This window comes from Pseudomonas sp. MG-9, assembly GCF_018729515.1.
Taxonomy (GTDB): domain Bacteria; phylum Pseudomonadota; class Gammaproteobacteria; order Pseudomonadales; family Pseudomonadaceae; genus Aquipseudomonas; species Aquipseudomonas serboccidentalis.
Map to the genome: position 1 here is coordinate 1 of NZ_JAHHZH010000012.1, position 57,671 is coordinate 57,671.

The window sequence follows — 57,671 nt, forward strand, 5'->3', positions numbered from 1 at the left end:
ATGGTGCGAGAGGCCGTCACGATCTACAACCAGGAGCGGCCGCACCTCTCTTTAAAATACAAAACGCCCGATGCGGTGCATCGGGCGTTAGGGTGAAACAGGTGTAAACCTATTTCAGGACTAGACAAGCGAATCACTCAGACCTGTGGATCGCCAACGTGCAGGATTTTCATGCCGTTGGTGCCACCGGTGGTGTGGTAGCTGTCGCCCTTGGTCAGGATGACCCAGTCGCCTTTTTCCACGACGCCGCGCTTGACCAGCTCGTCGATCGCTTTCTGGCTGACTTCGTTCGGTGCCAGCGACGCCGGGTCGAACGGAACGGTGTACACGCCACGGAACATCGCCGCGCGGGCCTGGGCTTCGCGGTGCGGGGTGAAGGCATAGATCGGCACCGAAGAACGGATACGCGACATGATCAGCGGGGTGTAGCCGCTTTCAGTCAGCGCGATGATCGCTTTCACGCCTGGGAAGTGGTTGGCGGTGTACATGGTCGCCAGGGCGATGCTTTCGTCGCAGCGCTCGAACTCCTTGCCGATACGGTGGCTGGAGGTCTTGCTGGTCGGGTGTTTTTCAGCGCCGACGCAGATGCGCGCCATCGCCTGAACGGCTTCCAGCGGGTACAGACCGGCAGCGGATTCGGCCGAGAGCATCACGGCGTCGGTGTAGTCGAGCACGGCGTTGGCCACGTCGGACACTTCGGCGCGGGTCGGCATCGGGTTCTGGATCATCGACTCCATCATCTGGGTCGCCACGATCACAGCCTTGTTGTGGCGGCGTGCGTGCAGAATGATTTTCTTCTGAATGCCCACCAGCTCGGCGTCGCCGATTTCCACACCGAGGTCACCACGGGCAACCATCACCGCGTCGGACGCCTTGATCAGGCCGTCGAGGGTTTCGTCATCGGCCACGGCTTCGGCGCGTTCGATCTTCGCCACCAGCCAGGCTGTGCCGCCGGCTTCGTCACGCAGTTGACGGGCGTAGTTCATGTCGGCAGCGTCACGCGGGAAGGACACGGCGAGGTAGTCGACTTCCATTTCCGCAGCGAGCTTGATGTCGGCCTTGTCTTTTTCAGTCAGGGCCGGAGCGGTCAGGCCGCCACCGCGACGGTTGATGCCTTTGTGGTCGGACAGCGGGCCGCCGATGGTCACCACGCAGTGCAGTTCGGTAGCGGTGGCGGTTTCGACGCGCATCACCACGCGACCGTCGTCGAGCAGCAGCTCGTCGCCCACGCCGCAGTCCTTGACCAGATCCGGGTAGTCGATGCCGACCACTTGCTGGTTGCCTTCGGTCAGCGGATGGCTGGTGGAGAAGGTGAACTTGTCACCGATCTTCAGCTCAATGCGCTTGTTGGCGAATTTGGCGATACGGATTTTCGGGCCTTGCAGGTCACCCAGCAGGGCGACGAAGCGACCGTGCTTGGCCGCCAGGTCACGCACCAGCTTCGCGCGAGCCTTGTGCTCGTCGGGGGTGCCGTGGGAGAAGTTCAGACGGGCGACGTCCAGACCAGCCAGAATCAGCTGTTCGAGAACTTCCGGCGAGTTACTGGCCGGGCCAAGGGTAGCGACGATTTTGGTACGACGGACGGACATGCAAAGACTCCTGAGTTCAAGCGCTAGCAGAGGCTACTATGCTCTTGGGGTGTAGTCATTGTTCGTTTGCACTACTTATTCTTTTCTTTATTGAAAGCGGCAACTTTGGGACAAACGCGCCTGAAGATTTCCGACGATGGGTCGATACACTGCTCAAGACAGGAGAACCCCCATGCGATTGTTGCCCATTGCCGCCCTTGCCCTCAGCGTCCTTGCCGTCACGGGCTGCACCCGTTGGTCGATGAACCATCATTTGAACAATGCCTACAGCGCCTATGATCGCGGCAATTGCGAGCAGGTGATGCTTGAACTGTCCAAGGTCGAACGCGCCAGCCGGGCCCGGCCGTATGTGTGGCCGGAAGTGTCGATGATGCGCGGCCAGTGCCTGGAACGGCAAAAGATGTACATCGACGCGGCGCAGACCTATCAGTTCATCATCGCCTCGTACCCCAATAGCGAATACGCCTTCCGCGCCCGTGCGCGCCTGGAAACCCTGCAGAGCCTGGGCCATTACCCGACGCGCAGTGCGGCAGCGGTGCCAGGCCCGCAACGCCTCTGATGCCGGGTGTCATACAAACGCTGGCTGACTGTACAAGGTGAGCTATAGTCCAGTGATCCGGTTTGGAGCCTGACTTCAGACCGGGGCAACACCTGCGACTGGTCGTTGTTGAGGTGATGGCGGATTGGCGACCATCCCACCGGAAGCGGGGAGAGCGCGTCTGCGACACAGGCGTGTTCCGAAGCAAAGGTGCGGCTCTGTGATGGAGCCTTGCATGGCGTACTGCGCATGTTTACCGACCGACGAATCGAACGGCACCAGTTGCCGTACTTCCTCAGGGTGTTCAACAGCGTCACCGACAAACCCATCGGTTTTCTGGGCAATGTGTCCGAAGACGGGCTGATGCTGATCAGCCAGTTGCCGATGATGACCGGTGTGGATTTCAGTCTGCGTCTCAAACTCCCCTTTGGCGACGGCTGCCAGCAGGTCATCGACCTGACCGCGTCCTGCCTGTGGTGCCATGAAGACGCAACCCCGCTGCATTACGACGCCGGTTTCAGCCTGCAACGCCCACCCCCGGAATACGGGCAACTGGTCGAGGCGTTGCGTCAGTACTTCAGTTTTCAGCCCCTGCCAGCCTCGGCCTGACCTCTGCGGCGCACTCGCTATTGCTTTCGCGAGCAGTACAGTAAACCCATCACTAATGCCTAGGCAGCAGCAATCGCCCGTTCACTGCTCAGCCTCTTCTCCGCCAGCAACAAGGCTATCTCCCTCATCCGAATTACCGGCGCGCCCGAGGGCGCCCTGCGCACAGCCACCGTCGAGTGCGGGGATAGGGACTACCCGCCCGGACGACTAAACCCGATCGCTGATTGGCAGCGACGCGGATCAGGTTATGGGGCTTTTGCAAAGTGCAAAAGCCGGCGGACTCTGAGGGATCTGTAGGCAAAGGAGCGAGGAGGTGTAACCGCTGACTGAGGTATTCAAAGCATGGGGAAGCGATGAGGGAGGAACGCCGTTCGTCGGGACTGTCAGATTTTACAGGTAGGCAGTGGTTTTGATTAGAGTTTGAATCGTTTTCGTCAACCCATCACAGAGAGCGACCGATCATGGACGAAGACACGTATTCAATCTCGCTGACTGAGTCTTCGGATGCTTCAGATCAACTTGAAGAGGGAGGGGAGTTAAATTTAACAAAAGTGCCCTTCCTTGTTCCCGGTGAAGGATATGTTGTTGGTTATGGTACTCGGTACCTGTCCAAAACATTCGGGGGCGGGCCGAGCGCAGTCGAATTGAAGTTTTACGATGCGAACAATCATTTGTATGAGCACGCGACTTTTTTTGGAAATATCAATCAAATTAATATCCCGCCTCCGAGTACAACGCCCAGGGGCAGAAGTGCTATCCACTATCGTTTTTTGAGCAGTAATGGGTGGAGTGGGTGGATGGATACTGGCTGGTTTCATGTGGCCAATCCACCGACTTTGACGTCCCCATCCGCTCATGACACCGTTTATACAACCGGTAATCCTGTATTTTCGGGGACTGGGGATTCGGCATATTCCGCTCGGGTACAGCTTCGACGAGCCTCTGATGGAGTTGCATTAAGTGGCTGGGTAACTGTTCCAAGCAATGATCGGTGGAATATGACATTGAACTCGCTTGCTACCGGTCGTTACGAAGCTTACTTGGCGGGAACTGGGGATTACTGGCAAGTTGAATATCATGGATCAACGTTTAGGTTTATTGTGTTGCGTGAGCCGCAGATAACGGCTCCGACGCAAAATGCTGTCGTGGTTGAACAAAAAATTACTATAAGCGGAAGTGGGTTTCCAGGTGCACGTGTTCATCTTCACCATCCGGGGGGCGAGGAGTTCAAAATTAATATTCCAGTAAACGACTTCGGCAATTGGACGACCACTGTCGAGAATGTGCAGCAGGACAGGGAACTCTGCTTTGTTTCTCAGCAGGTGTACGGTGGAGCAACGACGTTGCATTCGTCTCCGCCCCATAAACTCCGCCTCCTCGGCCCACCGCCCCTCACCTCCCATTCTGCCGACCAATTGGTGGCGCAGCGGATCACCGTTGGCGGGGTGGTGACCGGCCCATTCAAGAGCGGGACGATCAATGTCTACCGGGACGGCACAACCACGCTGTTGGGGAGCGGGATTGTTCTTGCTACGGGGAAATGGGAGGCTTCTATTACGTTGACTCCGGGGCCCTATACGGTGACGGCCAGTCATGTCTATCAGTCGGTGACGTCATCACGCCGCGCCCCCCTTCGATTGCTGGTGCGGCCACCCAAACCCACGATTACCTCCGCACTTAATGGGGAAACTGTCACCCTGTCGGGTACTGGGTATGACGGTGCCCGAATGGACATCCATTTCGGCGGTGTCAGTTCACCTTATCTTGACGCGGCAGTTTCTTCGGGGCGCTGGAGCAAGGTTCTTCCGCCAGATTTGTTACCGGGCGGGCGGCGATTCGGCGGTCGACAAAGTGTTTCCGACGGCGGTAACGGGCGTATTTATAACGATGGCTGGGCTGTTGAAGTGTCGGTCAACGTCCCGACACCTGTCCCGACCGGGGTCGGCGTTACGGTCAATGGACAACGCGCAACCTTCAAAGGTCGGGGACGTCAGTGGGGCACGAGCACGGTCAGAATCACCATTTACAACAACGGTGTTGCGTTGGTAGGGGTACCACAGGCGAATGTGCAGTCAAATCTCAACTGGGAGACCACGGCAAATGCCAACCTTGCGCCGGGTAACTACACGGCGCTGACGGCTCGGCAATGGGTGAACGATCAGTGGTCCGGCGACAGTGCCGTAATGTCAATGAGCGTCGGTTCGCCTGCTCCGGTTTTCACCGAACCTCCATCGGATACTCCCACTGGACAACGTCCGCAGATTTCCGGCACCGCGTGGCCCGGTTCCGCAATCCTCTTGCAGATCCCGGGCAAACCCGACGTGCCGTTGACGGCAACAAACGGTTCGTTTGTCCTCAACGCCAGCGAAGACTGGGCGCCGGCCACGTACACCCTGAGGGCTACGGCGGCGTTCGGGGGGCAGACCTCTACGGCCGCGAGCCGGACGTTCGTGGTCAAGGCACCGAAGCCTGTGATCACCACCGCGGCCAATGCCGAAGTAGATCTTTCTCCGGTCATCAGAGGCACAGGCTTCAAGAACTGCTGGGTGGTCATTTATTCAAACGTTACTAACCAGCCAATAGGGGCCGGACCGGTAGGGCAGGACAATCAATGGGCGGTGACACTGGTTGAACAGATACCGGGCAATTTGACTCTCTACGCCATCCAGCAGGAATCTCAAACCAGTAGCAATGTATCCGACCGAACCATTGAGCGGACGGTGAAGGTACGTGTCCCCAAACCTGTAATCACGGTGCCTGCACAAAACGGCAAGCCGGCGCGTGAGTCGATGTTCTCCGGCTCGGCGAAGTATCCCGGTACTGTCGAGTTGTCGATCAAGGGGCAAAGCCAGCCCATTCTAAAAGACATTGAAGTGAAACAGGATGGCACCTGGGCGGTGAAGGTGACATTGGCGGTGGGCGGCTTCACCCTGGAGGCGAGGTCGCGGCAAATGACCTACCTCAGTGATCCTGTCGAACGAGTCATCACCGTGGTGCCGGCTATACCCGTGCTCGATACACCGCGAAACGGAGACGCGTTGGGCACCTTGTTGAGCATTTCCGGATTCGGGTATCCGGGGGACACTATCCGTATCTTTAGACGTAATCGTTATCTGCATTTGGGTAACACCACTGTATCGGCCGAAGGTACATGGTCGAAGAGAGTTACTCACGCCATGATGGCCGGTGACGGAATCAGTGTGCATGCTTCAGCCGGTGTAGGCCTGGATTCGAGCCATTCGCCCACCATCAGTTTCCTGTTGCTCAAACTCGCCCCGAAAATCACCGAACCCCAGGCGGGCGATTGGGTCGGGATCCGGCCGCTGTTCAGTGGCCTGGCCACGCCCGGGGCGAGCATCACCGTTGCCTCAGGGGTCAACGCCGACGACGTGCTGGCCCCTGCGACAATAGTCGATGACTATGGTCGTTGGACGGTGACGGGCAACAAGGATTTGCCGGAAGGCGCCATGCGGGTGATGGCGCGTCAAACGGTGGACGGTACGCCTTCGGAGTGGTTTGAGAGCGGGCGCTTCATGGTGGAACGCAAGACCGCCGGATTTGATGCGCCCGTTGTACATTTCCCGCATGTGGGCCAGGAGGTCGGGCGGTGGCCGATGTTTTCCGGTACGGGGGAACCGGGCGCCGAGGTGCTCATAGTCAAAGAAAATTCGATGTCTACCGAGTTGGGCAGGACGCGGGTGGATCGTGATGGACGATGGGCGTTGCGTTCGCAGATCGAGTTACCGGTGGCGAACACTACCTACCGCTATTCGGTACGGCAGTCGCGTGATGGCGCTATCTCGGCGTGGTTGTTGCCCCACCCCGGTTTTATCGTGAAACAGGTGGCTGAGGCATTTGAAAGTCCGACCATCCTCAAGCCCGTGAACGATGCCTCGCAGTCACTCGAACGGTTGCCTTTGTTCGCCGGTCAGGGTGTGCCCGGGGCAGAACTCAAAGTGTACCGACATGGCAGCTCACAGGTTCTGGCCTCGACGAGAGTGGATGCGCAAGGCAATTGGTCGGTGCGCTGTGAGGTTGAACTTTCGGTGCAAACGGCCGCCCATCAGGTCTCGGCCCGGCAGTTCATGGACGGTCGAGAATCGGTCCTGTCGTCTGTCGTCAGTTTCAACGTAGAAGAGAAACTGGACAAACCCGTGTTCACCTACCCGCCGCAGAATTCGGATGTTTCGCCTCATGCGGTGATTCGCGGTACGGCATTGCCGGGAGGTGAAGTCCGGCTGTACAAATCGGGTAATTCCAGCCGAGTGTGGGGCCGCGGCGTTGTTGATGGACAAGGGCACTGGGTGGTTGTGACCGATGCCATGCCGCTGGGAAGTTTTCCAATGGTCGCAAGGGTGTACGTGGGTGCAGCTTACTCACCATGGACGACGGCGTTATCTCTGAAAGTCAGCAGTATCGGCTGACATACAGAGTTGTGTACTGGCATGGCCCTCTTTGTGAGGGCCTTTTTTTTCTGCGTTGAAGGGCAACAGATTCCGACCAACGGTCATTCAACCTGTCAGATATGACAGTAGCCCCATTTCTGTAACAAGCGCTAAATCGACCTGACGCCAGATACCGACCATTGACTTGATGGCCGATGGCACGATTTTTTGCTTGGGAGTGGCTACCGCAATGAATGCGTCCGACAACCGTCCGGTTCATCAATTGGTCAAGGCTGTACTCGGAGAAAGAAGCGGTGAAACTCCCTCGTCTTTCGATGAGTTCATTGCGCAGAATCCCAGCGTGTTTGAGTTGATAAAGCAGGGGCCGATCGGGTTGCAGGCAATGGGTCTTGGTCGCCAGGAGTCCCACGCGCTGATCACCCGTGGCAAAGCCCTGGCGTTGTATATCGCCAGGCAGTTTCGCGAGCAGAGCCTGCGTGCTCTGCCGGCTCCAGGCGATGATCAGGCATTGGTGCCGTTGCCCACGTACAAAGAGCAGTTCCAGCCGGACGTCGACGCTGCTGCTCCTGCGGGCAGCCCTGAACACAGTGCTTCGACCACTGCCTATATGGTGGCACTGCGCGAATGGGTAAGGGACTACATCGTGCCGCAGGGCGAACCGGGACAAACCCTCCCGTTGGATGAACGGCGCCCCGATGTGGATGCATTGCTGATCGACGAAATGGCGATCAACCGCGTGCAGTCACGACTGGAAGTCGTCAACTCGGTACTCGAAGCGCAGATCCGGAGCACGCCCGGTTTCGAGTTGCCGAGCATCAAGGCGTATCTGCGCACGATCCGTTTTCATAATTCCCTGCCCTATGACCACGACTGGGAAAGTATTTCCCATGTCGTCGGTGCAGCCCTCAAAGATGGGGTATTGGGGGATATTATTCGCCGGGTCGACCTGAGCTATCCGTATTTCAAGAACCCCGGCGCTCGTGGAGCAAGCGCCGATGTGGCCATGCAACTGAGTGGCGGTATCGGGCCGCTGAAGTTGTCGTTGTTGCTGGAAGACCCTTACTTTCCCTTGAATGCGACGATGGCCGGGGCGCCGCTGCGCAGGGTCGATCCTCTGACCCGGCGGGTCGATCCGGATCCGCAAGCGTCTGCGGGGGACTTCTACCTCGAGAACTTTGGCGACCTGGCAAGATTCCTCCCCAGTTTGCGCAGGCTCTGGATTTTCAGGGATGCGACGCGTCTTGATCAACGTCAGGTCGATTGCTTGCTCGGGCGGGTGGCCTTTACACCCAAGCTCTCGGCCAATGCACCTGTGTTGGGTGACCCGGATATACCCCTGACGGGGGAAACCGCCGGCGCCTGGTTTATCAATGACGGTGCAGAACCTGCGATCGATCTGGTCCCAGCCCGCATCGGTGGCCTGTTTGAAATGATCCATGTAGGAGAGGGGGACACGGCGCTGGAACACCGCATGGACCGTATCAACCGCAAGTGCCGCCTGGATCGCATGCTGCAACTGCCCGGTCATCAGGTTGATCAACTGCTGAAGGCTGCGATGCATGCCGAGCGTCGCGGCACCGGTGAGGCGTTAATCTGGATCCGCCCCAATACCCTGCGTTGTCTGGGCCTGTTCAAGGAACTCAATAGGATCCATGACTGCAAGGCTGAAGAGTTCGCAGCGCTCATCGACGTTCTGTCGGTGTACGGCCAGGATGGGCAGCTGTCGCACTTTGACCGTGTCTATAACCGGGATGAAGTGTATGAGGTCCCGTTGTTTGTCGATGACGTCGAGTTTGCGATCATGCCGCGCACGCAACTCGAACAGCAGACGGTGCATCAGATTTGCAGCGCGCTGGAAATCAATTTCGAAACCTACCGCTACCTGGCGATGGTGATTGCCGAGGCTTATGGCCTCAAGACCCACTTGAGGCGCAGCCTGAAGATTCTGTCCAGTTTCTGGCGCCTGGTATTTCTGGGCCGGTTGTTTGGAATCACTCCGATTGAATCGACAGCCCTGCTGCAAACTCTGAGCGAAGGGGAGGGCTTGGCGGCACAACTGGCAGGCGAGCCGGCGGTGTCCAGTTATGGTTCTGCGGACGGTGCGGATGCTCTGAGTGCCATACGCGGGTTGATGACCTGTGCCAATTGGTGCCGGGAATACGATTTGTCCCCCCTGTGGCTGGTGCAAAACATCAATCCGGTTTATGTGCCGACGGTCTGGACCGAATCCCAGGAGCAGTTGCTGCGGCAATTGCGCAGCCAGGTGCAGGCGGTGCGGGTGGATGAGGCCTCGCTGCTGGAGGCAGGCGCGCCGCTACGTGATAGTAACCAGCAGCTCATCCAGTGGCTGAGAGTGCTGGAACCACTGGTGGACGCCGATGGGTTGGTGATCGGCAGTGCCGAGGAAGCAGAGGATCAGTATCTGGAGCGCGCCACTGCCGAGATCAAGGACATTGTGAGCACGATCTATCCGGGGCAAGAGGATGCGGACCGGCGCGAAGCGCTGGAAACCCTTGTCCGCACGATTGTGTTGCGTTGCCGGGACGAGCAGCGGGTGGTGGTGGAAGAGGGCATCTCGGTTTATCTGAAGCTGGATTCATTGCTGGCGACGCAGGTGTTGTCCTGGGCCCAGGGCCACCCTTATGACTTTTTGAAAGAGGCCATGTCGCTGCAACCCGCTGCAAGGCCACGGGAGCAGCGGGTGCCGGAGCAACCGGATTCGTTCCTGCAAATGCTGACAGAGCTGGAGCGGCGCGGCCGGATTGCCGACAAACTGGCGTTGAGCCCACAGATGCTCGCCACACTCCTGACGGGCGAGCAGTATCAATGGTTCAGTCTCGAAAGCCCCTACGAGATCTCGATTCGCTCGGTGTACTACCTGGCGCTCTACCGTCGCGTTATTTCCCGGGCCCGGCAGCCTGAGGAAAAGATCCTCGACTACCTGAGTCAGGTCAACCAGTTGCCCGACGACATGAGTGAGGATGGCCTGCGTCTGGTTCGCGATGCCGCCGCCGACAAGTTGGCGACTTATTTCGGCTGTGGCATCCGGCATGTGCTGGAGTGCGCCAAACATATCACTCTCGACGTTGAAGACAGCGACAGCCCGGCCTGGCCCATTTTGCGCAGTCTGGCGCATTTCGATTTGCTGGAGCGCACGCTGGAGCTGGCCCGGCAAGGGATGGACATCACCGCAGCGTTGAGTCTGGGCGCGTTGTCCCCATTGGATTCTGAGCCGCTTTACGCGAGCGCAGCGCAAAACGCTCTGGAAAGTCTGGCCCGGTTCAACGCCACGACCACCCCACAGGATTCGGCGGAAGTCGGCCAGAGCTTCACCACCCGTTGTGTGGTGGACAACGCCACCCTGATTGCGAACCTGCCACAGGAAGTTGCGGAGTTCGAGATCACCCTCCGGGACTTTTACGGTAACCCGCTCAAACAGGTCGATATTGAAACCAGTACAGATCTGGGGGCGATGCTCACCCCTTTCATCCGTACGGATGACGAAGGACGCGCGTGGGCGCGATTGCAGGCTGGCGCAAGGAAGGGAACCGCCCATTTTCACTACTGGTTGCCGCTCCACGAGCCGATTTATGGTCCGTCGGTGCTGATCGATTGTGATGAGGCGACCCTGAAGTTCAATTCCGAGTTGAGCGGATTGCCGCCCAGAGATCCGGTGCTGGCGGGGCGTCTTCGGGAGCAGGAAATGCACGCCGTGCTGATCGACGATCACGGCAACAGGGGCGCTCACCGTCACGTGGCCTGGTCCACGACGCTGGGTGAAATTCGCCCCAGCCAGACGTTCACCGACAAGGATGGCGTAAGCCGTGTGTGGATCTCCAGCCTGAGCCCGGGGAACGCCTATATCACGGTCAGCAACGTGGAAGGCAGTCACAGTCTCACGTTCAGTCGCCCCATCGTGTTTGCCAATAAACCGCGGATTCTCGACATTCCTTCTATCACTGCGGTTGCGATGGTCGGGCATGCCCTGCAAGTGCGCTGTCAGGTCGTCGGACTGGACGATGGCCCGATAGAAGGTGAGAAGGTGGTGTGGTGGACCAGTGCAGATTCGACAGAAGTCGAGCGACTCAGCGACGCAGACGGCTTCTCTGATTTTTCCGTGGCCGATCCGCAGCAGGGCGAATTGACCGTCTTCGCGAAACTGGGCACCGACCCCAGGGTTGAAGTCATGGTGTGGGTAGCCAGTGATGCCGTCATCCAGAACTATTCGGAGGTCATTCGCTTCCCGGTGGTCGGGGCTTCCCGGCCGACATTGTTGTGGGTGGATGTGAAGGAATCGAGCGCCGCGAATGCGAAACCGGTGAGTAATTATCCTGTGATGTGGAGGGTCGATTCGAATCCTCCCGTGGAAATTACCCTGGCGACCGATGCGCAAGGGCGGTCGGTGTACCCGTTCACGTCGGCAACAGCGGGTAACTTCGTCGTGACCGCCGATTTGGCACTCCATCCAGGGCTTCAGACATTCAACCTGACAGTGCTTAAAGCCTTTGAATGGCAAGTCGAACTGATCACCATTGAGTCCGGAGTTGAGCTCCCTCCTGTACCCATCATCCCCGGTCCCCAGACGCTCACGCTGTTCAGAAACAGCCATTACCGTCTGAAAATCTCACCGATCGACGCCACGCAGCTCAAGGGTAGCCAGGGTGCGCTGGGATGGGCTGCCACTTACTCCACCCGGGAGCTGGGAATGGTGTTCACGCCACCGCTGGCCACGCGCTTTGAGTTCACCGATGCCCCCTATGAAGTGGAGATCCAGATCGCAAACATTCGCAACGGTCAGTTTCAGTTAAGTCTGTTCTGTGATCGCCTGAATGAGGCGCTGGTACTCGAAGGCACGCTGACCAAGCGTCCCGTTACTCGCCGCTCGACTCACCATACCGCGACAAGGAGATAAGCAATGGACACGCTCCAGATCAATGAGCTGATAGAGCGTTATACGGCGGCGATGGTGGAGGCCATCCTGGGACAAAATCTGTGGTCAGGTGCGGTCAGCCTGAACACCCCCGAGGACTTGAGTCAGTATCTGATGTTAGACACTCAGGACAGCGCTCAACTGCAAGCCACCTTGACTTCCTCCACGGTGCGTTGCTTGCAGCAGCATATCCAGTCGGTTTACAGCGGTATGGAGCCGGGTTACGAAAGCAGCCATTTTGACGACGAAGACTTGCAGTACTGGTACCAGTTTCTGAGTCACTACAGCACATGGTCGGCCAATGTGCTGCTCAAGGATCAGGCGGAAAACTACATTGTCCCGTCACTTCGCCTGAAAAAAACCACATTGTTCCGGGCCCTGGAAAACAGCTTGAATCAGATGCGCCTGAGTACCGATTCGGTGCAAAGGGGATTGATGGAGTACACGCAGAGCTTCCAGCGTCTCTGTGATCTCGACGTACTCAGCGGCTATATCGATGGGCAGAACGTACAGGATGCAAGTTATTACCTGATCGGACAGGAGCGGACAGCGCCGTTTGCCTATTATTTGCGCAGTGTCAAAGTCGAGTTGGATAACAACAGCAGAAAAATCAATCCGGCTGCCTGGGGGGAATGGCAGAAGATCGATATCGCCACCACTGGCACCGTGGTGGATATCCGCTGTGTGAACTGGCTGGGCCTGCCGGTCATGGTCTGGTGTGAATGGCGTGAACGCCTGATTGATAACAACGGCGTAGTGCAGACCCCCTGGTCACTGGAGATCAAAGTCGCCTTCAGCTCCCTAAACGGCCAGTGGTCGGCTCCGCTGTCCTTGCATCAGCGTGAGAGCGAGTACGACGTTTCCAATGGACGGTTGACCGTTGTGTCACTGGGCGATGGCGATCCACGAGATGACCGGTTGGCGGTCTGTTATACCAACCGTCACGGTCTGGATGGGCAGGCCTCGTTCCATGAGATAGAAATTCATGAAACCCGCGATGCGTTGTTCCGCAAGGTGCCCGATGACACCGCAACCTTGCTGGAGATGACCTTCGGGCGCTTCGCAAATGCTGCCAGTCTGCAGCAAAAGGTGGTACCTGCGGAGTATTCGACGGTCACCATCACCAGCTCCGTGGTGACGCCGGGGTCAATTAACGCGAATTTGTTTCTGGACGCCATCTACACACGCGAACGGGCACCGGATAGCAAATTCTATGAAGTGCTCAGAGTTCGAGGCCGTTGCAATGCAGTGAAAGAAGAAGGGCGGATGCTCGAGCGGTTGTCGATCAGTTGGCGCGCGGTGACCACCGATACGTCCTTTGACATCAGGATTATCGAGGCCGGCGAGCGGCAACTGCGGATCACATTGACCACCCGCCAAAAGCCGGCTCAGATCCATGCCGTGCAGTTGGCGAAAGGGGAAAGCAAGGAAACCATCCATTCTTTCGCCGTCGATGATTTCAAGGAAACATCGACCGGCGACGGTATTTGGGTGGCAGAAGCCGTGTCTTCCCTTGGCAACGATTTGTTAGTGATTCTGCTGGCAAGAACCCGGGACGAGGTTCGGGCCGGCGCCGGTTTCTCCATCACCGGCCTGAGTGATGCGGTATTGAACGAACAGAATCAGGTAGTGCCGAGGATTCTGTATGCACCTGTCGTCTTCAAGCTTGAATACGCTGCGCGGACTGTGGTTGACCCGGCGGACTGGAGCTCGACCGGCGTACTTGATGGCCAGTACGCAACCCCTTGGCTGACCTATCGCCGTCAAACCTCTTCAAATATCGAAAACTTTCCCATTGGAGATCCAATCGAATTTACTTTCGGTGAGGCGGACGAGGGTAAAAAAGGATATGGGCGCAACTCGTTCGAGGTTTTGCTGACGGAACGGCCACGGTTATACCCAACCCCGTCCATCGACAAGAGCAGCGCTGAGGGCGCGCAGTTTCTGAGCTTCAACAGTAATCAGACACTCAAGTTCTCACGGGTGAACTCCACGTTCGGCCCCGTATTGACCAGCCGCGCGGCGGTCTCGGTGGATGCGTTGCTGGCCTGGGACACCCAGCATGTCGACGAGCCACTCATGCCCGACGGACAGATCGAGGAAAACGGGCCATTCGATGGCTGCAATGGTTTGTACTTCTGGGAACTGTTCTTCCATACCCCGGATCTGGTGGGTTCACGCTTGTCGGCGGAGGGCCGTCATCACGAAGCCCAGGCCTGGTATGAGTACGTCTTCAACCCGTTGGCGCGCGAAATCCCCCCCCCCGAAAACCCGCAGTCCGATGATCCGGTGGTCATTGAGGCACCGGCATATTGGCGCTGCCGGCCGCTGCAGAACGAGACTATCGAGTGCTCCTATGAAAGCGCAGCGCCGTCGGATCCGGACGCGATTGGTTACTGCGCGCCGGTTCACTTCAAGATCGCGATTTTTTTGCGTTATGTGGAAAACCTGATCGAGTGGGGCGACGTTCTTTATCGTCATCTGGATTACGACAGCATGGTTAGCGCGGGGCTCAATTACAGCCGGGCCCTGACGCTGATCGGTGAAGAACCGGTCACTCGAACGGCCAGCACCTGGAAGCCCAGTAAGCTGAGCGACGTGTTGAGCAGGATCCGGGGGCGCGATCAGCTCAAGGCTTTTGAAGCCAGTCTTGATCTCAGCCTGGATGAAGTGCCTACCGCGATGCAGGCTACCCCGCGTTTCGATCTGTTGGGTTCCGGTGTGTTCCGGCCCGGGATCAACGAGCGCCCCAAAGCGTTGTGGACGCTGCTCAACACGCGATTGAACAACTTGCGCAACAACCGTTCGATCGATGGTCAGCCACTGTCGATTCAACTGTTCAAGCGAACGATGGATCCGCTGGCGCTGTTGCGTGCGCAAGCCAACGGCAATCTGGGTGCCGCGCGTAATCCGGGTGGTCAGGTGCAGGTGGTTCCCTACAAATGGCAGTCCGTGTACAACCTCGCGCTGCAAGGTGTGGAGTTCCTGATTCAGCAGGAGGATCAGCTACGGTCATGGCTGGAGTTGCGTGACCGGGGCGAACTGGACGAGCTGCAGCAAAGCCACATGATCGAACTGGCCGACTATGCCCGCTCGATCCACGAGATGACGATTGCCCAACTCGAGGCGACGGCGGCGTCGTTGAGACAAAGCGAAAGCATGGTCAAGGCCCGGGTGCAGCACTATGACCTATTGCTCCTGGAAGGAGTTTCAGCGGCTGAATATGGTGTGCTGGAAAAAAACCGGCAGGCCCGATATGTCTCCGCGGGCTCCGGGGCACTGCGGGCAACGGGGGCGGCGCTGGACCTGCTTCCCAATATCTACGGGGTGGCCAATGGCGGCATGCGTCTGGCGGCCATTCCTTACGCTTTTGCCGAGGTGGCTCAACTGACGGCGGAACTCATGATGCGCGAAGCCGAGGAGGCCAGCATCATTGAGCAACAACGGCGGCGCAAACAAGAGTGGGAGCTTGCCCGCGATCAATCCAATGCCGAGGTTAGGGTGTTGCGTGAGCAACTGCTGGCGCAGGAGCATGCGATCAGCGCCGCCAGGGCCAGCTTGCAACAGACCGAAATATCCAACAACCAGGCGAGGGCGGTGTACGCATTCTACAAAAATCGTACGACTGGCCGGGAGCTGAGTAACTGGGTCGTGGGCCAGGTGAAGACGCTGATCTACCAGGTCTACGACGTCGTTGCCGGACTGTGCCTGTGTGCCGAAACCTGCTGGCAGTACGAAATGGCCGACTACAAGCCGCGGTTTGTCCGACCGGATGTGTGGATGGATACCTATCACGGGTTCACAACCGGTCAATCGTTGAAACTGGATCTGTTGAGGATGGCTTCTGCCCGTATCAAGCGCGACGAGCATCGGCTGCAGCTGGTGAAAACGATATCGCTCAAGAACCTGGATGCGAACCGCTGGGAGAGCTTCAAAGAATCGGGAACGCTGCAGATCAAGCTGAGCGAAGAACTCTTCAATGAAGACTACCCGGGGCACTACTGCCGTCAGGTCAAGGGCTTGTCCCTGACGTTTCCCGGCCTGTTGGGACCGTACCAGAATATTTGCGCGACGCTGGTGCAAATCAGCAGTTCAACGCTGCTTGAACCGGATATCGAGGCTGTCAAATACCTGCACACTTCGACCGGCGTTGCGCCGCCAGGTTCGCTGGTGCAGAACCTGCGCCCTTACCAACAGATCGGTCTGTCTCTGGGGCTGGATGACAACGGCCTTGCCCAGTGGATGGATGACGGCCGTTACCTGCCTTTCGAAGGCACGGGCGCCCATGCCGAATATGTACTGACCCTTCCCAGGTCTGGCCAGCCTTCCCAGGAGCGCCTTCTGGATTCATTGACAGACGTCATTCTGACGCTGGTTTATCAAGCGCGGGATGGTGGGCAGTCCTTCGCCAGGGATGTTGAAGACTTGCTCAAATCCAATGCCGAAAACAATTCGCCCGACAAGGCACGCGTACCAGGCGTGCAAGGATGATGCGGTCATGAACGAACACGTTATTTATGCCAGCCATAACTTCATCGTCAACGGTGATTTTGCGAACCAGCTGGATGGCTGGATTATCAGTGACGAGCAAAAGGTCACCCGGCAAGAAGGGGTATGGGAGGGAAAAACGATCGGATTCATGAGCGCCGTGAATACGGGGACTGGCGAACAGACAATCGCCCTGGCACCGCTGCCGCGCCCGACTGCTGGCAGAGCAGTTTACGAGTTGAGATTTTTCTACGAGGCGGTTCAAGGTGCGGAGGGTACGCTGAAGATCAATCCGAGCCTGGGTGGGGAGGTGGAGCTCAGGCTTGTACCCTCGCGTGAGGCCGACGCCGAACAGACATTGAAGCCCGACCAGTTGCTGCTGGATCTCAATCTTGTCGAGTACCCGTACACACTTGCACTCGCTCCTGATGAAACCAGCGTCAAATTTACCATCATCAGTCCGGATAACGGTGGGCCGGGCCGGCCTGGTGCCGTGCGAGCCACTTTCGTGAGTGTGGAATTATGGCTGGAGCCTTTGCGGCTGGACAGCGTGATAATTGATGGCGAGCCACAGTCCCCCGAAGAAAAACTGCACTTATGCTTTGGCGCCAGTCATGCGCTGGCACTGCAACTGGCGAGCGACAGTCTGTGGTCTGGAACGAATGCGGGATTGCTGGTGAATGATGGCGTGGTGGATCCCGAGCGGATTCTCAGTGCCAACCCGTCTTTTGGGCAGGAACATTCCGTGGACGTTCCGTGGGAAATCTTCTGTGCCGATATTTTTGAAGACAAAGAGATTGAGCGCTCTTTGGCCATACGCAGCGAGTACACCGCCCAGACCTACCCGTTGAACGCGGTTTGCGGGCACTTCCAGCTCGACGTTATCCCGTTGCAGGAGGCCGACTGGTATCCAGTGATCGATCTGGATGAAAGTGTAGAGCTACGTGTGCGGGTGGTGTCCCATTACACCCAAACGCCTCTGGCCAACCGCGAGGTCACCTGGACGCTGAAAGGCCCGACTCCTGCGGACGATGTTGTGTTGCTCAGGCAATTCTCGGACGAGAACGGTGAGGCCGGCCTTACCTGGATACCGGATACCGCAGGCGACTGGCTAATCGATGCCTCTGTAGACAGTCACTATAAAAAGGAAGATGCCCGGTATGCGTTCGCGGTGCGTGCGTTGAAGGAGGATCCATGGTTGAGCGCAAAATTTGCCTTGGATGGCTCACCGCGTGAGTGGGCTTGGGGACACGAAACGGGATATCCCTGCCGCGGCGCGACCCATGAGGTGACGCTGGCCTTTGCGGAGGGGCACGCATTGGCCGAAACCGAACTGGCATTGCATTGGGACAGGAATGACACTCCGGGCGATCTGGGTATGACGTTCACGCCGGATCTTGACGACCTCAACCCGGTCGAAGGGCGGGGGCATAAGTGGGAGGTGGTGTGTGGCAACCAGGGAGACAGTCTTTTCGGGCTCAGTGTCAGTTGTTCGAAGCTGTTGCGGCACTCGCCTTTGCAAGAGCTGGTCCTGGCCCATAACTGGTTGGTCATCGGTGAGGTGAAGCCTCCGTCGAGGTTTCCTTCAGTGGGCGGTGCCGATCTGCGGCTGGAAGTTCAGATACTGTCACAGGTTTTCGGCATGGGGGGCGTATCAGGTATTGAGGTTCAGTGGCGTGTTGGCTCAGGCCCTGAAGAAACCTTGCTCACCGGTGATGATGGTTGGTGTGTATACCTGTTTAGTCCGAGCGAGGAGGGGAATTTTACAGTGACGGCCAGAGTGGCCAGCCCTCATGATGAGCAGTATCACGAGCATGTATTCGAGATCACTGTTTTGGCTGAGGATCCCTGGAGCAGGCTGGTCACGGTGACGCTCAATGGTCTGCGCGAAGAAAGGGTCGGACTTCTATGTTTTCGTAATACCGCGCCTGTGGATCTGCTGATCATGCCGGGTGACGATACGCTTCTGGACGAAGATATTTACCTGGCGCTGACGAATGAAGAAAACCTGGATCTGAAATTTCATATCGAGCCTTCTCCGTCGACCCCTCGGAAGTTGACCCGCAGCGGCCTGACCTGGAAGGTCAGTTCAACCTCCGCCATCAGTGCATCTTTTCAGTTGCATGTGTGCCATGACGAGTTGGCGCCCTATGAATTGCAGGGGCGACTTCTCTCGCCAACGCTTGAAGGAGAGGGTGAGCTCGAGTTTGACGAAAAGCCTATCGAAGGCATCATCACGCATCCCTGTCTGGGTGGGACGCACACGTTAAAGTTTAATCCCCGTTTCGGCAGCCTGTTGATCGGACTTGATATCGTTGCGAAATGGGTGGATGAGTCAAATCGTGATCTCAACGTGAAACTTGTGCCGGATCATGCAGTGGCTCTCCCAAGTGGTGGCCTGGAATGGATGCTCGATGCTCGCGACAGCGCTGAGGGCGGAACGTTGGCACTGGCGCTGGAGCTCTCTCAACCCGGTTACACGTTCCCTGCACTGCCTATGGTATTGGCGCACAACCGTATGGAGATCACCGATCTGCGTGGGCTCACGTTCGATCCGATTGTGGGCCAAACCTTTTTTCTGGAGGTCAAGAGTCAGTCGTACTATACCCAGCGCTCAGTACCGGGACTCGAAGTGAGCTTCGCACACGAGGGCACTTCAACACTCATTCCGACATCGGAAAATGGTTGGGCTCGCTGTGCTATTACCGCCACTCGGCCGGGTGATCAGCCAGTGCGTGCCGAGCTAACAAGCCCCTACGATGGCCCTGTTGGTCCCTCATTTACATTTGATGTCAAGGTTCTGGCCGCCGCCGAGGCGTCGGATTCGTCCACGGTGTCGCCGTCCACACCGCTCACGCACGAGGGGGGAGAGGTGTCTGATGAGCAGAAGTCGGTACTCAGTGGACTCGAGATCGAGAAGGTGCGTGAGTCCTCATGTGATCCGGTGGTGGGCGAAAGCGTCCGGCTGGGCCTCAAGGTTGTATCGTCGGGCACACGACGGGCAGCGTCCGGTGTGGAGGTGACGTTCGTTGCCGAGCAGAAAACCATCCAAGTGATGACGGATGCTCAGGGGTGGGCGTATTTCTCCTACCGTCCGGAAAACTCAGGGGAGGTTTCGGTAGTTGCTACGGTTGAGCACGTCGAAAATAGTGCCGAGGCGCCGCCGTCCCATACTTTCCGTATCAAGTCCCTGGCCGCAGATCCCTGGGCCGATGCCCTGATTCAGTTGGGCACCGATGGGGCGAATTCGGTCTGGGGGCAAGCAACGCTGTTTCCGCGGACCCCGCAGGTGCATGTCATCAGGTTATCGGTCGGCAATGCCAGCAGTCATCTGCTCAATCGCGATATAAGCCTCGGGCTGAAGGGCTACTCCTCCGCCCGGGACGTGGGATTGACCGTTGTGCCAGCGTTGGGTGTGCCTCGGCAATTGACCAGTGCCGGCCTGGAATGGCAATGCACCGGTACCATCGGCGGTGCCTATAACGTTGTACTGGAGGCTTCTCGTCTACTCAACCAATCGCCTCTCAATCTGAATTCGCTGGGGCCTGTACCGCCTGCGGGTTTGGCCGAGAGTTAGAGGGCGGCGGCTTTTTTCCAGCTCAGGTATTGCGTCACCAACCCGGCTCCCAACTCCCCGGGTCGAGCTTCCAGCACCGCAACACCATGGGCAATCAAGTGCTCATGGCGTAGCACGCTGGCATTCAGATAGTCCACCACGCTGCAATAGGCCAGCGCTTCGTCCAGTGTTTCTACCGGGCATTGGCGTATTTCATCGAGCACGGTTTCCCGAAGGCTGGCCACCAACACCCGGTGTCGAACACTCAGGCGTTTGACGGCGTTCAACAGGTTTTCATCGTCTTCGTCGCGCAGATGGGTGATCAGTATCACCAGTGCCCTGCGTTTTTGTTTCGCCAGTATCTGATTGGCCGCTGCCTGGTAGTCGGCGGTCCGTTGTGTGCTGTCGAGATCGTAAACGCTGTTGAGCAATACGTTGAGATAACCGGTGCCTTTGACCGGCGCCAGGTATCGCGGCCGATCGCTGGCGAAGGTGCTAAGGCCCACTGCGTCACCCTGGCGCAGCGCCACATGACTGAGCAGCAGGCAGGCATTGAGCGCATGGTCGAAGTGCGACAGTTCATCGTCCTGACTGCGCATGCTCCGGCCACAGTCGAGCATGAAAATAATCTGCTGATCGCGTTCGTCCTCGTACTCGCGGGCAATCGGTGTGCGCTGGCGTGCCGTGGCTTTCCAGTCGATCTGGCGCAGGCTGTCGCCTTCTCTGAATTCTCGCAATTGGTGAAACTCCAGACCCAGACCGCGTCGCTGTCGTTGACGTACCCCGAGTTGGCTGAGTCGATTATCCACCGCCAGCAACTGCCCACCGTAGAGCTTTGCAAAGTCCGGGTAGACGCGAATGTCGCCGGGTACGTCGAGCAGGCGTTTGCCTGACCACAGACCCAGCGGGCTGGGCAGGTTGACTTCGCAATGCGCGAAGGTGAAGTGACCGCGACTGAGCGGGCGCAAGCGGTAGCCGACCTCGCTGAACTGGCCGGGTTGCAACGCGACCGACAGTGGCAGGTTTTCGAAACTCAGCCCCGGTGGCACGTGATCGAACATCTCCAGCGTTAGCGGCTCGCTGAAGTCGTGACTGACCTGCAGCCGTACCTCGCTCCAACGGCCGAGTGCCAGGCTGCCGGGCATCTGCCGTTGCACCCGGGGCGAGGGCATGCGCCGCAGGCGAACGGCGTCGAGCAACGCCAGCACCAGCAGGGCCAGCAGCAACCCCCAGTTGATCGCCGACAGACTGGCGGGTGTCTGGATGTCGAGTGCCTGCACGGTGCCCAGCAGCGTGCCAACGGCCAGCAGAATGGCCAGCCAGATGAGCAGCAGGCGTGATGGTTTCATGGCGCTGCACCGGGCTGTTTACTGAAAAGATCGCAGCCTGCGGCAGCTTCTACATAGAGCGCGATCCCCTGTAGGAGCTGCCGAAGGCTGCGATCTTTTGATTTTTCCTGAATTCTCATAGGCGCGGCGCCGGCACTTGGTCGAGCAGTTGCTGCAGCACCTGATCGACCTGCAGACCTTCGATGTCCAGCTCCGGTGCCACCCGCACCCGATGACGCAACACCGAGAGCGCGCAGCCCTTGATGTCATCGGGAATCACGAACTCGCCGCCACGCAGCAACGCCCGGGCGCGGGCGCAACGCACCAGGGCGATGGAGGCACGCGGCCCGGCGCCGAGGGTCAGTCCCGGCCAGGTGCGGGTGCTGCGCGCCAGGCGCACGGCGTAATCGAGCACCTGATCGTCCAGCGGCAGGTCACTGGCGATGCGTTGCAAGGCCTGTACATCCTTGGCTTGCAGGACCGTGCGCAGCGGCTGCACATCGAGCATGTCGGCGCGGGTCGAGCGGCTGACCTGACGCACCATGTGCAGCTCCTGCTCGGCATCCGGGTAGTCCATGCGCACCTTGAGCATGAAGCGGTCGAGTTCGGCTTCCGGCAGCGGGTAAGTGCCTTCCTGTTCGATCGGGTTTTGCGTGGCGAGCACCATGAATGGCTGGGCGATGGGCAGCGCCCGGCCTTCGAGGGTGACCTGGCGTTCCTGCATCGCTTCGAGCAGCGCCGCCTGGGTCTTCGCCGGTGCGCGGTTGATCTCGTCGGCCAGCAGCAGGTTGGTGAACAGCGGCCCCTTGCGCAGCTTGAACTGCTCGGTGTGCAGGTCGTACACCGCGTGGCCGGTGACGTCGCTGGGCATCAGGTCCGGGGTGAACTGGATGCGCGCGAACTCGCCGCCGAAGCACCGCGCCAGCGCCCGCACCAGCAAGGTCTTGCCCAGTCCGGGGACGCCTTCGAGCAGCACGTGGCCGCCGGCAATCAACGCGGTCAGCACGTCGTCGATCACGCCGTTCTGGCCGATCAGGGCCTTCTGCAATTCGCCGCGCACCGCTTGCGCCAGCTGGCTGGCACGCTGGCGTTGCTGGGCGGCGTGGCTGGCGCTGCCGGGCTCGATCTGTTCACTCATAGCGTGTTCCTCAAGGTTTGCAGGTGGGCCACCTGGCGGCTGAAATCAGCGCTGCTCATGCGCTGTTTCGGCACCGGGCTCAGGGCCTGGCTGATGGCGCGGGTCGGCTGTCGGGTCAGGCGCGACAGCACCAGCCATTGCTCGGCCACGTTCAATTGGTCGAAGCCGGGATGGCGGCGTCGGGCGCGGCGCAGTACGTCCTGTTGCAGGGCTTGCAACAGTGTGTGCTGGCCGTTGTGGCGCAGGATGAAATCGGCACTGGCGCGCAGGTGTTCCTGCAACTGGCGGCGAGCCCGTGGGGCGGGCGCGAGCAGTGGCCCATGGCGCGCACCGACGTGCCACAAGCCCAGGCCGATCAGCGCCAGCAGAGCAACGATGGCTTGTGGGAAATAGCGCCAGAGCAGGGTCGGCAGGCCGTCGTGTGCCGTGTTGAAAAGCAGCGTGACGTCGGTGTCGGCGCTCAGATACCAGAGCAGCCAGGCGTTGTCGTGTTTGCTGATGGCGGGGGTCTTCCACAACTCGGCATCGGTGACCACGGTAATCGAGCCGAGGCCGTAGGCCAGTTGCATCATGTGCGTGGCCTTGGCGCTGTTGGCCCAGGCTTGCGCGAGATTCTTCGGGTCATCCAGATGAAACGCGGTGTCGAAACCGGCGTAGGCGGGAGCGTCCTCGTCCTCCAGGTACAGCTTGGTCAGGTTCGGGTACGGGTCATCGGCCAGTTCTGCCGGCGGCTCCTTGAGATTCTTGCTCAGGGACTGGTGCAGTTGCACCCGGTCCAGCAACAGGTCATCGCTCTGTCCGGCCTGTTTATCCCACAGCGCTTCGGCGACGAACACCAGGCGCCCGCCGGCGCGTGCCCAGTTCAGCACCTGATCGACCTGGCGCGGGGGCATCCGCGAGCGCTCGCTGAACAACAGCAGGGTGTGCCGACGCGGATCGATGTCGGGCAGCACCGCCAGCGTTTCGGCATGGCCGACCTTGAGACCGCGCTCGCGCAGGAACATTTCCGCCGCCAGATAGGGATTGGCCTGGGCCTGGGGCGAAGGGCCGTGATCGATCACTTCCTGATAGGGCCTGGCCTTGAGGTACAGATAGAAGCTCAACGCTGCGAGCAGGGCGACAATCAGCCCGCCGATCAGCCACACGTTGCGCCGGTTCAAACGCGCACTCCCGGGCCGAACAGGGCACGCCAGCCGTTACACAGTTCCTGTTGCAGATGCGCCGCCGGCACACGATGCCCGTAGGCCATGTTCTGCCAGTGCAGCGTCAGGGTGCGGCTGAAACTCAGCAGTTCCGGGCGCTGCAACTGCTCGACCCGCAGCAGCACCTGATGCTCGGTGTCGGCAGGTTTCAAGGTCAGCTCGAAGTCATGCAGCAGGCGGCTGAGCAAGCCGCGATAGAGCAGGCCCAGCGCGGCGCGTGGCTGGCTGTGCCAGAGTTGTTCGGCACTGGCGGCGATGTCATCGGGCAGGGTTTGCGGGTCCAGATCCAGGCCGAATGCTTGCTGCGGCGTGGGGTGCCTGACGCGGGCGGGCAGCTTCGCCCGGCGACTGACGAAGGTGCGCAGGAACTCGCGGTAGCGCCAGATCAGCCAGCCGATAGCGGCGATCAATGCCCCCCACAACAGCACTTCAATCAGGGTGCCCAGCGCATTGAAGCGTTGACTGTCGAGCCAGCCGAGCAGGGTTTTCAGCCACTGCGGCGCCTCACCGGGCCTGGCCTCGGCGGGGGGGGCCGGGTCGTCGCCAAAGCGATAACGGGTCACGCTTTCCTTGTTCTTGAACGGTGGTTGTTCCAGCAACGCCTTGATGCTGTCGTGCGCGGCCTGGCTGGTCAGCGGTTGGTGCAGCAGGCGTGGCGCCTGCGGCGCGCTGGCGGGATCGGCCGCGGCCCATACGGGTGGCACTGCTGGTAACAAAAGGCAGACGGCCAGCAGCAAACCCAAAGTGCTGCTGTTCAGACGCTGGCGCAAACGGCGAAACACCAGCTCGATGTCCCACGCTTCCAGGGTGGTGCGCCGGTTCAGATACAGGCTGAAACCGCAGGCGACATACACCGGCTCCCAGATCACCAGCACCAGCGCATAAAAGGTATTGGTCAGGTGCTCCAGCCAGCGCCAAGGGTGATCGGCGTCGAGGATCAACGATTGCCAGTCCCAGTCGGTTTCGATCGGCTGCGGCAGCAGCATGTAGAACAGTACCATCAGGCCGATCCACAGCGCGGTCTCCAGGTGCATGCCGATGATCGTCAGCCATTGTGCGGCGCCGGCATTGCGTTGCAACAACACCTGCAAACGTTGCTGGCGGGCCGCACCGTCGAGGCCTTCAAGCTGCAACACCGGCAGCAGAAAACTGCGGCTCAGGCTCAGGCGGCGCCAGGTCAGGCTGGCCAGCAGTTGCGGTTTGAGCAACCGAGGAAATTCGCGCAGAGCCTGTTTCAGGGTCGGTGTTTCGCCGAACAGGGCCTTGGACAGGATGTACAGCGGCAGGCGTTCGTAAGCCGGTTTCAGCCACCAGAAAATGAACACCGCCAGCGATGGCGAATCCCACAGCAACAACGTGAGCAAGGCGAACAGCGGCAGGGTGACGATGGCCCAACTGGTCATCAGCAGACGCCGGTGCTGCTGACTCATGAGGACGCCCAGGTCCATGGCTTCCCAGGTGCTGCGCGGGCGGATGGCTACGGTGGCGTCACTCAGGCGCATGGCGTGTCCTTCCGGCGCACAGCAAGTACGCCGCCACCGCCGCCCACAACGCCGCGCCGACCAGGTATTTGGTCAACGGGGTAACGCTGGTTTTTGATGACCAGTACGCCTCGACGAAAGCGGCGATCAACAGCAACAGCATGACCCCGCACACCAGCAGCACGCTCTTGCGCGCGGCTTCCACCAGTGCCTCGCCACGCGTCAGACGCCCCGGTGCGACCACTGCCCAGCCCAGTTTGAGGCCTGCCGCTCCAGCCAGGGCAATGGCAGTCAGTTCAAAAGCGCCGTGGCCGATCACGAACGACCAGAACGTCTGACCAAACCCGATCTCGGTCAGGTGTCCGGCCACCGCTCCGATGACCAAGCCGTTGTAGAACAGGAAAAACGCACTGCCCACCCCCAGCAGCAAGCCACTGGCGAAGGTCTGGAAAGCGATGCCGATGTTGTGCATCACGTAGTATCCGAACATCACCCAGTCTTCACTGGCGGCGCGTTCGGCCGAGCGCCCGAGGTGCCCGGCCACCGGATCGTAGAGGCTCTGCATCTCGCGCACCTGTTCGGCGGGGATCAGGTTGTAGATTAGCTCGGGATAGGCATATACCAGCAGCGCAAAACCGATCAGGCTGCCGAAAAACAGCAGGCCGGCAGCCAGCACGAACGGCCATTCGGCGCGCACCAGTCGGGGGAAGTCGGCGAGGATGAAACCCAGCAAGTTGGCGCCGAAACGACTGCGGTGCTGATACAACTGCTGATGGCCGCGCAACACCTGTTGCTGCAGCGAGTCAATCAGAAAACTGCTGTAGCCGCGCTCCTGCGCCAGCGCCAGATGCTGGCACACGCGCCGGTAAGCCTTGGGGAAACTGGCCACCTGAGAAGTGTCCTTGCCGCGTTCGAGGCGTTCGAGGGCCAGCGTGTAACGCTCCCATTCGGCCTTGTGGCGGGCTTCGAAAAGACTCTGTTTCATGTCGGACCCAACAAGCCGCGGGCGATGCCGTTGAGTTCGCTGACCGCTTTGGGCGCCGGGATGTGCAGCGGCCGGGCCAGCAGGGCCGCCAGCTCATTGACCCGCGCGGGCGACAGTTCAGCCTGGCGCTCGGCGAAGGCAAGCAGCGCGCGTTGTTCGCTGAGATTGAGCGGCACGGGCGCGCTGCGCGGCTGGGCGTCGGGTAATTGCGGGCGGAGCAGGGTGCGTTCGCTGTAGACCACCAGGGTGCCGGCGGCAATGTCGCCCAGGCGCTTGAAGGTCGGGTGTTGCAGGCAACTGATGGCGCCAAGGAAGTAGCCGAACGGCAGCAGATCGACAAAGCGCAACAGGTTGCGCAGCAGCGAGGCCGACCAGCCGATGGGTGTGCCGTTATCGTGGATCACCCGCAGGCCCATCCATTGCTTGCCCGGCGAACGGCCCTGATGCAGCACTTCGAACAGCACCATGTACCACCAGCTGACGCCAAACAGCAGCAGCGACCCCAGGCCCATGCCGAGCTTGCCGAGAAACGCCAGTGCCAGGAACAGCACGCCGAGGAGGGCGCCGCGAATGCCCAGGTCGATGCCGAAGGCCAGGGTGCGCACCATCAGACCGGCCGGGCGCAACGGCAGGTCGATGCCTTCCGGGGTTTCCACTTGATAGCGGGTATCGAGTGGCGGGTTCAGCGGTGCTTTCCGTGGCGCTGCTGTGTTCTCGAGCATGGGCTACCTGATGGGGCCGGATCGGGATGCGAAGTCTGTCCGATGCTAGCAGCCTCTTGGGGGAAAACGACATAACTATGTATTGCACATCGTGTGGCGCACGGTGGTTGAATGACAGAGCGCTGGCCGCGATGGCGGTTCAACGCCTAGACTTCGCCGATCTTCAGTTCAGGAACCGCCCGTGACTTCAATCTTTTGGTACGACTACGAAACCACCGGCATCAATCCCCGCAACGATCGTCCGCTGCAGGTGGCCGGGATTCGCACCGATCACGATCTCAATGAAATCGACGAACCGGTCAACCTCTACTGCCAGCCCAGCGAAGACATTCTGCCGCATCCCGCTGCGTGTGCAATTACCGGCATCACCCCGAGCCGTCTCGCCGAGCAGGGCCTGAGCGAAGCCGACTTCATGACCCGGGTGCACACGCAACTGGCAGCGCCCGGCACCTGCGGCGCGGGTTACAACACCCTGCGGTTCGACGACGAGATGACCCGCTACAGCCTCTACCGCAACTTCTTCGACCCGTACGCCCGCGAGTGGCAGGGCGGCAACAGTCGCTGGGATCTGATCGATGTGGTGCGCGCCGCCTATGCGTTGCGCCCCGACGGTCTGGTCTGGCCGACCGATGACGAAGGCAAGGTCACCCTCAAACTCGAACGCCTGACGGCCGCCAACAACATCGACCATGGGCATGCCCACGAAGCGCTGTCGGATGTGCGCGCAACCATCGCCCTGGCGCGGTTGATCCGCGAGAAACAGCCGAAGTTGTATGACTGGCTGTTTCAACTGCGCAGCAAGCAGAAGGTCATGGATCAGATTCGCCTGCTGCAGCCGATGGTGCATATCTCTGGACGCTTTTCGGCGGCCCGGCATTATGTCGGTGTGGTGCTGCCATTGGCCTGGCATCCGCGTAATCGCAATGCCTTGATCGTCTGTGACCTGCACCTCGACCCGCAAGGCTTGCTGGATCTGGACGCCGATACCCTGCGTCAGCGTCTTTACACCCGCCGCGACGCGTTGGCCGAGGGTGAACTGCCGGTGCCGCTCAAGCTGATTCACATCAATCGCTGCCCGGTGGTGGCGCCGTTGTCGGTATTGCGTGCCGACGATCAGCAGCGCCTTGGGTTGGACATGGCGCTCTATCAGGCGCGTGCGCTGCGGCTAAGTGACGCACAACAAGTTTGGAAAGATAAAGTTACGGCAATGTATGCCAGCGAAGACTTCACCCCGAGTGAAGACCCGGAACAGCAGTTGTACGATGGATTTATCGGTGATCGCGATCGGCGTCTATGCGAGCAAGTGAGGACGGCGGATCCGGCGCAGTTAGCGCAAGAACACTGGCCGTTCGATGATGAACGTCTGCCTGAATTGCTCTTTCGATATCGCGCACGCAACTTTCCCGAGACGTTGAATTCTGCAGAGCAAGAGCGCTGGAGAATATTCTGCCAGCAGCGTTTGTCCGAGCCGCAAATGGGCGCACCTAATACCCTGAGATCATTTGCCGAAGCCGCGCAGCAATGGGCGCTTAGTGCTACGCCGCTACAGAATCAAGTGCTCAATGAGTGGCAGAATTATGTCGAGGCATTGCGCAAACGTTTGAATCTTTGAAATCGAACATAGTGTGTCCATGAAAGGCCGCGCATAAAAAAACGCCAGCGTATGCTGGCGTTTTTCATGGGTCGCAGAAGCAATCGGCGACCGGCGTTGCGGCTTAGCCCAGCAGGGTAGCCCAGCCTTCAACCACGTCACCGCCCCACTTGGCTTTCCACTCTTTCAGAGTCTTGTGGTTGCCACCTTTGGTTTCGATGACTTCGCCGTTGTGCGGGTTTTTGTATTGTTTAACTTTGCGTGCGCGCTTGGTGCCGGTAGTTTTTACTGCGGCGCCACGGGTGCCTTTGGTTTTCGATTCTGGATCCAGCAGGGCGATGATGTCGCGCAGGGACTTGGAATATTCGCCCATCAGGGTGCGCAGTTTGCCTTCGAATTCCAGCTCGGCTTGCAATTTGTCGTCTTGCGACAGGTTCTTCAAACGGGCTTGCAGCTCTTTGATTGCTTCTTCAGTGGCACGATATTCGTTGATCAAGGACATGATAACTACCTTATGAGGTGTTGAATGGCAGGGACAGTGCCGCAATAATAGTCAGGCTGTTTCATCAAGTAAACATTTAAGCGGTTTTTTTATTTGAATTAGTTGCGTGAAATAACCGGTAAATTGAATGCGCTGTTAAATAATGTGATGCAGTCATCACGAATATTCACAATTACCCACCTGAACAATGCTGCAGGCGCGTCATTCCCTTCGTGCGCGCAGCGCCGAGAAAGCCTGAACCGCTCGTTTTCCGCGGACAGGGTCATCAATACTGCAGTTTCCGCGCGCAGTCGCTAGAATGCCCGCCTTTGCGAAGTTCTGGAGTTTCCCCCCATGCGCACCTTTCGGTTGGTGATTTCCTGCCCTGACCGCGTTGGCATCGTTGCCAAAGTCAGTAACTTTCTGGCATCCCACAACGGCTGGATCACCGAAGCGAGCCACCATTCGGACAATCAGAACGGCTGGTTCTTCATGCGTCACGAAATTCGTGCCGATTCGCTGCCGTTCGGTATTGAAGTGTTGCGCGAGAAGTTTGCGCCGATCGCCGAAGAGTTCTCGATGGACTGGCGCATCACCGACACCGAGCAGAAGAAGCGCGTAGTGCTGATGGCCAGCCGCGAATCTCACTGCCTGGCCGACTTGCTGCACCGCTGGCACAGCGATGAGCTCGATTGCGAAATCTCCTGCGTGATTTCCAACCACAATGACCTGCGCAGCATGGTCGAGTGGCACGGCATTCCTTATTACCATGTCCCGGTCAATCCGCAGGACAAGGAACCGGCATTCGCCGAAGTGTCGCGTCTGGTCAAACAGCACGATGCCGAAGTGGTGGTGCTGGCGCGCTACATGCAGATCCTGCCACCGTCGCTGTGCCGTGAGTACGCGCACAAGGTGATCAACATTCACCACAGCTTCCTGCCGTCGTTCGTCGGCGCCAAGCCGTACCATCAGGCGTCGTTGCGCGGCGTGAAACTGATCGGCGCGACCTGCCACTACGTCACCGAAGAGCTGGACGCCGGTCCGATCATCGAGCAGGACGTGGTGCGTGTCAGCCACAGCGACAGCATCGAAGACATGGTGCGTTTCGGCCGTGACGTCGAGAAGATGGTGCTGGCCCGGGGCCTGCGTTATCACCTCGAAGACCGCGTGCTGGTGCACGGTAACAAGACCGTGGTGTTCTGATCGAACCCACGCATGCTTGAATAATGAAGGGCCTGGGCGTTCAATCGTTCCAGGCCCTTTTTTCGTTTCAGCCCTTGAGGAACTGCCCGTGAGTGATCCACTGGACAAAGCCACTTCGAAAGCGCCTGCGACTCTGGGGGAGGGCTGTCTGTGCCGCTACGACCCGGATGACCTGAGCCCGGAAGACGGCACCGAGTTTCCCGGGGCGGCGGAGTTGTGGGAGCAGGTGAAGCCCGAACCGGATGAGGACAGTGAGTCGGCCTGAAAAGATCGCAGCCTGCGGCAGCGCCTACATTGAATGGCGATCCCCTGTAGGCGCTGCCGCAGGCTGCGATCTTCAGGCTTGTCGAATCTTCAGCAGTTTCTTGAGCAATGGCCGTCCCAGCATCAATAGAAACACCGGGCCGCCCACCAGCAGATAGAAGTAGAACGTCACCACCCGCCAGATCAGAATCGCCGCCGCCGCGGTGGATTTGCCGACCATCGGCGCCAGCAGCGCCGCCGAAGTCAGTTCCGCCGCGCCTGCGCCACCGGGCAACAGGCTCATTTGGCCGGCGCCCAATGACAGCATCTGCACCAGAAAACTCCAGGCCCATTGCAGGTCCGCGCCCAACCCGCGCAAGGCCAGGTACAACACGCTGTAGCGCAGCAGCCAGTGCATGCAGGTCAGGGCGAAGACTTTGACCAGGGTCTGCCACGGCAACTTGAGCGTGTCGATAAACGCGTCGAGAAAATGCAGCAGCTTGCGCGCCCAGCGCCGGCGAGTGGCGGGTTGCACGTTCAGGCGGGCGAGCAGGCGCCCGCTCAGGCGGATCAGGCGGCGGTGGTAGCGCGCCAGCAGCACGCAACTCAATAGCCCGCCGAACAGCGACACCGCACTGACCATCAGCAACCACTCCAGGCGGTCGCTGAGGTGCTGAAACAACGCGTAAATCAGAATGCCGCTCAGGGCGCAGAGAAAGAACAGCAGATCACTCAACTGATCCATGGCAAACACTGCGCTGCCCCGGGCCGGGCGCACGCCGCAGCGGGCGAGTAACGCCATGATTGTCAGCGGCCCGCCACTGCCGCCGGGGGTGGCGCAGTAGGCAAACTCTGCGGCCATGACCACGCCCAGGCTTTTCAGCGGCGTGACCCGCTCCCGCTGATCGCCCAGCAGCAGTCGCAGGCGCAGGGTATTGATGCCCCAGCAAAGCAGGATCATGCCGAACATGATCAGCAGCCATTGCAGCGGAAAGCTCTGCAGCCGCGCGCCGATTTCACCGCCGCCGAGCAGCACCGGAATCAGGACGGCGGCGAGCAGGCCGATCAACAGCACAATGCCGCGACTCATGCCGCGCGTCCCGTTCGCTCGCGTTGATGAATCAGCCAGTCGATTTTGCTCATGGGCTTGCGTCCTTCCGCCAGCAGTCGTTCAAGGGTGTGTAGCCAGTAATCACGCGCGAACGCGTGGCGCATGTCTACCGGGTGCAAGCCTAGACGAATCACCGGGGCGTCGCGCCAGTGCTGTTCGCGTTGGTCACTGACGATTTTTGACAGGCCTCGGCGCCAGGCACTGCGAGCGCTCCAGACCAGGCCCGGGGTGTCGATGGGGGTGAAATCCGGTAATTGATAAAGATGCTGCGGGTCGCTGGTGTAGCACAATGGCAGCTCGCGAAGGGCCTGGCGCGTGCCCTCGCTCATCAGCCAGGCCGGGGCGACGAAACCGTGCAACGGCCAGTCATTGCGCTGGAACAGCTCGATGCCGGCGCGCAGGCGAGCCAGGGCGGCGGCGTGGGGCAAACGATAAAACTCGCCTTCGTGGGTGTAGATCCGGCGCATGAACCAGTCCCGGGGCGTGGTTGGGGCTGGCTCGCGGTCCTCATGGTAATAGCCGTGCAAGGCTAGCTCATCGCCACGGGCAAGCCGCTCGCCGAGCATTCGGCAAAACGCCGGGTGGTTGGCAAGTGCGTCGTGCCCATGGAAGTCCGGAACCACCAGCCAGGTCATCGGGACGCCGCCGATCGCATCGACCGCTTCGACAAACGGTCGATAATCCGCCCACGTCGACGGCGCTACGTCATGCAGCACCAGCAGTACGGCGCGACAGTTCAGCCGATCAGCCATTGGCCACCCTTGGCAGCGAGTGGCCGAGGACCGCGTGATAATGACTGAGCAGACTGTCGACCACCGTGTCCCAGGCGTAATGCTGTTCGACATGTTGCCGCGCCTGGCGGCCGAGTTTCACGCAACCACGGCTGAACAGTTCGCGCACCGCATTGGCCATGGCCTGCGGGTTGTTCGGCAGACACAGCAAGCCGCAATCTTCGTTGATGATTTCCTCGAACGCCCCGGCCGCCACCGCGACGACCGGAATCCCGCAGGCCATGGCTTCAAGAATCACCAGGCCGAAGGTTTCCTGATCACCGGCATGCAGCAGGGCATCAGCGCTGGCCATCAACCGGGCCACGGTGGGCGCCGGGCAGAATGAGTCGATGACGCTGACATTGTCCGGGACCACGGCAGGCATCGACGAGCCGACCAGCAGCAGGTGATAGCGCGGGCCGAGGCGTTGCATGCACTTGAGCAGGATTGGCAGGTTCTTTTCCTTGGAGCCGCGCCCGGCAAAAATCAGCAGGCGAGTGTCCTCGGTAATTCCCAGTTCCGCGCGCAGGCCGTTATCGCGGGCGTCAGGGTGAAAGGTTTGCAGGTCCACGCCCAGTGGTTGCACGTAGACGTTGCGCACCCCCAGGCCCGTGAGTTTGTCGGCCATGACCTGGCTGGGCGCCAGCACCCGGTCGAAGTTGCCGTAGAGTTTGGTGACGTACGCCTCGATATTCGGCGTGACCCAATGGCCCATGCGATTGCCGACCAGCAGCGGCAGGTCCGAGTGGTAAAAGCCGATCACCGGCACGTCCAGTTGGCGCCGCGCATCGAGCGCCGCCCAGGCGGTGAGGTACGGATCGCCGACTTCGATCAGATCCGGCTGCAAATCCTGCAGGACATTGCGCCATGGCGCGAGGCGCAGCGGGAAGCGATAGCCTTTGCCGAAGGGCAGGGCAGGGGCGGGCACCGTGTAGACGCCGTCATGTTCGCCCAGATGCGCGCCGGGGATCAGCAGGCTGTGGCGAATTCCCGGTTTGACGCCCAAGCGGCGGTGCTTGGCGTCCAGGTACGTGCGTACGCCACCGCTGGCCGGGGCGTAAAACATGGTGATGTCGGCGATATGCACAGTAATCAACCCTCCGCTGCGTTGCACTCCCTTGGTTGACCTTTATCCAGAATAGATGTTCGGTCGGGAGTTGGCGGTGGGTCTCAAGGGCATAAAGATCGCAGCCTGCGGCAGCTCCTACACGGGATTTTTGTTCACCCTGTAGGAGCTGCCGCAGGCTGCGATCTTTTGATCTTAGATGCGGAAACTGCCTACCAGCTGCTTCAGACGTGAAGCCTGTTGCTCCAGATCCGAACAGGCGCGCAAGGTCGCTTGCAGGTTCTCGACGCCTTCCTGGTTCAGCGTGTTGATCTCGGTGATGTCGACGTTGATCGACTCGACCACTGCCGTCTGTTCCTCGGTGGCGGTCGCCACCGACTGGTTCATCCCGTCGATCTCGCCGATGCGCTGGGTCACGCTGTTCAGGCGTTCGCCGGCGAGGTTGGCGATTTCCACGCTGTCCTGGCTGTGGCGCTGGCTGTCACTCATGGTGCTTACCGATTCACGGGCGCCGACTTGCAGCTCCTCGATCATGGTCTGCACTTGCTGCGCCGATTCCTGGGTGCGGTGCGCCAGGTTGCGCACTTCATCGGCCACCACCGCGAAACCACGGCCAGCCTCACCGGCACGCGCCGCTTCAATGGCGGCGTTGAGCGCCAGCAGATTGGTTTGCTGGGAGATGCTGGTGATCACTTCCAGAATCTGCCCGATGTTCACGGTTTTGCTGTTCAGCGACTCGATGTTGCTGCTGGAAGCGCTGAGCATGCTCGACAGTTGATTCATCGCCTTGATGCTGCGATCCACCACTTGCTGGCCGTCTTCGGCGAGGCCGCGGGCATCACTGGCCTGGTTCGAGGCTTGCGCGGCGTTGCGGGCGATTTCCTGAGCGGCGGCGCCCAGTTGATTGATCGCGGCGGCGACGCTGCTGGTGCGCGAGGCTTGCTGATCGGAGTTGTACATCGACGAGTTGGACGCTGCGACCACGCGCAGGGCGACTTCGTTGACTTGCCCGGTGGCCGACGACACTTCGCGGATCGAACCGTGAATACGCTCGACGAAACGGTTGAATGCGGTACCCAGCACACCAAATTCATCGTGATTGACGATGGTCAGGCGCTTGGTCAGGTCGCCTTCGCCGTCGGCGATGTCTTCCATGGCGCGGGTCATGACGTGCAGTGGCTGGATCAGCAGGCGAATCAGCATGCCCAGCAGCGCGATGATGATCACCACCGCGATCACCGTAGCGATGACCGCCGAGGTACGGAACTGGCTGAGCATCGTGAAAGCTTTGTCCTTGTCGACCGACAGCCCGATGTACCAGTTGACCGACGGCAGGCCTTTGATCGGCGCGAAGGTGACGATGCGGGTTTTGCCATCGACGGTGATTTCACTGAAGTCGGTGCTGATGCGCGGGGTGTCCTGCGGATAGGCTTCTTTCAGCGACTTCATCACCAGCGCCTTGTCCGGGTGCACGAGGATCTTGCCGTCGGCGCTGACCAGGAACACATAACCCATGCCGTCGAAATCCCGGGCGGCGAGGGTGTCGACCAGCGATTGCAGGCTCAGGTCGCCGCCGACCACGCCCACGCTCTGACCGGCTTTTTTCGAGGCGGTGGCGATGGAAATGATCAACTGGCCGGTGGCGGCGTCGATGTACGGTTCGGTCAAGGTCGAAGTGCTGCTGCTCTCGGCGCCTTTGTACCAAGGACGAACCCGTGGATCGAAACCGTCCGGCATCTTCACGTCCGGGCGGATGGTGAAGTGACCGGTGGCATCGCCCAGGTAGGTGGCCATGAACGTCGAAGTCAGGGATTTCTGTTCCAGCAGGCTGGCGACGTTGGCAGGTTCCGGATTGATGGCGATATTCTGGGAGGCGTTCTCGATCAGTAGAATGCGCCCGTTGAGCCAGGTCTGGATGTTGTCTGAAGTCACCTCGCCCATCTCGTTGAGATAGTTGTTCAGGTCATCGCGGATCGCGTTGCGTTGCAGCCAGTCGTTGTACAGGGTGAACGAGGCGAAAGCGGCGATGACGATGAGGGCGGCGGCAAGCAAAATTTTATGACTGAAGCGCAGATTTTTGTTCATGGCTTGGGGTTCCGCTAAGGTCTTAATGTCCTGGGCGTGCTTTTATAAGGACGCGCAATATGGGCAAGGGTGAAAACCAACTGATATTTCCGTCTCTCCTTAGGGAAATGTCCGACTCGACCTTTCGGCCGGGTACTCGCCTTGTTTATCGGCCATCGCGAATTAAAGATTAACCATAGGTGACAAAATGCCTGACACATCGCAACTCGTTATTGGCGCCGATCTGGCGGGGCAATCGATTGCTCAGGCCATGCGCCTGGCGAACCGACACGGGCTGATCGCCGGTGCGACCGGGACCGGCAAGACGGTGACCTTGCAGCGCCTCGCCGAGGCTTTCAGTGACGCGGGGGTGGCGGTGTTCGCCGCCGACATCAAAGGTGACCTGTGCGGCCTCGGTGCCGCCGGCAATCCGCAGGGCAAGGTCGCCGAGCGCATCGCCGGGATGCCCTGGCTTGACTACAAACCGCAGGCTTATCCGGTAACGCTGTGGGACATTCACGGCGAATCAGGTCATCCGTTGCGCACCACCCTGAGTGAAATGGGCCCGTTGTTGATCGGCAGTCTGCTGGAACTGACCGACAGTCAGCAGTCGGCGCTGTACGCGGCTTTTAAAGTGGCGGACCGCGAAGGTCTGTTGCTGCTGGACCTGAAAGACCTCAAGGCGCTGCTCAATCACCTCAAGGACAACCCGCAATTGCTCGGCGAAGACGCCGCGCTGATGACCACCGGTTCCAGTCAGGCGTTGTTGCGCCGGCTGGCGACTCTGGAACAGCAGGGCGCTGAAGCCTTGTTCGGCGAACCGGCGCTGCAACTCGAAGACATTCTGCAACCAGCGGCTGACGGCCGTGGGCGCATTCATCTACTGGATGCCAGTCGTCTGGTTCACGAAGCACCGAAGGTCTATGCGACGTTCCTGCTGTGGCTGTTGGCCGAGCTGTTCGAGCAGTTGCCGGAGCGTGGCGATGCCGACAAACCGTTGCTGGCGCTGTTCTTCGATGAAGCCCATTTACTGTTCGGCGATACGCCCAAGGCGTTGCAGGAACGGCTGGAACAAGTGGTGCGGCTGATCCGCTCGAAAGGCGTGGGGGTGTATTTCGTCACCCAGTCGCCGGGCGACTTGCCGGACGACGTGCTGGCGCAGCTTGGCCTGCGGATCCAGCACGGCTTGCGCGCGTTTACCGCCAAGGAACAGAAATCCCTGCGGGCGGTGGCCGATGGCTTCCGGCCGAATCCGGGGTTCGACACCTTGTCGGTGCTGACGGAATTGGGCATCGGCGAGGCGTTGGTCGGTACGTTGCAGGAAAAGGGCACGCCGGAGATGGTCCAGCGCGTGCTGGTGGCGCCGCCGCAATCGCGGATCGGGCCGTTGAGCGAAACCGAGCGCACGGTGCTGATCGGTGGTTCGCCATTCAAGGGGCGGTATGACAAGCCGATCGATCGTGAGTCGGCGTATGAAATCCTGATGGGCCGCAAAGGCTTGGCACCGGAGGCTGAAGCCCCAGTGGGCAAACCAGCGCCTGAAGAGCCGAGCCTTGCCGATCGTGCCGGAGAGTTCCTGGGGACGGCGGCGGGGCAAGCGCTGAAGTCAGCCATGCGCCAGGCTGCCAATAATCTCGGCAAACAACTGGTGCGCGGCCTGATGGGCTCGTTGCTCGGTGGCAGTAAACGCCGTTAAAAGCACAGATCGCAGCCTGCGGCAGCGCCTACAGAGAATTGCAATCCAACTGTAGGAGCTGCCGCAGGCTGCGATCCTTTGATCTTGCTGTCAGGCTTTGTCTTTGGCGTGCGCCGCCAGACGCTCCAGCGCCGCGCGCAGATTCGGATCACTGATCCCGTCGGCTGTGGACTGAATGGTCGCCGCCGCATCGCTCGACAGATCCATCGTGTGCCCGACAGCCCCGTGCTGCACGATCGGTGGCCGCACGGTGAACTTGATCCGCGTCAGGTTGGCAAATTCTTCGAACAGCTGCAGTTGCCGCTGCAGGCGTTTTTGTTGGTAGCGCAGGCGCGTGGCCCAATGGCCGTCCGTGACCACCAGCGACAGTTCGCCTTCGCGCCACTTGGCCACATGGCAATGTGCGCGGGCGGCCGGTTGCAGCTGGCTTTCGAGCAGGCGTTGCAGATGCCCCAGGCGTTGGGCATGGCCGAGGATGGCTTTGAGCGGCTTGGCTTCGCGAAGCAGAACGGCGGGTGCTCTGGCCGTAAGAGGGCGAAATGCCATGATCGAACACCTGAAGTAACAGAAACGCCATGGTAGCAGAAAGCACCAGTTTCACTCGCCCATTGCTTTTGTCCCTGCTTTACCCATTAAATCAACGACTAACTTCTTTCCTGCATGGGTTGAAGTTGAGCAAAACGCCCCTATTTTAAGTGAGCCCCGTCAAAGCGCAGTGCCAGCATCGTGGAAGATCGCCACTTTCCTCACCACCGTTTCCGGGTAGAATGCTCGTTCGCATGCGGCCATGAGGGCTGCACGGGCGACTCACGGGGCCGCCCTCCATCCCTTTAGTGTGGAAGATCCTGCCGATATGTTTGCGCCTTTGTTAAAGAAACTTTTTGGAAGCAAGAACGAGCGTGAAGTCAAACGCATGCTCAAGACGGTGCAGCTCGTCAATGCCTTCGAAGAGCAAATGGTGGCCCTTTCGGACGATCAATTGCGTGCCAAGACCAACGAGTTCAAGGCCCGTATCGCCAAAGGGGAATCCCTCGACAAGCTGTTGCCTGAAGCCTTCGCGGTCGCCCGTGAAGCCGGCAAGCGTGTCATGGGCATGCGCCACTTCGACGTTCAGTTGATCGGCGGCATGACCTTGCATGAAGGCATGATTGCCGAAATGCGTACCGGTGAGGGTAAAACCCTCGTGGCAACCCTGGGCGTTTACCTCAACGCGCTGTCCGGCAAGGGCGTGCACGTTGTAACCGTGAACGACTACCTGGCCCGCCGTGACGCCAACTGGATGCGCCCGCTCTACGAATTCCTCGGCCTGACCGTCGGCGTCGTGACGCCGTTCCAGCCGCCGGAAGAGAAGCGCGCCGCCTATGCTGCCGACATCACCTACGGCACCAACAACGAATTCGGGTTTGACTACCTGCGCGACAACATGGCGTTCAGCATGGAAGAGAAATTCCAGCGCGAACTCAATTTTGCCGTGATCGACGAAGTCGACTCCATCCTCATCGACGAAGCCCGTACCCCGCTGATCATTTCCGGTCAGGCCGAGGACAGTTCCAAGCTGTACATGGAGATCAACAAACTGATCCCGCAGCTGGAACTGCACGTGGAAGAAGTCGAAGGCGAGGTCACCAAGGCCGGTCACTACACCATCGACGAGAAGACCCGTCAGGTCGAGCTCAACGAAGCCGGTCACCAGTACATCGAAGAAATGCTCACCGGCGTCGGCCTGCTGGCCGAAGGCGAGAGCCTGTACTCGGCACATAACCTGGGCCTGCTGACCCACGTCTATTCGGGGCTGCGTGCGCACAAACTGTTCCACCGCAACGTCGAATACATCGTGCAGGACGGTCAGGTCGTCCTGGTCGACGAACACACCGGCCGTACCATGCCGGGCCGCCGTCTGTCCGAAGGCCTGCACCAGGCCATCGAAGCCAAGGAAGGTCTGAACATCCAGGCCGAGAGCCAGACCCTGGCCTCGACCACGTTCCAGAACTACTTCCGTCTGTACACCAAGCTGTCCGGCATGACCGGTACCGCGGACACCGAAGCGTTCGAATTCCACCAGATCTATGGCCTGCAGGTCATGGTCATTCCGCCGAACAAGCCGTTGGCGCGTAAAGACTACAACGACCTGGTGTTCCTGACCGCCGAAGAGAAATACGCGGCGATCATCAACGACATCAAGGAAGGCATGGCCCAGGGCCGTCCGATCCTGGTGGGTACTGCGACCATCGAGACTTCCGAGCACGTTTCCAACCTGCTCAACAAGGAAGGCATCGAGCACAAGGTCCTGAACGCCAAGTTCCACGAAAAAGAAGCTGAAATCATTGCGCAGGCCGGTCGTCCGGGCGCCCTGACCATCGCCACCAACATGGCCGGTCGCGGTACCGACATCCTGCTGGGCGGCAACTGGGAAGTGGAAGTCGCGGCACTGGAAAACCCGAGCCCCGAGCAGATCGCCCAGATCAAGGCCGACTGGCAGAAGCGTCACCAGCAAGTGCTGGAGTCCGGCGGTCTGCAGGTGATCGCGTCCGAGCGTCACGAATCGCGTCGTATCGACAACCAGCTGCGTGGCCGTGCCGGCCGTCAAGGCGATGCCGGTTCCAGCCGCTTCTACCTGTCGCTGGAAGACAGCCTGATGCGCATCTTTGCCTCTGATCGGGTGAAGAACTTCATGAAAGCCCTGGGCATGCAGCCGGGCGAAGCGATCGAGCACCGCATGGTGACCAACGCGATCGAGAAGGCGCAGCGCAAGGTGGAAGGTCGCAACTTCGACATTCGCAAGCAACTGCTCGAGTTCGACGACGTCAACAACGAACAGCGTAAAGTGATCTATCACATGCGTAACACGTTGCTGGCCGCGGACAACATCGGTGAAACCATCGCCGACTTCCGTCAGGACGTGCTCAACGCCACCGTCAGCGCACACATTCCGCCGCAATCGCTGCCAGAGCAGTGGGACGTGGCCGGTCTGGAAGCTTCGCTGGCGAGCGACTTCGGGGTGAAGCTGCCGATCCAGCAATGGCTCGACGAAGACGATCACCTGTACGAAGAGACCCTGCGCGAGAAGCTGATGGTCGAGCTGATGGCGGCGTACAACGAGAAAGAAGACCAGGCCGGTGCCGAAGCACTGCGCTCCTTCGAGAAACAAATCGTTCTGCGCGTACTGGATGACCTGTGGAAAGACCACCTGTCGACCATGGATCACCTGCGTCACGGTATCCACCTGCGTGGCTACGCCCAGAAGAACCCGAAGCAGGAATACAAGCGCGAGTCGTTCACGCTGTTCTCCGAACTGCTGGATTCGATCAAGCGCGACTCGATCCGTGTGCTGTCGCACGTTCAGGTGCGCCGCGAAGATCCGGAGGCCGAAGAGCAACGCCTGCGTGAGGAAGCCGAAGCACTGGCCGCCCGCATGCAGTTCGAACACGCCGAGGCCCCAGGTCTGGAGCAGCCGGAAGCACTGGGTGAAGAGGTCGATGTAGCCCTCGCCGCCGCGCCGGTTCGCAACGAGCAGAAGCTGGGCCGCAACGAATTGTGCTACTGCGGTTCGGGCAAGAAATTCAAGCATTGCCACGGGCAGATCCAGTAAACCCCGTTTCAATCGCTGAAATACCCGCGCCGCGACCGGCTCCTGCCGTCGCGGCGTTTTGCCATTTAATCCACCGCCTTCTGGTCGTCAAAAACAGCAGCGCGGTGCTGACATCATTGAGTAAGGAGCGCATTCATGGCTGTTGGTCTTGGTCCTTTGCCAACGTTGCACCCGGTTGCCGGTTTTGAACTCGGTATCGCCTCGGCCGGCATCAAGCGCCCCGGGCGCAAGGATGTGGTAGTGATGCGCTGTGCCGAAGGTTCGACCGTGGCCGGTGTCTTCACGTTGAACGCCTTCTGTGCCGCGCCGGTGATCCTGGCGAAAAAACGCGTGCAGAACGCTGTGCGTTATCTGCTGACCAACACCGGCAACGCCAACGCCGGTACCGGTGAGCCGGGCCTGGCCGCTGCCGAGCGCACCACCGCGAAACTGGCCGAACTGACGGGCGTCGACGCCAGCCAGATCCTGCCGTACTCCACCGGCGTGATCGGTGAGCCACTGCCGGTCGAGAAGATCGAAGGCGCACTGCAAGCGGCGCTGGACGATCTGTCGGAAAACAACTGGGAAGCCGCCGCCACCGGCATCATGACCACCGACACCCTGCCCAAGGGTGCCAGCCGCCAGTTCCAGCATGACGGCGTGACCATCACCGTCACCGGCATCAGCAAAGGCGCGGGCATGATCCGTCCGAACATGGCGACCATGCTCGGTTACATCGCCACCGACGCCAAAGTCTCCCGCGACGTGCTGCATAACCTGATGCTCGACGGCGCCAACAAGTCGTTCAACCGCATCACCATCGACGGCGACACCTCGACCAACGACTGCTGCATGTTGATCGCCACCGGCAAGGCAGCCCTGCCGGAAATCACCCGCGCTGAAGGCGAGCTGTTCGCCAAACTCAAGCAAGCGGTGTTCGAAGTGTGCATGGACGTGGCCCAGGCCATCGTGCGTGACGGCGAAGGCGCGACCAAGTTCGTCACCGTTGAAGTCAACGGCGGCGGCAACCATCAGGAATGCCTGGATGTCGGCTACACCGTGGCGCACTCGCCGCTGATCAAGACGGCATTGTTCGCCTCCGACCCGAACTGGGGCCGTATCCTGGCCGCTGTCGGCCGTGCCGGCGTGCCGAACCTGGACGTGAGCAAGATCGACGTGTTCCTCGGCGACGTGTGCATCGCCAGCCGTGGCGCCCGTGCCGAGACCTACACTGAAGCACAGGGCTCGGCGGTGATGCAGCAGGAAGAAATCACCATCCGCATTGAGTTGGGTCGCGGCGATTGCAGCGAAACCATCTGGACCACCGACCTGTCGCATGAATACGTGAAGATCAACGCCGAGTACCGCACCTGATCCAAAAGGGTGAGGGTGGGCTGCCGGCCTCTTCGCGGGCGAGCCCGCTCCCACAGTGGTCGGTGTGTAATTCCAATTCTGAGTACACCTCGAAACCCTGTGGGAGCGGGCTTGCCCGCGAAGGCGCAGGTATTGACACCAAAAGTCTTGAAGCTTTCCACTGACGAAAAGGCGCCACACCATGTCCCTGCACCTGATCATCGGCGACAAACTGCTTTCCTCCTGGTCGCTGCGTGCCGCACTGGCCGTCGAGCTGACCGGCGCACCCTATACCGAAGAGCTGATCACGCTCGGCAAGCCCGACACCCGCGAGCGGCTGCTCAAGCATTCGCCGACCGCCAAGGTGCCGTTGCTGCAAACGTCCCGCGGCACCATTGCCGATTCTCTGGCGATTGCCGAATACCTCGCCGAACAGTTCCCGTCCGAACAGCTTTGGCCTAGCGATCTTTTTGCTCGCGCCCAGGCCCGTTCCGCCTGCGCGCAGATGCACAGTGGCTTTTTCGCCATGCGCAATCACATGCCGTTCAACCTGAGCCACGACGCACCGCTCAACCCGGTGCCGCCGGAGGTGAAGGTCGATATCGAGCGCATGCTCGCACTGTGGGCTGAATGCCGTACCGCTGCCACCGAGCCCGGGCCCTATCTGTTTGGCCGGGTGAGCCTGGCCGATGCGTTCTTCGCGCCGATTGCCGTGCGTCTGCGTACCTATCAGGTACCGTTGCCGGCCGTCGATCAAGCTTATGTTGAAACCATCTACCAATGGCCCGCCTTCAAGGCGTGGCAAAAGGCTGGACTGGAGGAGTTGACCCCGTGAAACGCGTACACGTCGCCGCCGCCGTCATCCGTGACGACAGTGGCAAGATCCTGATCGCCCGCCGTGCCGACACCCAGCATCAGGGTGGCCTGTGGGAGTTTCCCGGCGGCAAGGTCGAGGCTGACGAATCAGTCGAACGCGCATTGGCTCGCGAGCTGCACGAAGAGTTGGGCATCGTCGTTGGCGCTGCTCGCCCGCTGATCAAGGTGCGTCACGATTACCCGGACAAGCAGGTGTTGCTGGATGTCTGGGAAGTGTCGAGCTTCAGCGGTGAACCGCACGGCGCCGAAGGCCAGCCATTGGCCTGGGTTAGCGCGAAAGAACTGACCCGTTACGAGTTTCCGGCCGCCAACCAGCCGATCGTTGCGGCGGCGCGTTTGCCCGGCGAATACCTGATCACACCTGAAGATCTGGAAGCACCAGCCTTGCTGCGCGGCATCCAGAAGGCGATTGCCGGCGGGATCAAGTTGATCCAGCTGCGCGCGCCGAACGGCTATGACCCCAAATACCGTGATCTGGCGGTGGATGCGGCAGGTCTGTGTGCCGGCAAGGCGCAGTTGATGATCAAGGGACCGTTCGAATGGCTCGGCGATTTCCCGTCTGCCGGCTGGCACATCACCGCCGCGCAATTGCGCAAATACGCCGAAGCGGGGCGGCCATTGCCGGCGGAGCGCTGGCTGGCGGCTTCGTGCCATAACGCTGAGGAATTGGCGTTGGCGGAGCAGATGGGCGTGGATTTCGTCACGCTGTCGCCGGTGCAGCCGACGCTGACGCATCCGGACGCGCAGCCGTTGGGCTGGGAGCAGGCATCGACGTTGATCGAGGGCTTCAGCAAGCCGGTGTTCCTGCTCGGCGGGGTAGGCCCGGCGGAGCGGGACAAGGCCTGGGGCGTTGGGGCTCAGGGTGTGGCGGGGATTCGGGCGTTCTGGCCTGATTCTGTTTAACGGCTACCGGCCTCATCGCGAGCAGGCTCACTCCTGCCATTAACCGCGTTCTATCTGACGGAATGCGGTCAACTGTAGGAGTGAGCCTGCTCGCGAAGGCGTCCTGTCAGGCACTACTTATCTGAAGGTTTCGCCGCCGGCTGCCACAGAATTTCCGCAATCCCCTGCCGCCGCGCAATCAACCGCGCTGCAACAAACAGCAAATCCGACAACCGATTGATATACGCCAGGCCAACCCCGGCCAATGGCTCGATCGCGTTCAAATGCTGACAACGGCGCTCGGCACTGCGCGCCAGGCTGCGGCACACATGGGCCTGGGCAATCAGCATTGAGCCACCGGGCAGAATGAAATTCTCCAGCGGCCCCAGTTCCTCGTTCCACACGTCGATCGCCGCTTCCAAGCGTTCGATTTCTGCCGTGTTCAGCGCCTGATATTCCGGCATTGCCAGCTCACCGCCCAGATCGAACAAGCGATGCTGACAAGGGGCGAGCACTTCGATCAGTTCATTCAATCCCGGAAAAGCCTCACGCTCGGCGATCAAACCGGCCAGCAGCACACCGACCTGACTGTTCAGCGTGTCGACTTCGCCAATGGCTTCGATTCGCGGGTGGTCCTTGGGCACGCGGCGGCCATCGCCCAGGCCAGTTTCGCCTTTGTCGCCGGTGCGGGTGTAAATCTTCGACAAGCGAAAGCCCATGGGTTACCTCGGTAGTTGATTGGTTTCGGCAGCGATGGCCGCCGGTTGCGTCAGTGGCAGGCGCAGCGTGAAGCAGGTGCCTTGGCCCGGCGCGGACTGCACTTCCATCTGCCCTTTGTGGTTGTTGGTGATAATGAAGTACGACACCGACAGCCCAAGGCCCGTGCCCTGACCGATTTCCTTGGTGGTGAAGAACGGTTCGAAGGTGCGTTTGCGCACGTTCTCGCTCATGCCGATGCCGTTGTCCTCGACCTGAATCTCGGCCCATGGCGGGTTGAGCTTGGTGCGCAGAATGATCCGTCCCGGCTCGCTGTCGTCTTCGCGTTGGTGAATGGCTTGCGCGGCGTTTTTCAGCAGGTTGAGCAGCACTTGCTCCAGTTCGTTGGCGGTACCCGGCACAGGGCCGAGCGCCGGGTCGAACTGACGGATGATCGCCTGGCCCTTGAAGTCGAAACCGATCGCCAGGTCGAAGTCGTTGCCGGCAATTTCCACCGCCTGATCGATCAGCGCTGGCAGATCGCAGGGCGCCATTTGCCGGGTGCTGCGCCGGCTGAAGCTGAGCATGTGGGTGACGATTTTGGCTGCGCGGGCACCGGCCTGCTGGATGCCATCTAGCAGTTTCGGCACTTCGCGGCTTTGCAGGTAACGGTTGACCGTGTCCAGCTCGATGCCGAGCTGCTCGGCGGTTTCGAGGTTTTTCGGCAGGTCCGGCGACAGTCGCCGACGAATGTTCTGTACGTTGTGCAGGATCGCGCCCAGCGGGTTGTTGATCTCATGGGCCATGCCGGCGGCGAGGCCGCCGACCGAGAGCATTTTTTCCGATTGCACCATCATTTCCTCCAGCGACAGGCGCTGGGTGATGTCGTCTATACGGATCACCACACCGCGCCCGGCGCCGCCCATCAGCGGGTAGAAGGTCAGGGCGTAATGCTTGGGTTCGTCATCCTTGAGCCAGGTCACGCGCTCGATCTTTGCCACCGTGTGTTGTTCCACGGTCTGCTTGAGTTGCGGCAGGAACGGCTTGAGCGGTTCGAAGGCGAGGAAGATCGGCTGGTTCAGCGCTTCATCCAGGCGTGTCCCGGAGAGGGCGCTGGCCTCCTGGTTCCACTGGGTCACGTAGAGCTGTTCGTCGAGGGCGATCAGCGCCGAGGGCATGGAGTCGATGATGCTGTTGAGGTAGTTCTGGAATCCGGTGAGCTTCTTCTCGATCTTGCTGCGCACCTGGACTTCCAGCTCCAGTTTGCGGTTGGTGTGGCGGGTTTCTTCCGCCAGACCCTGAGCCTGATCGTAGGCGGCTTGCGAGTCGTCACGGGCACGCTTGAGCTGCTGTTCGCGGGCTTCGATGCGCGAGAGCATGGTGTTGAACGCTTCGGCGAGGCTGCCGATTTCGTCGTGGTTGCCCCGCGAGGCGCGCAGGGCGTAGTTCTCTTCACGCGTGACCTGACGCGAGAGTTCTTCCAGCTCATGGATCGGGCGGGTGATCAGGCGTTTGATCTGCCGGGCAATCACCAGCCACAGCAGCACACTGAAAATCAGGATGCCGAGGCTGGCGGTCAGCGTGCCGGTGTAGAACGCCATCGGCAGTTCACTGCTGGCCACCAGCAGCAGATGCCCCGGTTCGGTACCCGGGCGGGGCAGGGTGATCAGCTGATTGCTGCGAAACTCGGTGAGTTGCCAGGCTTCGACGTGTCGATAGCGTTCCGGCAGATTGAGCTTGTCGCCACGCTGCACCTGGGCGATCCGCTCCCCCTGGCCGTTATACAGCGCTGCCGCACGCAGCGGCGAATAGCTGTCGAGTTCCTTGAGCAGGCGTTCGGCGCTTTGCGGCGATTCCAGGGCTTGCGAGACCAGGCTCGGGTTGGATATCAGTCGGCCGATGGTCTGCAGGGCCTGCGGCGCCATGCTTTCCTGGGAGATGTAATAGGCGGCGCTGATAAAGGTCAGGTTGGCGACCAGCAGAACAGTGGTCAACAACACCAGCAGGGCGGCCAGCAGTTTCTGGCCGACCGGCAGGTTTTCAAGGCGCTGGCGCAATGGCATCAGGTTTATCGCAGCAGAGGAACAAGTGGGCAGCGTAGCCGCTGCTCAGTCGCTGGGCAATCCAAGGCTGCGCAGATGGCCGACCAGGCGCTGCTGCAATCGATTGAGGTGGGGAAGATTCAACTGATGGCGCGTGGCGACTTTGCAGGCGTGCCCCAACAGGTAGCTGATTTCGGTGCGGCGCTGGTTCGCCACGTCCTGATACATCGAGGAGTAATTGGCCGCCGTGGCGTGGATCACCCGTTCGACTTCCTGTTGCAGGTTGACGGCTGCTGCCGGTTGGCCGCAGCGCTCCAGCAGCTCGGCCAGCTCACTGCACAGCGTGGCGACTTCGCATTGATGCTGCTCAAGCCCGCCGTTGCGGCAATCGTGGAGCACGGTCAGCGGGTTGATCGCGCAATTGAGTGCCAGTTTGCGCCACAGCCGGGTGAGGATGTCGGTGCTCCATTCGTGGGGGATGTTCGCCGCTTGCAAATCGTCCAGCCAGATCGGCGCTACCGGGTGCCCTGCATCGCCCAGCCAGGTGAAACCGTGGCCGGCAAACACCACGCGCCAGTCGCCGTCGCGGAAGGCGCCTTCGGTGCTGGAAGCGCTGATGCAACGTGCCTGCGGTACCAAGGCTGCGACGGCGTCCTGACTGCCGAGGCCGTTCTGCAGCAGGATCAGCTCGGCATCGGCAGTCAGACGCGGGACGAGGCGGGCGACGGCGCTTTCGGCGTCATAGGCTTTGCAGGCGACCAGCAGGCGGCGGATCGGCTCCGGATCGTCCGCCGTTTGTGCGGGGACGGCGTAGGTGTTGGCTGCGCCGTGCTCGACCAGGGTCAGGCCGCCGGCCGCCTGATAGCCACGCAAGCGCTCGGCATCGCGCACGATCAGCCGCACCGGCAGACCGGCCCGGGCCAGGCGCGTGGCCCACAGGGTGCCGAGGCTGCCGGCGCCGAGAACGTGCCAAGGGGTGGACATCAGTTTTTCACTCGGTAAGGTACTGGCATGCAAGGCTCGCCGTATCGGTGGGAAAAGACCCGTTATAATGAGCCGGATTTTAACCGCAAGCCAAGCGCGCTCCATCCTGATCGAGCGCGCCTTTTTATTGGAGAGATTACATGCCGTCGTTCGACGTGGTATCCGAACTGGACAAACACGAGCTGACCAACGCGGTCGAGAACGCCGTGAAGGAACTCGATCGTCGCTATGACCTGAAAGGCAAAGGCAGCTTCGAGTTCAAGGAAAAGGACCTGACCGTCAACCTGACCGCTGAAGCCGGGTTCCAGCTGGAAGCGATGATCGAGATCCTGAAGCTGGCTCTGACCAAGCGCAAGATCGATGTGCAGTGCCTTGAAGTAAAAGACGCTTACGCCTCGGGCAAGCTGATGAAGCAGGACGCCATCCTCAAGGAAGGCATCGACAAGGAGCTGGCGAAAAAGATCGTCGCTCACATCAAGGACGCCAAGCTCAAGGTGCAGGCCGCCATCCAGGGCGAGCAGGTCCGTGTGACCGGCAAGAAGCGCGATGACCTGCAGGAAGCCATCGCGGCCCTGCGCGCCAAGGAATTCGGCATGCCACTGCAGTTCAACAACTTCCGCGACTAAGTCTGGTCGGATGACCTGTGGGAGCGAGCCTGCTCGCGAAAGCGGTGTGTCATATCTCATTGCTCAATGACACGGCGTTTTCGCGAGCAGGCTCGCTCCCACTTTTATTTGCATATAGCCCGGGTAGCCGGAAATCAGGAGATGGAATATGGATTTGAATGCTGAGGTAGACAACCTGGTCAAGGCATCCCAGGCGTGGATTCCGATGATTATGGAATACGGCAGCCGTGTGCTGCTGGCGGTGATTACGCTGGCGATCGGCTGGTGGCTGATCAACAAGGTCACGCAAAAACTCGGCGGTCTGCTGGCCCTGCGCAATGCCGACCTGGCACTGCAGGGGTTCATTAGCAGCCTGGCGAACATCATTCTCAAGGTGCTGCTGATCGTCAGCGTGGCCTCGATGATCGGTGTGGAAACCACCTCGTTCGTGGCCGCGATCGGTGCGGCCGGCCTGGCCATCGGTCTGGCGTTGCAAGGTAGCCTGGCGAACTTCGCCGGCGGCGTGCTGATTCTGCTGTTCCGTCCGTTCCGTATCGGTGACTGGATCGAAGCGCAAGGCGTGTCGGGTACTGTCGACAGCATCCAGATTTTCCACACCGTGCTGCGTACCGGTGACAACAAGACCATCATCGTGCCGAACGGTAATTTGTCGAATGGCATCATCACCAACACCAACCGTCAGCCAACCCGCAAGGTGGTGTTCGATGTGGGTGTGGATTACGAAGCGGATCTGCAGAAGGCCCGTCAGGTGCTGCTGGATCTGGCCAAGGATGAGCGCGTGTTGCAGGACCCTGCACCCCAAGCGGTGATTTCTACCCTCGGTGACAGTTCGATCACTGTTTCCCTGCGTGTCTGGGTTAAAACTGCAGACTACTGGGATGTGCTGTTCATGTTTAACGAACAGTCGCGCGATCGTTTGAAGACTGCCGGTATTGATATTCCGTTTCCACAGCGCGTGATTCGTGTGGTTCAGGAATCGGTAACACAATGATAGGTTGCTAATTAAATGCCTGACTTGTTGGTCAGGCATTTATGACAAGTGACAGGCAATAAAAAAGGCCCATCCGAAGATGGGCCTTTTTTTATGCTTCCAAACTAACCACTGACAATTACAGGATGTTCAGTGGGTATTCGGTGATCAGACGGAACTCTTTAACGTCGCCTTCACCTTCGTCAGCGTTAGCAACGTGCCAGGCTTGACGGATGCGGAACGACAGATCTTTCGCTGGGCCAGACTGAACAACGTACTTGGCTTCGAAGTTGGTTTCGTGGTGTTTGCCGTCTTCACCGTAAAGACCGGTGTAAGCGCTACCCGCTGGGGTGTGGGTACCGTCGATATCCCAACCTTTAACGTAACGAACCATGAAGCTCAGACCTGGAACGCCGTACTCGGCCATTTTCAGGTCGTAACGGGCTTGCAGGGATTTCTCGCCTGGAGCGTTGAAGTCAGAGTACTGGATAGAGTTGGCGAGGAAGATCGAGTCGCCACCACGGTTGTTCTTGCCCACGCCGATGTAGTCGAACGGGGTGTCGCCGTTGACCTTCTGGAAGCCCAGGGTGAAGGTGTGTGCCTTCAGGAACGACAGGGCGGTTGCCAGCGAGAAGGCGGTGTTGCTGATGTCGCCCGCTTTGGCGCTGCCGGTGTCGGTGGTCCGGTAGATGTTGAAGTCGGTGTTCAGCGAAGTATCACCACCAAACGGGGTGGTGAGGTTCACGTTGGCGTAGTACTGGTTCCAGATGTCTTCCAGCTTGGCGCCGTACAGCGATGCAGTCAGGTTGTCAGTGATGCCGTATTTACCACCGAAGTAGTCGATGTTTTTGGCTTCAACACCAGCGTAGGTGGCGTAAAGGCCGCCATCACGGGCGTTTTTGTCCTGGCTGGTAGCCGAGTAGAAGTGACCGGCTTCGAGGTCAAGGTCTTTGACTTCGCTGCTCTGCAACTGGAAGCCAGTGGCAGTTTGCGGAAGGATACGGGAGCCGCCAACAGCGAATACCGGTGCTGTGCTTGGCTGCATGTCGCCGAATTTCAGCTCGGTTTTGGAGATGCGGAACTTAATGGCTGCGCCGGCTTTGCCTTGGCTGTCGTTAACGTCGTGGGCATAACCGTTAGCCTTGACGGTGTCGCTACGGCTCATGTTGCCGGTGCCGGAAGTACCATCACCGCCATCCAGTTTGACCGCCAGGTAACCGAATGCATCGATACCGACGCCTACGGTGCCTTGGGTGTAACCGGAAGTGAAGTTACCGAGGAAGCCCTGGGTCCAGTCTTTCTGGTCGTGGCCACCGTTCTTGTTGTCGCGGTTGAAGTAGTAGTTCTTCAACGTCTCGGTAAGTTTCGCGCCTTCAACAAAACCTTTGGCTTCTGCCTGGTCATCTACAAACGGGGCGGCCGTAGCCAACTGAGTGCTGGCTGCTGCTGCAACTGCCAGTGCGATTGTGCTCCACTTCATCACGCGCATCGTGATTTGCTCCTTTGGTTTTAGAAGAGTACTGCCGTCCCACCTGTTTTATTATCTGGGCGGCTCTTTCTTTTTGTGTCGGCGCAAACTTATATCACGCCGACAATGTTGGCGATACTTGCGCATACAACCTTTCATGATCTTTACGACGGCGTCGCAAACAGCTGGGTTGATGTCGCAAATTCACAGTACCCATGCAGCCGGGCTGACAACTTTATCGCTGTTTTCGGGCCTTTCCGCATCGGTAAAAAAGAGTCCCTGGCAAAACACTTGAATCTCCATTGGGGCAACCCTGCCACCGTATTTGGTTGATCTCAAGCTGCCACTTCCCGTGGTGCGCTTATAGATCATGTGTATATCAATGCAACAAGCGTGCACAAAGTGCAGGGTCGCTACGTTTATTTTTCTGAACACCCGCCTGTGCTCGTGAAAACCCCGTGAAAACCTCGTGAAAACGGGTGTTCAAGCCCTTTTGTATCAGGGGGTTGACGCACTCCCTTGCATAGTGTTGTCACGTTCGCGTTGGGGCGTGACCACCAAAAACGTTACCGGTTCACCCCGTCAGTGAGTATTTGGCGGATGCCCGACGCACTGAGCGTAGACGCACTGTTCGGTTTTGGTGCAAAAAATTTACAGGCTGTACTGGATTCATACAGCTTGGGTACGTCTGTTGTCGGGTATATCAGGCTGTTTCGGGCATTTGCTGGTGTTCGAGGGCAGTGCTGGCTCAGGGATGGTGCACGCTCCGTGTCAATGTCTCTTGTCAGTGCGGTGCTGGCCTGAGTGGGCACTGTCACCGTGAAGCCCGGCGCATTCGCAGGTATGCTGCCTGCCTGTCGCTTGGTGCGTTGCCCGTCGGGATGGCCGCTAAGCTGAATTATGTCGATCAGCCGGGAGTGCACGCAGTGTTTGCTTTAGATTCACGACTTCAACAGGACACCCTGACCATCGGCGACTTCCCCCTGTGTCGGCTGCTGCTGTCCAACGATGCCAATTACCCGTGGTTCATCCTGGTACCACGGCGCGACGATATCAGTGAGTTGTTTCAGTTGGATGTCGCCGACCAGCAACAACTCTGGCAGGAAACGACCGCGCTGGCCGAGTTGCTCAAGGACTTGTTCGACGCCGACAAGCTGAACGTCGCGACACTGGGTAACGTCGTCAGTCAATTGCATATGCACGTGATCGTGCGCAAGCGTGACGACGCCGCATGGCCAGCACCGGTCTGGGGCAAGCACCCGGCCCAGCCCTACAGTGCCGAGCAGGTAACGGCGATTCGCGAACGGTTGCGTCTGGTGCTGACCGAACATTTCACGTGTCTGGAGGGGTGAGTCATGAGCCTTGAAGCGCGCGTTACTGATCTGGAAAGCCGTCTGGCCTTCCAGGACGACACCATTCAGGCGTTGAACGACGAGCTGGTAGCGCAACAGCGCGTGATCGAGCGCCTGCAACTGCAAATGGCAGCATTGCTCAAGCGTCAGGAAGAGATGGTCGGGCAGTTCGACTCTTTTGAGGAAGAGGCGCCGCCGCCCCATTATTGATATCGAGCCTTTTGCGCAGGCATAAAAAAACCGCGAACAGTCTGGCTGTTCGCGGTTTTTTATTGCCTTGGATCAGCGACGCGGCAGGGCGGCGATCACATCCTCGGCTTGCAGGCCTTTGTCCCGGTTCATTACCGAGAACTCTACGCGCTGGCCTTCGACCAGGACGCGGTGGCCTTCGCCACGGATTGCACGGAAGTGCACGAAAATATCATCACCGGAATCCCGGGAAATAAAGCCGAAGCCTTTGGAGGTGTTGAACCACTTGACGGTCCCGGTATCGCGGTTGCTCATGTCATAGCTGACAGGTGCGGCAGCCGGTGAAGACTTGTAGAAGCTGACGGCCAGGTGCAGGACCACGGCAACCAGGGCAATCACCAGGCTGAACAACACGGCCGGTTGACCGGCGATGACCGGCATCGGTGCGATGAGGGTCAGGGTTTGCAGGACGACAGTCAGCACGAGAAGAGCGCTGACCAGATTTTGCAGATGCTGGCGCGGGCCTTTGTTCCAGTAAGGGATCACTGGAGCGATGACCAGGTTCAGCAGGCCGAAAAAGGCCAGGTAAAGTGCATCGGGTTGTTGCAGGTAAGGAACGGCTTCGGATTTCAAGCTGGGTATGAACGACAGCAGCAAGGCCGCTGCGCCCATTAGCAGGTGGACGATTTTCAACATTTTGATTGGCTCACGTTATGACGGCTCACAAGGAAGAGCTGAAGGCGCACGGTTCGCTTCGGAACAATAAAGAGGCGTTGGACACGTGCCCGGCATCAGCCTATGCGCCACACCCCCGAAAAATGGGGCGTAGCGACACGCCGCCTATTTAACAGCAAAGCCTGCGGCTACTCAAATCACCCCGGCCAGCGGCACCTGCCCGGTCGATTTGTCGCACCGCGCGCGCCGATTGCGGGCTGCGAGGTGGCGGTTGCCTTGCTAGAGTGGGTCTGCACCTGCTGGATGAATTCAATCGCCTTAGGGGGTCAACATGGCAATCGATATCGGTATCAGTGAAGAAGACCGCAAGTCCATCGTCGAGGGGCTGTCGCGGCTGCTGTCGGACACCTACGTGCTGTATCTGAAAACCCATAACTTCCACTGGAACGTCACCGGTCCCATGTTCAGGACCCTGCATCTGATGTTCGAAGAGCAGTACAACGAACTGGCGCTGGCCGTGGATCTGATCGCTGAACGTATTCGCGCCCTGGGCTTTCCGGCGCCGGGTGCCTACGCCACTTACGCCCGTCTTTCCTCCATCAAGGAAGAGGTGGGGGTGCCAAGTGCCGAAGACATGATCAAGCAATTGGTCGAGGGGCAGGAGGCGGTGACGCGGACTGCGCGTGGCATCTTCCCGCTGCTGGACAAGGTCAGCGACGAGCCGACGGCCGACCTGCTGACCCAGCGCATGCAAGTGCATGAGAAGACCGCCTGGATGCTGCGCGCGTTGCTGGAGACCTGATCGCCAGGTGCGCGGACGTCCCGGGGTGGTGGATGTCCGCGTACTGTTTCAAATCTTACCAATGATGTCGGCTTATCCTACGCAGATGGGCAACTAGTCATCTGGCGCTAACTTTGCGTCTGCGTTTTTATGAGGGCACAGGATGTTGCCTTTATAACAACCAGAGATGGCAAAGGAGTGTCAGCGATATGGTAGGTGGAGACAGGCGAAGCGAGCCGCTCGGTTCGCGACAGGAAATGAAGGTCGACCCGTTTGTCAGGGATTTTGACTTCGAGCTGATCCGGCCGTTAGCCCGGTCGGTACGTTTGAACGGCTTTGCAACCTGCTTGAGGCTCGAGCAGGTTTACTGGAACATTCTCGGGGGAATGGCCGAGCACAATGGCTGTTCTATCAATACGCTGCTGTCCCATGTGGACCGCGAAGTGCACCTGCGCCATGGCGGGGTGAAAAACTTCAGCGGTCTGGTGCGGGTGGTGTGCGTGATGAATGGCCTGCGGGATACCCCGTCGGCCGTCATGCCCTGAACGGGCGATACTTGAAACGACGAAGCGGGCTGTGCAGTCTTACGGCTGCACAGCCCGCATTTAATGGATATAATCCCGCTCTTTCGCCGCAAAGCCCTGCGCGCGGTGGCAATCTGATCGCCGAGACACCCCCATGCCGATGTACGATTACCAATGTGCTTCCTGTGGTCATCAGTTGGAAGCCATTCAAAAGATCAGCGAGGCACCGCTGGTCGACTGCCCTGCCTGTCAGGCGCCAGAGCTCAGGAAACAGCTGTCCATGCCGGGTTTTCGCCTCAGCGGCAGCGGTTGGTACGAAACTGATTTCAAGACCGGAGCCAAGAAGAATCTGGCCGGTGGCGACAAATCTGACTAGGGTTCAGGCCCAGGTCGAACGACACGCGTGAGATTCCGCAATGCTTGATGGCGACGGGATCTCCACCGAATTTCGAATTACGAGAAGCGAAACCACTACCATGATGCGCAGCCATTATTGCGGCCAACTGAACGAAAGCCTGGAAGGCCAGGAAATTACCCTTTGCGGATGGGTTCACCGTCGTCGCGACCACGGCGGGGTGATTTTCCTCGATATCCGTGATCGTGATGGTCTGGCTCAGGTGGTGTTCGACCCGGATCGCGCCGAGAGCTTCGCCGCCGCCGATCGCGTGCGCAGCGAGTACGTGGTGAAGATCACCGGCAAGGTGCGTCTGCGTCCGGCCGGTGCCACCAACGCCAACATGGCGTCGGGCATGATCGAAGTGCTGGGCTACGAGCTGGAAGTGCTGAACGAGGCGGAAACCCCGCCGTTCCCGCTCAACGAATACTCCGACGTCGGCGAAGAAACCCGTCTGCGCTATCGCTTCCTGGACCTGCGTCGTCCGGAAATGGCCGAAAAGCTGCGTCTGCGTTCGCGCATGACCACCAGCATCCGTCGCTACCTCGACGAGAACGGCTTCCTCGACGTGGAAACGCCGATCCTGACCCGCGCGACCCCGGAAGGCGCCCGTGACTACCTGGTGCCGAGCCGTACTCACGCCGGTTCGTTCTTCGCCCTGCCGCAATCGCCTCAGCTGTTCAAGCAACTGCTGATGGTCGCCGGCTTCGACCGTTACTACCAGATTGCCAAGTGCTTCCGCGATGAAGACCTGCGTGCCGACCGTCAGCCTGAGTTCACTCAGATCGACATCGAGACCAGCTTCCTCGACGAAAAAGACATCATGGGCCTGACCGAAGGCATGATCCGCAACCTGTTCAAGGAAGTGCTGGATCTGGAATTCGGCGAATTCCCGCACATGACTTTCGAAGAAGCCATGCGTCGCTACGGTTCCGACAAGCCGGACCTGCGTAACCCGCTGGAACTGGTTGACGTTGCCGACCAACTCAAAGAAGTTGAATTCAAGGTGTTCAGCGGCCCGGCCAACGACCCGAAATGCCGTATCGCCGCTCTGCGCGTTCCAGGCGGGGCGAGCATGCCGCGCAAGCAGATCGACGACTACACCAAGTTCGTCGGCATCTACGGTGCCAAGGGCCTGGCGTACATCAAGGTCAACGAGCGTGCTGCCGGTGTTGAAGGTCTGCAATCGCCGATCGTGAAAAACATCCCTGAAGCCAACCTGAACGTGATCCTCGATCGCGTTGGCGCTGTTGACGGCGACATCGTGTTCTTCGGCGCCGACAAGGCCAAGATCGTCAGCGAAGCCCTGGGCGCGCTGCGTATCAAGCTCGGCCACGACCTCGACCTGCTGACCTGCAAGTGGGCGCCAATGTGGGTCGTCGACTTCCCGATGTTCGAAGAAAACGACGACGGCAGCTTCTCCGCACTGCACCACCCGTTCACCGCGCCGAAGTGCACCCCGCAAGAGCTCGAGGCCAACCCGGCCGGTGCTCTGTCGCGCGCTTACGACATGGTGCTGAACGGCACCGAACTCGGTGGCGGTTCGATCCGTATCCACCGCAAGGAAATGCAACAGTCGGTCTTCCGTCTGCTGGGTATCAATGAGGCGGAACAGGAAGAGAAATTCGGCTTCCTGCTCGACGCGCTGAAGTACGGTGCACCGCCGCACGGTGGTCTGGCCTTCGGTCTGGACCGTCTGGTGATGCTGATGACCGGCGCCCAGTCGATCCGTGAAGTGATCGCCTTCCCGAAAACCCAGAGTGCTGCGGACGTGATGACGCAAGCCCCGGGTGTGGTGGATGCCAAGGCACTGCGCGAGCTGCACATTCGTTTGCGCGAAACGCCAAAGGCTGAGTAAGACGGGCCTGAAGGCGCATCTTCGGATGCGCCTTTTTTCTATCTATAGAGAGCAGGTCGAGATTTTTTGTGTGCTGGCCGCTGCATGAGCAGGGCGGGCAACGTTTCAAGAGAATTCGGAGCGAGTTATGGCAGGTCATTCCAAGTGGGCGAACATCAAGCACCGCAAAGAACGTCAGGATGCCAAGAGAGGCAAGATCTTCACCAAGTGGATCCGTGAACTGACTGTTGCGGCCCGTCAGGGCGGCGGCGATCCGGGTTCCAACCCGCGCCTGCGCCTGGCCCTGGACAAGGCGCTCGGGGCCAACATGAGCCGCGACATCATCGATCGCGCCGTGGCACGCGGCGCCGGTGCGACCGAAGCGGACAACGTTGAAGAACTGACCTACGAAGGTTACGGCCCGGGCGGCGTGGCGGTGATGGTCGAGTGCATGACCGACAACCGCAACCGTACCGCTGCAGCCGTACGCCATGCGTTCAGCAAGTGCGGTGGTAACCTGGGCACCGACGGCTCGGTGGCCTACCTGTTCGAACGCAAGGGCCAGATCAGCTTCGCCCCGGGCGTTGACGAAGACGCCCTGACCGAAGCGGCGCTGGAAGCCGATGCCGACGACGTGGTGACCCATGAAGACGGCTCGATCGACGTGTTCACCTCGTTCACCAGTTTCTATGCCGTGCGCAACGCGCTGGAAGCGGCCGGGTTCAAGGGCGATGACGCGGAAATCGTCATGCAGCCGACCACCAGCGCCGAGCTGGATCTGGAAGGCGCGGAGAAGGTGCTCAAGCTGATCGACATGCTCGAGGATCTGGATGACGTGCAGAACGTCTACTCCAATGCGGATATTCCGGAAGACGTGGCCGCTCAGCTCGGTTGATGCAAAATAGAAAGGTCGCAGTTTTTGATGGCTCTACACTTCACCTGTAGGAGCTATCGAAGGCTGCGATCTTTTTGCTTTTAAAAGATCAAAAGATCGCAGCCTTCGGCAGCTCCTACATGTACCCTCAGCTTTCGCATCAACTTCTGCAGGCGCTATGACTTTAATTTTGGGTATCGACCCCGGCTCGCGCATCACCGGTTACGGGGTTGTTCGCGATACCGGACGCGGCGGCTGCATCTACGTGGCCTCGGGCTGCATCCGTACCGGCGCCGGCGAGCTGCATGAGCGGCTGCAAATCGTCTATCGCGGCGTGCGGGAAATCATTCAGACCTATGGCCCGGTGACCATGGGCATCGAAA

Annotated in this window: 43 protein-coding genes and 1 pseudogene (1 of these 44 running past the window's edge); 25 read left to right on the top strand and 19 right to left on the bottom strand. The window is 59.7% G+C overall.

Going from position 1 to position 57,671, the window contains the following annotated elements; genetic code table 11:
- Positions 1 to 96 (top strand): integrase core domain-containing protein (locus tag KKQ10_RS25895; protein WP_139315762.1); only part of this gene is annotated, 96 nt, incomplete at its 5' end.
- A 41-nt stretch (positions 97 to 137) separates the two neighbouring features.
- On the opposite strand, the gene pyk is transcribed toward KKQ10_RS25895, so the two are convergent.
- Positions 138 to 1,589 (bottom strand): pyruvate kinase, encoded by a 1,452-nt coding sequence (gene pyk / locus KKQ10_RS25900; RefSeq protein ID WP_003227610.1) that lies wholly within the window; start codon positions 1,587 to 1,589, stop codon positions 138 to 140.
- Between the two features lie 172 nt (positions 1,590 to 1,761).
- On the opposite strand from pyk, the gene KKQ10_RS25905 reads away from it, so the two are divergent.
- The 6 genes from KKQ10_RS25905 (at position 1,762) to KKQ10_RS25930 (ending at position 20,137) form a co-directional block, all read left to right on the top strand.
- Positions 1,762 to 2,148: a tetratricopeptide repeat protein gene (locus KKQ10_RS25905; protein WP_215502722.1), complete on the top strand. Its 387-nt coding sequence runs from the start codon at positions 1,762 to 1,764 to the stop codon at positions 2,146 to 2,148.
- 228 nt (positions 2,149 to 2,376) lie between these two features.
- Positions 2,377 to 2,736 (top strand): PilZ domain-containing protein, encoded by a 360-nt coding sequence (locus tag KKQ10_RS25910; protein WP_127648346.1) that lies wholly within the window; start codon positions 2,377 to 2,379, stop codon positions 2,734 to 2,736.
- Positions 2,737 to 3,197: 461 nt separating this feature from the next.
- A complete protein-coding gene (locus KKQ10_RS25915; RefSeq protein WP_215502723.1) occupies positions 3,198 to 7,160 on the top strand; it encodes a hypothetical protein in 3,963 nt (1,320 codons plus the stop codon).
- A gap of 211 nt (positions 7,161 to 7,371) precedes the next feature.
- Positions 7,372 to 12,054, top strand: coding sequence for a Tc toxin subunit A (locus KKQ10_RS25920; protein ID WP_215502724.1), 4,683 nt, complete (start codon positions 7,372 to 7,374; stop codon positions 12,052 to 12,054).
- Between the two features lie 3 nt (positions 12,055 to 12,057).
- Positions 12,058 to 16,563, top strand: a complete 4,506-nt coding sequence (locus KKQ10_RS25925) for a Tc toxin subunit A-related protein (RefSeq protein WP_215502725.1) — start codon at positions 12,058 to 12,060, stop codon at positions 16,561 to 16,563.
- 7 nt (positions 16,564 to 16,570) lie between these two features.
- On the top strand, positions 16,571 to 20,137 hold the full coding sequence (locus tag KKQ10_RS25930) for a hypothetical protein (protein ID WP_215502726.1): 3,567 nt from the start codon (positions 16,571 to 16,573) through the stop codon (positions 20,135 to 20,137).
- Here KKQ10_RS25930 and KKQ10_RS25935 read toward each other — a convergent pair.
- The 6 genes from KKQ10_RS25935 to KKQ10_RS25960 form a co-directional block, all read right to left on the bottom strand.
- On the bottom strand, positions 20,134 to 21,465 hold the full coding sequence (locus KKQ10_RS25935) for a DUF58 domain-containing protein (RefSeq protein WP_215502727.1): 1,332 nt from the start codon (positions 21,463 to 21,465) through the stop codon (positions 20,134 to 20,136). The two genes, KKQ10_RS25930 and KKQ10_RS25935, sit on opposite strands and share 4 nt — an antisense overlap.
- Positions 21,466 to 21,580: 115 nt before the next feature.
- Complete coding sequence (locus KKQ10_RS25940; RefSeq protein ID WP_215502728.1) at positions 21,581 to 22,582, bottom strand: AAA family ATPase; 1,002 nt, start codon at positions 22,580 to 22,582, stop codon at positions 21,581 to 21,583.
- The gene (locus tag KKQ10_RS25945; RefSeq protein ID WP_215502729.1) at positions 22,579 to 23,742 is read right to left on the bottom strand and encodes a DUF4350 domain-containing protein; all 1,164 of its coding nucleotides are present in this window, start codon (positions 23,740 to 23,742) and stop codon (positions 22,579 to 22,581) included. The genes KKQ10_RS25940 and KKQ10_RS25945 overlap by 4 nt, the downstream gene beginning before the upstream one ends.
- On the bottom strand, positions 23,739 to 25,286 hold the full coding sequence (locus KKQ10_RS25950; RefSeq protein ID WP_215502730.1) for a DUF4129 domain-containing protein: 1,548 nt from the start codon (positions 25,284 to 25,286) through the stop codon (positions 23,739 to 23,741). The genes KKQ10_RS25945 and KKQ10_RS25950 overlap by 4 nt, the downstream gene beginning before the upstream one ends.
- Positions 25,273 to 26,250, bottom strand: coding sequence for a stage II sporulation protein M (locus KKQ10_RS25955; protein ID WP_215502731.1), 978 nt, complete (start codon positions 26,248 to 26,250; stop codon positions 25,273 to 25,275). The genes KKQ10_RS25950 and KKQ10_RS25955 overlap by 14 nt, the downstream gene beginning before the upstream one ends.
- Positions 26,247 to 26,972 (bottom strand): RDD family protein, encoded by a 726-nt coding sequence (locus tag KKQ10_RS25960; protein ID WP_215502732.1) that lies wholly within the window; start codon positions 26,970 to 26,972, stop codon positions 26,247 to 26,249. The genes KKQ10_RS25955 and KKQ10_RS25960 overlap by 4 nt, the downstream gene beginning before the upstream one ends.
- 181 nt (positions 26,973 to 27,153) lie before the next feature.
- On the opposite strand from KKQ10_RS25960, the gene sbcB reads away from it, so the two are divergent.
- Positions 27,154 to 28,584, top strand: a complete 1,431-nt coding sequence (gene sbcB / locus KKQ10_RS25965) for an exodeoxyribonuclease I (RefSeq protein WP_215502733.1) — start codon at positions 27,154 to 27,156, stop codon at positions 28,582 to 28,584.
- 103 nt (positions 28,585 to 28,687) lie between these two features.
- Here the strand turns inward: sbcB and mvaT are convergent, their stop codons facing one another.
- Positions 28,688 to 29,065 carry a histone-like nucleoid-structuring protein MvaT gene (gene mvaT, locus KKQ10_RS25970; RefSeq protein WP_003227581.1) on the bottom strand — a complete coding sequence of 126 codons (378 nt, stop codon included), beginning with the start codon at positions 29,063 to 29,065 and terminating at the stop codon, positions 28,688 to 28,690.
- A gap of 333 nt (positions 29,066 to 29,398) precedes the next feature.
- Here mvaT and purU point away from each other — a divergent pair, with 333 nt between their 5' ends.
- Both purU and KKQ10_RS25980 read left to right on the top strand, forming a co-directional pair.
- The gene (gene purU, locus KKQ10_RS25975) at positions 29,399 to 30,247 is read left to right on the top strand and encodes a formyltetrahydrofolate deformylase (protein ID WP_025112763.1); all 849 of its coding nucleotides are present in this window, start codon (positions 29,399 to 29,401) and stop codon (positions 30,245 to 30,247) included.
- 88 nt (positions 30,248 to 30,335) lie between these two features.
- Positions 30,336 to 30,512, top strand: coding sequence for a hypothetical protein (locus KKQ10_RS25980; protein ID WP_215502734.1), 177 nt, complete (start codon positions 30,336 to 30,338; stop codon positions 30,510 to 30,512).
- Positions 30,513 to 30,584: 72 nt separating this feature from the next.
- On the opposite strand, the gene gpgF is transcribed toward KKQ10_RS25980, so the two are convergent.
- The 5 genes and pseudogenes from gpgF to KKQ10_RS28875 form a co-directional block, all read right to left on the bottom strand.
- Entirely contained in the window at positions 30,585 to 31,580 is a 996-nt protein-coding gene (gpgF, locus tag KKQ10_RS25985) for a glucosaminyl phosphatidylglycerol flippase (RefSeq protein WP_215502735.1), read from the bottom strand.
- Positions 31,577 to 32,353, bottom strand: a complete 777-nt coding sequence (gpgD, locus tag KKQ10_RS25990; protein WP_215502736.1) for an N-acetylglucosaminyl phosphatidylglycerol deacetylase — start codon at positions 32,351 to 32,353, stop codon at positions 31,577 to 31,579. The genes gpgF and gpgD overlap by 4 nt, the downstream gene beginning before the upstream one ends.
- Entirely contained in the window at positions 32,346 to 33,458 is a 1,113-nt protein-coding gene (gene gpgS, locus KKQ10_RS25995) for an N-acetylglucosaminyl phosphatidylglycerol synthase (protein WP_127648423.1), read from the bottom strand. The genes gpgD and gpgS overlap by 8 nt, the downstream gene beginning before the upstream one ends.
- Before the next feature lie 174 nt (positions 33,459 to 33,632).
- The gene (locus tag KKQ10_RS28870) at positions 33,633 to 34,397 is read right to left on the bottom strand and encodes a methyl-accepting chemotaxis protein (protein WP_371043227.1); all 765 of its coding nucleotides are present in this window, start codon (positions 34,395 to 34,397) and stop codon (positions 33,633 to 33,635) included.
- A gap of 93 nt (positions 34,398 to 34,490) precedes the next feature.
- Positions 34,491 to 35,522, bottom strand: a pseudogene (locus KKQ10_RS28875) (cache domain-containing protein); the annotation flags it as partial.
- Between the two features lie 187 nt (positions 35,523 to 35,709).
- Between KKQ10_RS28875 and KKQ10_RS26005 the strand changes: the two are divergent.
- On the top strand, positions 35,710 to 37,197 hold the full coding sequence (locus tag KKQ10_RS26005; RefSeq protein ID WP_215502739.1) for a helicase HerA-like domain-containing protein: 1,488 nt from the start codon (positions 35,710 to 35,712) through the stop codon (positions 37,195 to 37,197).
- A 90-nt stretch (positions 37,198 to 37,287) separates the two neighbouring features.
- On the opposite strand, the gene KKQ10_RS26010 is transcribed toward KKQ10_RS26005, so the two are convergent.
- Positions 37,288 to 37,743 (bottom strand): DUF721 domain-containing protein, encoded by a 456-nt coding sequence (locus KKQ10_RS26010; RefSeq protein WP_127648380.1) that lies wholly within the window; start codon positions 37,741 to 37,743, stop codon positions 37,288 to 37,290.
- A 307-nt stretch (positions 37,744 to 38,050) separates the two neighbouring features.
- Between KKQ10_RS26010 and secA the strand changes: the two genes are divergently transcribed.
- From secA to KKQ10_RS26030, 4 genes are all read left to right on the top strand, one after another.
- Positions 38,051 to 40,786, top strand: coding sequence for a preprotein translocase subunit SecA (gene secA / locus KKQ10_RS26015; protein ID WP_127648381.1), 2,736 nt, complete (start codon positions 38,051 to 38,053; stop codon positions 40,784 to 40,786).
- Between the two features lie 135 nt (positions 40,787 to 40,921).
- A complete protein-coding gene (gene argJ / locus KKQ10_RS26020) occupies positions 40,922 to 42,139 on the top strand; it encodes a bifunctional glutamate N-acetyltransferase/amino-acid acetyltransferase ArgJ (protein ID WP_047296069.1) in 1,218 nt (405 codons plus the stop codon).
- 181 nt (positions 42,140 to 42,320) lie between these two features.
- Positions 42,321 to 42,953 (top strand): glutathione S-transferase family protein, encoded by a 633-nt coding sequence (locus tag KKQ10_RS26025; protein WP_127648383.1) that lies wholly within the window; start codon positions 42,321 to 42,323, stop codon positions 42,951 to 42,953.
- Positions 42,950 to 43,897 (top strand): Nudix family hydrolase, encoded by a 948-nt coding sequence (locus KKQ10_RS26030; RefSeq protein ID WP_215502740.1) that lies wholly within the window; start codon positions 42,950 to 42,952, stop codon positions 43,895 to 43,897. The genes KKQ10_RS26025 and KKQ10_RS26030 overlap by 4 nt, the downstream gene beginning before the upstream one ends.
- 113 nt (positions 43,898 to 44,010) lie before the next feature.
- Here KKQ10_RS26030 and KKQ10_RS26035 read toward each other — a convergent pair whose 3' ends face one another.
- Genes KKQ10_RS26035 through KKQ10_RS26045 form a run of 3 tightly spaced genes read right to left on the bottom strand, consistent with a single transcriptional unit; the run spans position 44,011 to position 47,598 of the window.
- Complete coding sequence (locus KKQ10_RS26035; RefSeq protein WP_215502741.1) at positions 44,011 to 44,595, bottom strand: cob(I)yrinic acid a,c-diamide adenosyltransferase; 585 nt, start codon at positions 44,593 to 44,595, stop codon at positions 44,011 to 44,013.
- A gap of 3 nt (positions 44,596 to 44,598) precedes the next feature.
- Positions 44,599 to 46,635: a sensor histidine kinase gene (locus tag KKQ10_RS26040; RefSeq protein WP_127648386.1), complete on the bottom strand. Its 2,037-nt coding sequence runs from the start codon at positions 46,633 to 46,635 to the stop codon at positions 44,599 to 44,601.
- 45 nt (positions 46,636 to 46,680) lie between these two features.
- Positions 46,681 to 47,598 carry a putative 2-dehydropantoate 2-reductase gene (locus tag KKQ10_RS26045; RefSeq protein WP_215502742.1) on the bottom strand — a complete coding sequence of 306 codons (918 nt, stop codon included), beginning with the start codon at positions 47,596 to 47,598 and terminating at the stop codon, positions 46,681 to 46,683.
- A gap of 140 nt (positions 47,599 to 47,738) precedes the next feature.
- Here KKQ10_RS26045 and KKQ10_RS26050 point away from each other — a divergent pair, with 140 nt between their 5' ends.
- Positions 47,739 to 48,224, top strand: coding sequence for a YajQ family cyclic di-GMP-binding protein (locus tag KKQ10_RS26050; RefSeq protein ID WP_003227548.1), 486 nt, complete (start codon positions 47,739 to 47,741; stop codon positions 48,222 to 48,224).
- A 148-nt stretch (positions 48,225 to 48,372) separates the two neighbouring features.
- Positions 48,373 to 49,215: a mechanosensitive ion channel family protein gene (locus tag KKQ10_RS26055; RefSeq protein ID WP_215502743.1), complete on the top strand. Its 843-nt coding sequence runs from the start codon at positions 48,373 to 48,375 to the stop codon at positions 49,213 to 49,215.
- A 118-nt stretch (positions 49,216 to 49,333) separates the two neighbouring features.
- Here KKQ10_RS26055 and KKQ10_RS26060 read toward each other — a convergent pair whose 3' ends face one another.
- The gene (locus tag KKQ10_RS26060) at positions 49,334 to 50,683 is read right to left on the bottom strand and encodes an OprD family porin (RefSeq protein ID WP_127648389.1); all 1,350 of its coding nucleotides are present in this window, start codon (positions 50,681 to 50,683) and stop codon (positions 49,334 to 49,336) included.
- A gap of 905 nt (positions 50,684 to 51,588) precedes the next feature.
- On the opposite strand from KKQ10_RS26060, the gene KKQ10_RS26065 reads away from it, so the two are divergent.
- Together KKQ10_RS26065 and KKQ10_RS26070 are read left to right on the top strand one after the other, a co-directional pair.
- On the top strand, positions 51,589 to 52,014 hold the full coding sequence (locus KKQ10_RS26065) for an HIT family protein (RefSeq protein ID WP_215502744.1): 426 nt from the start codon (positions 51,589 to 51,591) through the stop codon (positions 52,012 to 52,014).
- 3 nt (positions 52,015 to 52,017) lie between these two features.
- Positions 52,018 to 52,224: a SlyX family protein gene (locus KKQ10_RS26070; protein ID WP_064588916.1), complete on the top strand. Its 207-nt coding sequence runs from the start codon at positions 52,018 to 52,020 to the stop codon at positions 52,222 to 52,224.
- A 72-nt stretch (positions 52,225 to 52,296) separates the two neighbouring features.
- Here the strand turns inward: KKQ10_RS26070 and KKQ10_RS28585 are convergent, their stop codons facing one another.
- Positions 52,297 to 52,899 (bottom strand): cold-shock protein, encoded by a 603-nt coding sequence (locus KKQ10_RS28585; protein WP_025112782.1) that lies wholly within the window; start codon positions 52,897 to 52,899, stop codon positions 52,297 to 52,299.
- Between the two features lie 310 nt (positions 52,900 to 53,209).
- Here KKQ10_RS28585 and KKQ10_RS26080 point away from each other — a divergent pair, with 310 nt between their 5' ends.
- From KKQ10_RS26080 to ruvC, 6 genes are all read left to right on the top strand, one after another.
- A complete protein-coding gene (locus tag KKQ10_RS26080) occupies positions 53,210 to 53,680 on the top strand; it encodes a Dps family protein (protein ID WP_003227537.1) in 471 nt (156 codons plus the stop codon).
- 188 nt (positions 53,681 to 53,868) lie between these two features.
- Positions 53,869 to 54,204, top strand: coding sequence for a ribbon-helix-helix domain-containing protein (locus KKQ10_RS26085; protein ID WP_215502745.1), 336 nt, complete (start codon positions 53,869 to 53,871; stop codon positions 54,202 to 54,204).
- Positions 54,205 to 54,337: 133 nt separating this feature from the next.
- A complete protein-coding gene (locus tag KKQ10_RS26090) occupies positions 54,338 to 54,559 on the top strand; it encodes an FmdB family zinc ribbon protein (protein WP_025112785.1) in 222 nt (73 codons plus the stop codon).
- A gap of 100 nt (positions 54,560 to 54,659) precedes the next feature.
- Positions 54,660 to 56,435: an aspartate--tRNA ligase gene (gene aspS / locus KKQ10_RS26095; protein ID WP_127648392.1), complete on the top strand. Its 1,776-nt coding sequence runs from the start codon at positions 54,660 to 54,662 to the stop codon at positions 56,433 to 56,435.
- 127 nt (positions 56,436 to 56,562) lie between these two features.
- Positions 56,563 to 57,309, top strand: coding sequence for a YebC/PmpR family DNA-binding transcriptional regulator (locus KKQ10_RS26100; protein ID WP_085709622.1), 747 nt, complete (start codon positions 56,563 to 56,565; stop codon positions 57,307 to 57,309).
- Between the two features lie 157 nt (positions 57,310 to 57,466).
- Positions 57,467 to 57,671 carry the 5' portion of a crossover junction endodeoxyribonuclease RuvC gene (gene ruvC, locus KKQ10_RS26105; RefSeq protein ID WP_103303956.1) on the top strand. 323 nt of this gene lie beyond the right edge of the window, so only the first 205 of its 528 coding nucleotides appear in the window; its start codon is at positions 57,467 to 57,469; the stop codon falls past the right edge of the window.

What these genes read in the sequence shown, in the direction of transcription:
- pyk (WP_003227610.1), bottom strand. Translation starts at nt 1,589, where the DNA reads ATGTCCGTCCGTCGTACCAAAATCGTCGCTACCCTTGGCCCGGCCAGT.
- KKQ10_RS25905 (WP_215502722.1), top strand. Translation starts at nt 1,762, where the DNA reads ATGCGATTGTTGCCCATTGCCGCCCTTGCCCTCAGCGTCCTTGCCGTC.
- KKQ10_RS25910 (WP_127648346.1), top strand. Translation starts at nt 2,377, where the DNA reads ATGTTTACCGACCGACGAATCGAACGGCACCAGTTGCCGTACTTCCTC.
- KKQ10_RS25915 (WP_215502723.1), top strand. Translation starts at nt 3,198, where the DNA reads ATGGACGAAGACACGTATTCAATCTCGCTGACTGAGTCTTCGGATGCT.
- KKQ10_RS25920 (WP_215502724.1), top strand. Translation starts at nt 7,372, where the DNA reads ATGAATGCGTCCGACAACCGTCCGGTTCATCAATTGGTCAAGGCTGTA.
- KKQ10_RS25925 (WP_215502725.1), top strand. Translation starts at nt 12,058, where the DNA reads ATGGACACGCTCCAGATCAATGAGCTGATAGAGCGTTATACGGCGGCG.
- KKQ10_RS25930 (WP_215502726.1), top strand. Translation starts at nt 16,571, where the DNA reads ATGAACGAACACGTTATTTATGCCAGCCATAACTTCATCGTCAACGGT.
- KKQ10_RS25935 (WP_215502727.1), bottom strand. Translation starts at nt 21,465, where the DNA reads ATGAAACCATCACGCCTGCTGCTCATCTGGCTGGCCATTCTGCTGGCC.
- KKQ10_RS25940 (WP_215502728.1), bottom strand. Translation starts at nt 22,582, where the DNA reads ATGAGTGAACAGATCGAGCCCGGCAGCGCCAGCCACGCCGCCCAGCAA.
- KKQ10_RS25950 (WP_215502730.1), bottom strand. Translation starts at nt 25,286, where the DNA reads ATGCGCCTGAGTGACGCCACCGTAGCCATCCGCCCGCGCAGCACCTGG.
- KKQ10_RS25955 (WP_215502731.1), bottom strand. Translation starts at nt 26,250, where the DNA reads ATGAAACAGAGTCTTTTCGAAGCCCGCCACAAGGCCGAATGGGAGCGT.
- KKQ10_RS25960 (WP_215502732.1), bottom strand. Translation starts at nt 26,972, where the DNA reads ATGCTCGAGAACACAGCAGCGCCACGGAAAGCACCGCTGAACCCGCCA.
- mvaT (WP_003227581.1), bottom strand. Translation starts at nt 29,065, where the DNA reads ATGTCCTTGATCAACGAATATCGTGCCACTGAAGAAGCAATCAAAGAG.
- purU (WP_025112763.1), top strand. Translation starts at nt 29,399, where the DNA reads ATGCGCACCTTTCGGTTGGTGATTTCCTGCCCTGACCGCGTTGGCATC.
- gpgF (WP_215502735.1), bottom strand. Translation starts at nt 31,580, where the DNA reads ATGAGTCGCGGCATTGTGCTGTTGATCGGCCTGCTCGCCGCCGTCCTG.
- gpgD (WP_215502736.1), bottom strand. Translation starts at nt 32,353, where the DNA reads ATGGCTGATCGGCTGAACTGTCGCGCCGTACTGCTGGTGCTGCATGAC.
- KKQ10_RS28870 (WP_371043227.1), bottom strand. Translation starts at nt 34,397, where the DNA reads ATGTACAACTCCGATCAGCAAGCCTCGCGCACCAGCAGCGTCGCCGCC.
- KKQ10_RS26005 (WP_215502739.1), top strand. Translation starts at nt 35,710, where the DNA reads ATGCCTGACACATCGCAACTCGTTATTGGCGCCGATCTGGCGGGGCAA.
- KKQ10_RS26010 (WP_127648380.1), bottom strand. Translation starts at nt 37,743, where the DNA reads ATGGCATTTCGCCCTCTTACGGCCAGAGCACCCGCCGTTCTGCTTCGC.
- secA (WP_127648381.1), top strand. Translation starts at nt 38,051, where the DNA reads ATGTTTGCGCCTTTGTTAAAGAAACTTTTTGGAAGCAAGAACGAGCGT.
- argJ (WP_047296069.1), top strand. Translation starts at nt 40,922, where the DNA reads ATGGCTGTTGGTCTTGGTCCTTTGCCAACGTTGCACCCGGTTGCCGGT.
- KKQ10_RS26025 (WP_127648383.1), top strand. Translation starts at nt 42,321, where the DNA reads ATGTCCCTGCACCTGATCATCGGCGACAAACTGCTTTCCTCCTGGTCG.
- KKQ10_RS26035 (WP_215502741.1), bottom strand. Translation starts at nt 44,595, where the DNA reads ATGGGCTTTCGCTTGTCGAAGATTTACACCCGCACCGGCGACAAAGGC.
- KKQ10_RS26040 (WP_127648386.1), bottom strand. Translation starts at nt 46,635, where the DNA reads ATGCCATTGCGCCAGCGCCTTGAAAACCTGCCGGTCGGCCAGAAACTG.
- KKQ10_RS26045 (WP_215502742.1), bottom strand. Translation starts at nt 47,598, where the DNA reads ATGTCCACCCCTTGGCACGTTCTCGGCGCCGGCAGCCTCGGCACCCTG.
- KKQ10_RS26050 (WP_003227548.1), top strand. Translation starts at nt 47,739, where the DNA reads ATGCCGTCGTTCGACGTGGTATCCGAACTGGACAAACACGAGCTGACC.
- KKQ10_RS26055 (WP_215502743.1), top strand. Translation starts at nt 48,373, where the DNA reads ATGGATTTGAATGCTGAGGTAGACAACCTGGTCAAGGCATCCCAGGCG.
- KKQ10_RS26060 (WP_127648389.1), bottom strand. Translation starts at nt 50,683, where the DNA reads ATGCGCGTGATGAAGTGGAGCACAATCGCACTGGCAGTTGCAGCAGCA.
- KKQ10_RS26070 (WP_064588916.1), top strand. Translation starts at nt 52,018, where the DNA reads ATGAGCCTTGAAGCGCGCGTTACTGATCTGGAAAGCCGTCTGGCCTTC.
- KKQ10_RS28585 (WP_025112782.1), bottom strand. Translation starts at nt 52,899, where the DNA reads ATGTTGAAAATCGTCCACCTGCTAATGGGCGCAGCGGCCTTGCTGCTG.
- KKQ10_RS26080 (WP_003227537.1), top strand. Translation starts at nt 53,210, where the DNA reads ATGGCAATCGATATCGGTATCAGTGAAGAAGACCGCAAGTCCATCGTC.
- KKQ10_RS26085 (WP_215502745.1), top strand. Translation starts at nt 53,869, where the DNA reads ATGGTAGGTGGAGACAGGCGAAGCGAGCCGCTCGGTTCGCGACAGGAA.
- KKQ10_RS26090 (WP_025112785.1), top strand. Translation starts at nt 54,338, where the DNA reads ATGCCGATGTACGATTACCAATGTGCTTCCTGTGGTCATCAGTTGGAA.
- aspS (WP_127648392.1), top strand. Translation starts at nt 54,660, where the DNA reads ATGATGCGCAGCCATTATTGCGGCCAACTGAACGAAAGCCTGGAAGGC.
- KKQ10_RS26100 (WP_085709622.1), top strand. Translation starts at nt 56,563, where the DNA reads ATGGCAGGTCATTCCAAGTGGGCGAACATCAAGCACCGCAAAGAACGT.